57 protein-coding genes, 2 tRNA genes, 1 pseudogene, 1 riboswitch and 1 other annotated feature (1 of these 62 running past the window's edge) are annotated in these 57,671 nt (G+C 40.0%); of the genes and pseudogenes, 22 read left to right on the top strand and 38 right to left on the bottom strand.

Annotated elements, in window-relative coordinates; all coding sequences use genetic code 11:
* The 3 genes from BSO02S_RS04875 to BSO02S_RS04865 all read right to left on the bottom strand — a co-directional run.
* Positions 1-373 carry the 5' portion of a DUF2935 domain-containing protein gene (locus BSO02S_RS04875; RefSeq protein ID WP_066063356.1) on the bottom strand. 56 nt of this gene lie to the left of the window's left edge, so only the first 373 of its 429 coding nucleotides appear in the window; its start codon is at positions 371-373; its stop codon lies beyond the left edge, outside the window.
* Positions 374-473: 100 nt separating this feature from the next.
* Positions 474-797 carry a hypothetical protein gene (locus BSO02S_RS04870; RefSeq protein ID WP_066063353.1) on the bottom strand — a complete coding sequence of 108 codons (324 nt, stop codon included), beginning with the start codon at positions 795-797 and terminating at the stop codon, positions 474-476.
* A gap of 65 nt (positions 798-862) precedes the next feature.
* Positions 863-1,384, bottom strand: coding sequence for an LURP-one-related family protein (locus BSO02S_RS04865; RefSeq protein WP_066063350.1), 522 nt, complete (start codon positions 1,382-1,384; stop codon positions 863-865).
* 332 nt (positions 1,385-1,716) lie between these two features.
* Here BSO02S_RS04865 and BSO02S_RS04855 point away from each other — a divergent pair, with 332 nt between their 5' ends.
* Complete coding sequence (locus BSO02S_RS04855; protein WP_066063345.1) at positions 1,717-2,463, top strand: AAA family ATPase; 747 nt, start codon at positions 1,717-1,719, stop codon at positions 2,461-2,463.
* 220 nt (positions 2,464-2,683) lie between these two features.
* Here BSO02S_RS04855 and speD read toward each other — a convergent pair whose 3' ends face one another.
* Positions 2,684-3,490 (bottom strand): adenosylmethionine decarboxylase, encoded by an 807-nt coding sequence (gene speD / locus BSO02S_RS04850; protein ID WP_066063344.1) that lies wholly within the window; start codon positions 3,488-3,490, stop codon positions 2,684-2,686.
* 441 nt (positions 3,491-3,931) lie between these two features.
* Between speD and BSO02S_RS04840 the strand changes: the two genes are divergently transcribed.
* The 4 genes from BSO02S_RS04840 to BSO02S_RS04825 all read left to right on the top strand — a co-directional run bounded on the left by BSO02S_RS04840 (position 3,932) and on the right by BSO02S_RS04825 (position 7,721).
* On the top strand, positions 3,932-5,194 hold the full coding sequence (locus BSO02S_RS04840; protein ID WP_066063339.1) for a TolB family protein: 1,263 nt from the start codon (positions 3,932-3,934) through the stop codon (positions 5,192-5,194).
* A gap of 94 nt (positions 5,195-5,288) precedes the next feature.
* Positions 5,289-5,723 (top strand): Dps family protein, encoded by a 435-nt coding sequence (locus BSO02S_RS04835; RefSeq protein ID WP_066063337.1) that lies wholly within the window; start codon positions 5,289-5,291, stop codon positions 5,721-5,723.
* 166 nt (positions 5,724-5,889) lie between these two features.
* A complete protein-coding gene (locus BSO02S_RS04830; RefSeq protein ID WP_066063334.1) occupies positions 5,890-6,921 on the top strand; it encodes a hypothetical protein in 1,032 nt (343 codons plus the stop codon).
* Positions 6,922-6,923: 2 nt separating this feature from the next.
* The gene (locus BSO02S_RS04825; protein WP_066063331.1) at positions 6,924-7,721 is read left to right on the top strand and encodes an alpha/beta fold hydrolase; all 798 of its coding nucleotides are present in this window, start codon (positions 6,924-6,926) and stop codon (positions 7,719-7,721) included.
* Between the two features lie 56 nt (positions 7,722-7,777).
* On the opposite strand, the gene BSO02S_RS04820 is transcribed toward BSO02S_RS04825, so the two are convergent.
* Both BSO02S_RS04820 and BSO02S_RS04815 read right to left on the bottom strand, forming a co-directional pair.
* Positions 7,778-8,506, bottom strand: a complete 729-nt coding sequence (locus BSO02S_RS04820; protein WP_066063329.1) for a pseudouridine synthase — start codon at positions 8,504-8,506, stop codon at positions 7,778-7,780.
* A gap of 30 nt (positions 8,507-8,536) precedes the next feature.
* Positions 8,537-10,147 (bottom strand): putative polysaccharide biosynthesis protein, encoded by a 1,611-nt coding sequence (locus BSO02S_RS04815; RefSeq protein WP_066063326.1) that lies wholly within the window; start codon positions 10,145-10,147, stop codon positions 8,537-8,539.
* A 206-nt stretch (positions 10,148-10,353) separates the two neighbouring features.
* On the opposite strand from BSO02S_RS04815, the gene BSO02S_RS04810 reads away from it, so the two are divergent.
* Positions 10,354-11,625, top strand: coding sequence for a BaiN/RdsA family NAD(P)/FAD-dependent oxidoreductase (locus tag BSO02S_RS04810; RefSeq protein ID WP_066063323.1), 1,272 nt, complete (start codon positions 10,354-10,356; stop codon positions 11,623-11,625).
* A 7-nt stretch (positions 11,626-11,632) separates the two neighbouring features.
* Here the strand turns inward: BSO02S_RS04810 and BSO02S_RS04805 are convergent, their stop codons facing one another.
* On the bottom strand, positions 11,633-11,818 hold the full coding sequence (locus BSO02S_RS04805; protein ID WP_066063320.1) for a sporulation protein Cse60: 186 nt from the start codon (positions 11,816-11,818) through the stop codon (positions 11,633-11,635).
* Positions 11,819-11,967: 149 nt separating this feature from the next.
* On the opposite strand from BSO02S_RS04805, the gene BSO02S_RS04800 reads away from it, so the two are divergent.
* On the top strand, positions 11,968-12,162 hold the full coding sequence (locus BSO02S_RS04800; RefSeq protein ID WP_066063317.1) for a hypothetical protein: 195 nt from the start codon (positions 11,968-11,970) through the stop codon (positions 12,160-12,162).
* Between the two features lie 763 nt (positions 12,163-12,925).
* On the opposite strand, the gene BSO02S_RS04795 is transcribed toward BSO02S_RS04800, so the two are convergent.
* The 5 genes from BSO02S_RS04795 to BSO02S_RS04775 form a co-directional block, all read right to left on the bottom strand.
* Entirely contained in the window at positions 12,926-13,240 is a 315-nt protein-coding gene (locus BSO02S_RS04795; protein ID WP_066063391.1) for a rhodanese-like domain-containing protein, read from the bottom strand.
* Between the two features lie 59 nt (positions 13,241-13,299).
* Positions 13,300-15,717 carry a leucine--tRNA ligase gene (gene leuS, locus BSO02S_RS04790; protein WP_066063314.1) on the bottom strand — a complete coding sequence of 806 codons (2,418 nt, stop codon included), beginning with the start codon at positions 15,715-15,717 and terminating at the stop codon, positions 13,300-13,302.
* A 42-nt stretch (positions 15,718-15,759) separates the two neighbouring features.
* Positions 15,760-15,985, bottom strand: a binding site (T-box leader).
* A gap of 159 nt (positions 15,986-16,144) precedes the next feature.
* Positions 16,145-17,338 (bottom strand): MDR family MFS transporter, encoded by a 1,194-nt coding sequence (locus tag BSO02S_RS04785; protein WP_066063310.1) that lies wholly within the window; start codon positions 17,336-17,338, stop codon positions 16,145-16,147.
* 368 nt (positions 17,339-17,706) lie between these two features.
* The gene (locus BSO02S_RS04780; RefSeq protein ID WP_066063307.1) at positions 17,707-17,880 is read right to left on the bottom strand and encodes a glycogen biosynthesis protein GlgD; all 174 of its coding nucleotides are present in this window, start codon (positions 17,878-17,880) and stop codon (positions 17,707-17,709) included.
* A 16-nt stretch (positions 17,881-17,896) separates the two neighbouring features.
* Positions 17,897-18,157 (bottom strand): YtzC family protein, encoded by a 261-nt coding sequence (locus BSO02S_RS04775; RefSeq protein WP_066063303.1) that lies wholly within the window; start codon positions 18,155-18,157, stop codon positions 17,897-17,899.
* Between the two features lie 187 nt (positions 18,158-18,344).
* Here BSO02S_RS04775 and mnmL point away from each other — a divergent pair, with 187 nt between their 5' ends.
* On the top strand, positions 18,345-19,295 hold the full coding sequence (gene mnmL / locus BSO02S_RS04770; protein ID WP_066063302.1) for a tRNA modification radical SAM protein MnmL/YtqA: 951 nt from the start codon (positions 18,345-18,347) through the stop codon (positions 19,293-19,295).
* 11 nt (positions 19,296-19,306) lie between these two features.
* Positions 19,307-19,879 carry a tRNA 5-(aminomethyl)-2-thiouridylate-methyltransferase MnmM gene (gene mnmM, locus BSO02S_RS04765; RefSeq protein WP_066063300.1) on the top strand — a complete coding sequence of 191 codons (573 nt, stop codon included), beginning with the start codon at positions 19,307-19,309 and terminating at the stop codon, positions 19,877-19,879.
* Between the two features lie 25 nt (positions 19,880-19,904).
* Here mnmM and tbcS read toward each other — a convergent pair whose 3' ends face one another.
* Together tbcS and BSO02S_RS04755 are read right to left on the bottom strand one after the other, a co-directional pair.
* Positions 19,905-20,987 carry a tetraprenyl-beta-curcumene synthase gene (gene tbcS / locus BSO02S_RS04760; RefSeq protein WP_066063296.1) on the bottom strand — a complete coding sequence of 361 codons (1,083 nt, stop codon included), beginning with the start codon at positions 20,985-20,987 and terminating at the stop codon, positions 19,905-19,907.
* Positions 20,988-21,099: 112 nt separating this feature from the next.
* On the bottom strand, positions 21,100-21,903 hold the full coding sequence (locus BSO02S_RS04755; RefSeq protein WP_066063293.1) for an alpha/beta hydrolase: 804 nt from the start codon (positions 21,901-21,903) through the stop codon (positions 21,100-21,102).
* A gap of 111 nt (positions 21,904-22,014) precedes the next feature.
* On the opposite strand from BSO02S_RS04755, the gene BSO02S_RS04750 reads away from it, so the two are divergent.
* A complete protein-coding gene (locus tag BSO02S_RS04750) occupies positions 22,015-22,527 on the top strand; it encodes a gamma carbonic anhydrase (RefSeq protein WP_066063290.1) in 513 nt (170 codons plus the stop codon).
* Between the two features lie 175 nt (positions 22,528-22,702).
* Here BSO02S_RS04750 and asnB read toward each other — a convergent pair whose 3' ends face one another.
* The 4 genes from asnB to BSO02S_RS04735 all read right to left on the bottom strand — a co-directional run bounded on the left by asnB (position 22,703) and on the right by BSO02S_RS04735 (position 26,884).
* Positions 22,703-24,607 (bottom strand): asparagine synthase (glutamine-hydrolyzing), encoded by a 1,905-nt coding sequence (gene asnB, locus BSO02S_RS04745; RefSeq protein WP_066063287.1) that lies wholly within the window; start codon positions 24,605-24,607, stop codon positions 22,703-22,705.
* Positions 24,608-25,079: 472 nt separating this feature from the next.
* A complete protein-coding gene (locus BSO02S_RS04740) occupies positions 25,080-25,310 on the bottom strand; it encodes a hypothetical protein (protein ID WP_066063284.1) in 231 nt (76 codons plus the stop codon).
* A gap of 312 nt (positions 25,311-25,622) precedes the next feature.
* On the bottom strand, positions 25,623-25,952 hold the full coding sequence (locus BSO02S_RS26880) for a hypothetical protein (protein ID WP_142303699.1): 330 nt from the start codon (positions 25,950-25,952) through the stop codon (positions 25,623-25,625).
* A 143-nt stretch (positions 25,953-26,095) separates the two neighbouring features.
* A complete protein-coding gene (locus tag BSO02S_RS04735) occupies positions 26,096-26,884 on the bottom strand; it encodes a hypothetical protein (RefSeq protein ID WP_066063281.1) in 789 nt (262 codons plus the stop codon).
* Between the two features lie 226 nt (positions 26,885-27,110).
* Between BSO02S_RS04735 and BSO02S_RS26140 the strand changes: the two are divergent.
* Positions 27,111-27,956 (top strand): annotated as a pseudogene (locus BSO02S_RS26140) (transposase).
* Positions 27,957-27,960: 4 nt separating this feature from the next.
* Positions 27,961-28,113, top strand: a complete 153-nt coding sequence (locus tag BSO02S_RS26875) for a hypothetical protein (RefSeq protein ID WP_169802717.1) — start codon at positions 27,961-27,963, stop codon at positions 28,111-28,113.
* Between the two features lie 82 nt (positions 28,114-28,195).
* Here the strand turns inward: BSO02S_RS26875 and metK are convergent, their stop codons facing one another.
* Entirely contained in the window at positions 28,196-29,395 is a 1,200-nt protein-coding gene (gene metK, locus BSO02S_RS04720) for a methionine adenosyltransferase (RefSeq protein WP_066063275.1), read from the bottom strand.
* Between the two features lie 203 nt (positions 29,396-29,598).
* A riboswitch (SAM riboswitch) is annotated at positions 29,599-29,737 on the bottom strand.
* Between the two features lie 273 nt (positions 29,738-30,010).
* Between metK and pckA the strand changes: the two genes are divergently transcribed.
* Positions 30,011-31,597, top strand: a complete 1,587-nt coding sequence (pckA, locus tag BSO02S_RS04715; protein WP_066063272.1) for a phosphoenolpyruvate carboxykinase (ATP) — start codon at positions 30,011-30,013, stop codon at positions 31,595-31,597.
* Positions 31,598-31,850: 253 nt separating this feature from the next.
* On the opposite strand, the gene BSO02S_RS04710 is transcribed toward pckA, so the two are convergent.
* Entirely contained in the window at positions 31,851-32,093 is a 243-nt protein-coding gene (locus BSO02S_RS04710; RefSeq protein WP_066063267.1) for a DUF2584 domain-containing protein, read from the bottom strand.
* Between the two features lie 35 nt (positions 32,094-32,128).
* Entirely contained in the window at positions 32,129-32,923 is a 795-nt protein-coding gene (locus BSO02S_RS04705; protein ID WP_066063264.1) for an alpha/beta hydrolase family protein, read from the bottom strand.
* A 124-nt stretch (positions 32,924-33,047) separates the two neighbouring features.
* On the opposite strand from BSO02S_RS04705, the gene BSO02S_RS04700 reads away from it, so the two are divergent.
* Genes BSO02S_RS04700 through BSO02S_RS04690 form a run of 3 tightly spaced genes read left to right on the top strand, consistent with a single transcriptional unit; the run spans position 33,048 to position 35,649 of the window.
* Positions 33,048-34,064, top strand: coding sequence for an ABC transporter substrate-binding protein (locus BSO02S_RS04700; protein ID WP_066063261.1), 1,017 nt, complete (start codon positions 33,048-33,050; stop codon positions 34,062-34,064).
* Between the two features lie 21 nt (positions 34,065-34,085).
* The gene (locus tag BSO02S_RS04695) at positions 34,086-34,862 is read left to right on the top strand and encodes an ABC transporter ATP-binding protein (RefSeq protein ID WP_066063258.1); all 777 of its coding nucleotides are present in this window, start codon (positions 34,086-34,088) and stop codon (positions 34,860-34,862) included.
* Positions 34,843-35,649, top strand: a complete 807-nt coding sequence (locus tag BSO02S_RS04690; RefSeq protein ID WP_066063255.1) for an ABC transporter permease — start codon at positions 34,843-34,845, stop codon at positions 35,647-35,649. The genes BSO02S_RS04695 and BSO02S_RS04690 overlap by 20 nt, the downstream gene beginning before the upstream one ends.
* A 19-nt stretch (positions 35,650-35,668) precedes the next feature.
* On the opposite strand, the gene ytkD is transcribed toward BSO02S_RS04690, so the two are convergent.
* Both ytkD and BSO02S_RS04680 read right to left on the bottom strand, forming a co-directional pair.
* On the bottom strand, positions 35,669-36,154 hold the full coding sequence (ytkD, locus tag BSO02S_RS04685) for an RNA deprotection pyrophosphohydrolase (RefSeq protein ID WP_066063252.1): 486 nt from the start codon (positions 36,152-36,154) through the stop codon (positions 35,669-35,671).
* Between the two features lie 86 nt (positions 36,155-36,240).
* Positions 36,241-36,564 carry a hydrolase gene (locus BSO02S_RS04680; protein WP_066063249.1) on the bottom strand — a complete coding sequence of 108 codons (324 nt, stop codon included), beginning with the start codon at positions 36,562-36,564 and terminating at the stop codon, positions 36,241-36,243.
* 203 nt (positions 36,565-36,767) lie between these two features.
* Here BSO02S_RS04680 and BSO02S_RS04675 point away from each other — a divergent pair, with 203 nt between their 5' ends.
* Positions 36,768-37,025, top strand: a complete 258-nt coding sequence (locus tag BSO02S_RS04675; RefSeq protein WP_066063246.1) for a DUF6154 family protein — start codon at positions 36,768-36,770, stop codon at positions 37,023-37,025.
* Between the two features lie 119 nt (positions 37,026-37,144).
* The gene (ytzI, locus tag BSO02S_RS26135; RefSeq protein WP_084374897.1) at positions 37,145-37,315 is read left to right on the top strand and encodes a YtzI protein; all 171 of its coding nucleotides are present in this window, start codon (positions 37,145-37,147) and stop codon (positions 37,313-37,315) included.
* A 41-nt stretch (positions 37,316-37,356) separates the two neighbouring features.
* On the opposite strand, the gene BSO02S_RS04670 is transcribed toward ytzI, so the two are convergent.
* On the bottom strand, positions 37,357-37,830 hold the full coding sequence (locus BSO02S_RS04670; RefSeq protein WP_066063243.1) for an S-ribosylhomocysteine lyase: 474 nt from the start codon (positions 37,828-37,830) through the stop codon (positions 37,357-37,359).
* Between the two features lie 139 nt (positions 37,831-37,969).
* Here BSO02S_RS04670 and yidD point away from each other — a divergent pair, with 139 nt between their 5' ends.
* On the top strand, positions 37,970-38,197 hold the full coding sequence (yidD, locus tag BSO02S_RS04665; RefSeq protein ID WP_066063240.1) for a membrane protein insertion efficiency factor YidD: 228 nt from the start codon (positions 37,970-37,972) through the stop codon (positions 38,195-38,197).
* Here the strand turns inward: yidD and BSO02S_RS04660 are convergent.
* Positions 38,194-38,760, bottom strand: coding sequence for a beta-class carbonic anhydrase (locus tag BSO02S_RS04660; RefSeq protein WP_066063237.1), 567 nt, complete (start codon positions 38,758-38,760; stop codon positions 38,194-38,196). The genes yidD and BSO02S_RS04660 overlap by 4 nt on opposite strands.
* A 205-nt stretch (positions 38,761-38,965) precedes the next feature.
* Between BSO02S_RS04660 and BSO02S_RS04655 the strand changes: the two genes are divergently transcribed.
* Together BSO02S_RS04655 and BSO02S_RS26130 are read left to right on the top strand one after the other, a co-directional pair.
* Positions 38,966-39,904 (top strand): metal ABC transporter substrate-binding protein, encoded by a 939-nt coding sequence (locus BSO02S_RS04655; RefSeq protein ID WP_066063233.1) that lies wholly within the window; start codon positions 38,966-38,968, stop codon positions 39,902-39,904.
* A 122-nt stretch (positions 39,905-40,026) separates the two neighbouring features.
* Entirely contained in the window at positions 40,027-40,185 is a 159-nt protein-coding gene (locus BSO02S_RS26130) for a DUF1540 domain-containing protein (protein ID WP_084374896.1), read from the top strand.
* A gap of 49 nt (positions 40,186-40,234) precedes the next feature.
* On the opposite strand, the gene menC is transcribed toward BSO02S_RS26130, so the two are convergent.
* The 6 genes from menC to BSO02S_RS04625 all read right to left on the bottom strand — a co-directional run bounded on the left by menC (position 40,235) and on the right by BSO02S_RS04625 (position 47,694).
* Positions 40,235-41,344, bottom strand: coding sequence for an o-succinylbenzoate synthase (menC, locus tag BSO02S_RS04650; protein WP_066063230.1), 1,110 nt, complete (start codon positions 41,342-41,344; stop codon positions 40,235-40,237).
* Positions 41,341-42,828 carry an o-succinylbenzoate--CoA ligase gene (locus BSO02S_RS04645; RefSeq protein WP_066063227.1) on the bottom strand — a complete coding sequence of 496 codons (1,488 nt, stop codon included), beginning with the start codon at positions 42,826-42,828 and terminating at the stop codon, positions 41,341-41,343. Before BSO02S_RS04645 ends, menC begins: the two co-directional genes overlap by 4 nt.
* A 68-nt stretch (positions 42,829-42,896) precedes the next feature.
* Entirely contained in the window at positions 42,897-43,715 is an 819-nt protein-coding gene (gene menB, locus BSO02S_RS04640; protein ID WP_066063224.1) for a 1,4-dihydroxy-2-naphthoyl-CoA synthase, read from the bottom strand.
* A gap of 13 nt (positions 43,716-43,728) precedes the next feature.
* Entirely contained in the window at positions 43,729-44,544 is an 816-nt protein-coding gene (gene menH, locus BSO02S_RS04635) for a 2-succinyl-6-hydroxy-2,4-cyclohexadiene-1-carboxylate synthase (RefSeq protein WP_066063222.1), read from the bottom strand.
* On the bottom strand, positions 44,544-46,292 hold the full coding sequence (menD, locus tag BSO02S_RS04630; protein ID WP_066063219.1) for a 2-succinyl-5-enolpyruvyl-6-hydroxy-3-cyclohexene-1-carboxylic-acid synthase: 1,749 nt from the start codon (positions 46,290-46,292) through the stop codon (positions 44,544-44,546). Before menD ends, menH begins: the two co-directional genes overlap by 1 nt.
* 1 nt (position 46,293) lies before the next feature.
* Positions 46,294-47,694 carry an isochorismate synthase gene (locus BSO02S_RS04625; protein WP_066063216.1) on the bottom strand — a complete coding sequence of 467 codons (1,401 nt, stop codon included), beginning with the start codon at positions 47,692-47,694 and terminating at the stop codon, positions 46,294-46,296.
* A 354-nt stretch (positions 47,695-48,048) separates the two neighbouring features.
* On the opposite strand from BSO02S_RS04625, the gene BSO02S_RS04620 reads away from it, so the two are divergent.
* A complete protein-coding gene (locus tag BSO02S_RS04620; RefSeq protein WP_066063213.1) occupies positions 48,049-48,987 on the top strand; it encodes a 1,4-dihydroxy-2-naphthoate polyprenyltransferase in 939 nt (312 codons plus the stop codon).
* A 93-nt stretch (positions 48,988-49,080) separates the two neighbouring features.
* Here BSO02S_RS04620 and BSO02S_RS04615 read toward each other — a convergent pair whose 3' ends face one another.
* From BSO02S_RS04615 to BSO02S_RS04585, 7 genes are all read right to left on the bottom strand, one after another.
* The gene (locus BSO02S_RS04615; protein ID WP_066063211.1) at positions 49,081-51,474 is read right to left on the bottom strand and encodes a glycogen/starch/alpha-glucan phosphorylase; all 2,394 of its coding nucleotides are present in this window, start codon (positions 51,472-51,474) and stop codon (positions 49,081-49,083) included.
* Positions 51,464-52,915 carry a glycogen synthase GlgA gene (gene glgA / locus BSO02S_RS04610; RefSeq protein ID WP_066063208.1) on the bottom strand — a complete coding sequence of 484 codons (1,452 nt, stop codon included), beginning with the start codon at positions 52,913-52,915 and terminating at the stop codon, positions 51,464-51,466. The genes BSO02S_RS04615 and glgA overlap by 11 nt, the downstream gene beginning before the upstream one ends.
* Entirely contained in the window at positions 52,912-53,943 is a 1,032-nt protein-coding gene (locus BSO02S_RS04605) for a GlgC family sugar phosphate nucleotidyltransferase (RefSeq protein ID WP_066063205.1), read from the bottom strand. Before BSO02S_RS04605 ends, glgA begins: the two co-directional genes overlap by 4 nt.
* Positions 53,944-53,963: 20 nt before the next feature.
* Positions 53,964-55,109, bottom strand: coding sequence for a glucose-1-phosphate adenylyltransferase (locus BSO02S_RS04600; RefSeq protein ID WP_066063202.1), 1,146 nt, complete (start codon positions 55,107-55,109; stop codon positions 53,964-53,966).
* Positions 55,057-57,000, bottom strand: coding sequence for a 1,4-alpha-glucan branching protein GlgB (gene glgB / locus BSO02S_RS04595; RefSeq protein ID WP_066063199.1), 1,944 nt, complete (start codon positions 56,998-57,000; stop codon positions 55,057-55,059). Before glgB ends, BSO02S_RS04600 begins: the two co-directional genes overlap by 53 nt.
* A 499-nt stretch (positions 57,001-57,499) precedes the next feature.
* Positions 57,500-57,571, bottom strand: a tRNA-Glu gene (locus BSO02S_RS04590).
* Positions 57,572-57,580: 9 nt separating this feature from the next.
* Positions 57,581-57,671 (bottom strand) — tRNA-Ser (locus BSO02S_RS04585).

Here is a 57,671-nt window from a genome sequence, read left to right as displayed (position 1 = left end):
GAATAATATGATTTAAAACCACTTTAGCGGTTTGATTACCGCTTACAGCTTGACTATGTGTTTTTATCTGCTCACATAATTGAATAAAAGACTCGCTTTCTTGCAGGCAATAAGTAACAAGCTGTAGCACCTGTTGATACAATTGGTCCGACACTTGCGAACCTGACCGGATGGCAGATTCAATAAAGCGGACAACCTGTTGGTGTGTTTCTCCAAGGGCTTGTTCCCACTTTTTCAAAGCCTCAACAAATTCCTGTTCCAGCCCCGAGACCAGTTCTCTAATAACAACTGTATGCTCTTCTTCCTGATGTTTCCAAAACTCCGCCTCATCCAAAATTCGAAGTGGCATTTGCGGACCGTAATAAAATTGCATGAGCTTCCTCTCCCATTTTCATATTAATTCAATGTATGGGGCAGGCTATGAAAGTATTCAATATTTCGTTTTCAAAGATAAATTGATAGTCCACAGAAGGTTATTTGAAAAAGTAATCTTTATAATAAATAACAGTGACAATTAAACTTACAACCGTGTATAAAGCTGAACCATAAAAGAAAAAAGAAGAATGGAACTTATTCTCATCCTGTTTTACTTTTAAACCTGTTTGCCCTTGAATTTGCCGGTTTGTGTGTTTACTTATTAATCCTCCCGATGAGCTAAAGAAATAGATCAATACAGATGCTATTAATCCCATCATGAAAAAAAGGTCAATAAATTTCATTTGAAATTTAGACGATATTAAGTATGTAATAATTGCGATAATTAATGGTCCGATTAAGAAACTTAAAATTTTTTTCAAAAGAAACTTCCCCCCTTTTTGCTTCTAGTCTCAGGCAAGAAAAATAAATTCCCCGGCCAATAACCTTAACTTCCTGCTCCTCCGCTAGCGGCAGCATTGTTATTTCTTCGTTTCCGAATAGCATTAACTCCCATAACGACGGCGATAAGTTCCTCAGTCGCCAGTTTCCCATTAGAAGTACTTAATTGATAGGCGGGAGACGAAAAGAAGCCGCTCACCTTTTCGAATTTACCAATTTGATTTGATTGCTCATCAAAAATTTCATACAGATGGGAGAATGGCTCTGATTCTATTAGATAAACTCCACGGTTATAAGCATCATATTCATATTTCTTTGAAAAAAGGGTGAACTTCTGTTTAAGGATACCGACTTCTTGATCGCTTGAGTCAGAAATACGCCACTTGTTGCTAAACACCCCAAACTTGCCAGTTATCACTTGATTTCCATCCTTATCTAACACATCAACACTTGAAGAAAAGGCACTCTTTAAATCAAGCTCGCCCACCTTTTCTTTTGAACTATTAAAGATTTCCGTTCTGCCTGCTGAAAAGAAATTATCTTTAAAATAAAGAGACTGCTCATTCATGAATATCCCTCCATAAATTTCCGTTTCTATTAAATACGTTTGCCTTTTGAAAAAGTTCCAAAGTTTTCTTCATTTTAAAAAAATCGATTGGAAAAAATGTTAAAATTAGAACAAAAGGCGCAAGCGCCCGTTTAGCGGCGTATGGACAGGAGCGCTTTGACTGAGATAAAGGAAACACGGAAAGCGGAGCGCATCCGTGCTTGACTTATCGTGGGGAAAAGAGCGAAGTCCGCTGGGCGCTGGAGCTGGATTCAGATAACTATTCAAGTTATCCACACTAATTTATATATAATTTCCTGACAATATTAAAAACAAAACAAAGAGGTTGTTTTATGTTAAACACTCAATATTTAAGAAGTACCAAATTAAATAGAGATGAAGTCCCCTCATTTAAAAAATATCCATTTAATCTCCCGAGTCTGAAGACTTTAGATGAACTATTTTTTCATCCCAATGTTACATTTCTCATCGGTGAAAATGGGATGGGCAAATCTACCTTACTCGAAGCGATTGCGGTTTCCTTAGGCTTTAACCCCGAGGGCGGATCCTATAATTTTAATTTCTCAACCTATGATTCACATTCACCGCTTGGAGACTATCTGAAAGTAATTAAAGGTGTTATAAAGCCGGATGATGGATTTTTTCTGCGTGCGGAAAGTTTTTATAATGTCGCTTCAAACATCGAGGAATTGGACAGGGGAGCCGGTGGTCGGCGAGTCATTGATTCATTTGGCGGTGTTTCCCTACACGAGCAGTCACATGGCGAGGCCTTCTTCGCCACGTTCCTTCATCGTTTTGGTGGAAATGGTCTATACATTTTAGATGAACCAGAAGCCGCCCTTTCGCCATTGCGGCAAATGTCGATGTTAACGAGGATCCATGACTTGGTGAATGAAAATTCACAATTTATTATTGCTACCCATTCGCCTATCATAATGGCTTATCCAGATGCAAAAATCTTTGAATTTACGGAAGCGGGAATAAGGGAAAGTACACTTGAAGAAACAAACCATTATAAGATCATGAAGCAATTTTTTGATGATAAAAATAGAATGCTGCATCATTTGTTAAATGATTAAGAAAAGCGGAAGCGCCCTGGGCAGCGGCGTATGGCCTGGAGCACTCCAACTGAGATAAAGGAAACACGGTGAGCTTCGCTGCCCGATGTTGACTTATCGTAGGGCGGAGAGCGAAGGACACTAGCCGCTAGGGAGCTGGAGATAGACAATTCTCAAGGTTGAAAATTATATACATTCTTACCTTTTAGCACAAAAAGAGCGCAAGACCCGCGCTCTTTTATTAAACAATATTTTTCCCATAAAAGATTTCATCCATCTCTATCTTTAATCTCTCTGTGATTTCAATATGTTCATCCGGAGTCAACTTGTCTTTTGTGTAACCAAATAAGTAGTTATTTAAGTCGAATTCTCGCAGCTTGCATTTTGTGTGGAAAATATGTTCCTGATAAACATTGACGTCAATCATATCGAATAACTCGCCGACATCTTCGGGAATGTAATTCTGAATCGAGTTGATTTCGTGATCGATAAAAAGTTTGTGTCCCGATTTATCTCTTGTAAAACCACGAACACGATAATCGATTGTCATCACGTCGGTTTCAAATGTATGAATTAAATAATGGAGTGCCTTAAGCGGCGAAATTTCTCCGCAGGTGGAGACATCAATATCCGCTCTAAATGTGCTGATTCCTTCATCAGGGTGGAATTCCGGGTAGGTATGAACAGTGATATGGCTCTTATCCAGCTGCATCACCACTGATTCGGGAAGCGGTCCCGGAGATTCCTCGAATGATTCAGAGGGAGCATTTGCCACAGGCCCTTCCGATACCAACAACGTAACACTTGCCCCGGCAGGTTCAAAATCCTGGCTGGCTACATTTAAGACATGGGCACCAATAATATCTGAGACATGCCGTAAAATTTTCTGCAATCTTTCCCCACTGTATTCTTCATCAATATAGTTTAAATAAGCTTCCCGCTCTTCCCTCGTCCGTGTGAAACAAATATCATACATATTAAAGCTTAACGACTTTGTTAAGTTATTAAAGCCGTGTAATTCAATCGCCTGCTCGTGTGTAAGTTTCATGTCTATTCCCCCTTCATAACACCTATATCCTAAAATCTATTTAGGTATTATAGTACCCATTGTTATACCTGGTTACTTATTTTTTCAAAAAGAAAAAGCTGTTTTGCAAGATCATCTGATAAAACTTGAAAAATTTTATAAATTGAGGGAAGAAACAGACAAACTGATGGAATACATTGATGGCAATGTGTTTGTGTCACCTTCACTTTCCACAAAACATCAACGCGTTTTGGGACAATATCAGCAAATGGACGCATTGAAGGAAAAAGGCATCATCAAATCAGAGGTTTTGGAAGGATTTCAAATATCGTTGGAGGATCTTTTTTAATATCTTGATTTAAGGCAAAGTATCGAACTTAAAGATACTTTGTTTTTTTATTTCCCACATATTTCTAGCCTTCTTGTGGAAAATAATTAAAGGTCTTCTATTGAGGTGAAAGGATGAAAAAGCAGTTTTGTTTTTTATTGATTTTTCTATTATTGCTGCCAAGCGGGTTGGTAAAGGCAGAACCACAGAATGATAAGCTAAAGATTGCGTATGTTAAGGACGGCTTTCTCTGGACAAAAATCAATGGGAAAGTGGAAAAAATAACGCAAAAGGCGGCTACCTATAACAATCCTCCCCAATGGTCACACGATGGAAAATGGATTGTCTATCAGGTTGAACCTAAAGAGAAACTCAGTCCGGACATGGAGTATCAAACAGAAATATGGGTGTATAATCTAGAAACGAAAAAACACAACCGGATTACCCTTGATGGGACGAGCCCCAAATGGTCACCTGTCGAGAATATCCTTGCTTTTAAAAGCGGATGGGTCCTTAATGTCTCAAACCTTGATCACTTTAATAATATTGCGTTGGGTGTCGGCGATTATAGCTGGTACCCGGATGGACGTTCATTTATTACAGCATCAAGCGCTGCCATGAGACCAGATGGTTGGACCAATCCAGTTCTTTTTCAAATTGGACTTGAAAAAAATTTAGAGAAAACCACCAGTCTAACCAAAAATGTAAAAAAGCTATATACCATTCCAAATGAACTGAAAAAAGGGAATCTTACCGTGCCAGCAATTAATGTATCAAATTATCAATTTTCTCCAGACGGAAAGTGGGTTTCTTTGGTCGTCAGTCCACCGGGTTCAGGGCCAATGGACAGCAATATGGTCTGCGTAATTTCTGCTGATGGCCAGCATTTTGAGACAATAGATGAGATAAATGGGGAATCTTCAGTAAAATGGGCGTTTCGGCAAAATAGGTTAGGATATATTGCGGGCGGCGGAAGAATTGTCTTAGGGTTTAAAAATAAAGATATGAAAGTAACCGAGCTTCCTGCTTTTACATCGATGAACTTAACTCCCCCAAAATTCGCGGAACTTGGATTCGCTTGGAAGGATGATCATTCTCTGTTTGTTTCAAGAGTCAAAGAAAGCGAATGGTCGAATGACGCCAAGCAGCGGCCGGACCCTTCTTTATTTTTGATAAAAATTGGTGAACAAAAGCAAACACAAATTACTCACCCGCCAAAGGATTATGGTGACTACCAGCCGATTTATCTTGCTTCAGCCAATAAATTAACATGGCTGAGGAAAAAAGATTTGGTAGCCACTCAAAGAGATTTATGGATTTCAGATCAAAATGGGGAAAATGCAACAGTTTGGATAGAAAATGTTGGTTATTATGATTTTTATGATAAAAAACAATAGAATTACAATTGTTTATAATTATTATAATTTAATATTTACTTTTAATTAATATATGATATAATTAATTTAGATAAGAAATTAGGAGGAATGCTCAATGAAACTCGAACAAGTACTCAACCAACAAATCGCTAACTGGAATGTTTTATACACTAAATTACATCGTTTTCATTGGTATGTGAAAGGCCCTCACTTCTTTACTTTACATGCAAAATTTGAAGAGCTATATGAGGAAGCAGCAGCAAACATGGATGAATTAGCAGAACAGCTTTTAGCCAACGGAGGAAAACCAATTTCCACCTTAAAAGAGTATCTTCAATTTGCAACGATTGAAGAAACAACTGAAGCTTTAACTGCAGAGGAAATGGTTCAGGCAATCGTAAATGACTATTCTTTAATCATTGATGAATTAAAATCTGGGGTCCAAGTAGCTGAACAAAACAATGATGATGTTACTAGTGACATGTTCGTAGACTTAATTGGCAAACTTAATAAGCATAACTGGATGTTAAAATCATTTCTTCAAGCTTAATTGAGAAACTGATTCCATAAAAAGGACAAGGCTGATGCTTTGTTCTTTTTTATTGTAATTAATTAACTGAATATTCATCATAAATTCTTGACAACTTTAATATCAAGAATATATATTACTCTTAAGGGTAATTATTTTTCTCTAAAGAGTAAAGGAAGGCGAATACATGGAATATATAAGATTAAATGTTGAGTTTCTGCGTCAACGGGTTCCAAATTTAACAGTTGCTGCTGCTGCTGCTGGACTAAGACCGGCAACGGTATCAAATCTTTGCACAGGGAAGATTCCACTGGCGCGGGCTGAAGTTAGGACTCTCATAGCACTTGCTGACCTTGCCGAGTGTTCTGTGGATGAACTCATCGTTCGTGGGAATGCCGCGGAAATGGTGGAAACAGGAATTAAAGCAATTGATTTATTTGCTCCCTTAACTCGTGGAGGGACAATCGGATTTGTGGCCAGGCCTGGAATGGGCCAGCTTGTCCTATTAGCTGAAATTTTTCACAGAATGAATAGAAATGGCTATCAAACTTTCTTTTTAAAACCAAAGGAAGAAACTGTTGGATTAAGCGATGTCATTAATGAAACTAAATTTGTCTGCCATTCCCGGCTTGATGCCTTTGAAAAAATTCAGCAAATGTCTAAGCTGCCTATTTTTCTAGCTGCTGACCGGCAAACTGTTATAACGGGTGAAATTTATTCCCTGCTTGAGAATCTAAGAGAAAAGGGCATCTCCCCCACTACATTATTAGTAGACTTAATAGGTGAGGCCGTGGATGAACAGGAGCCCTATGGACCCTTGGATACGCTTTGGCAATTTGATGCAGATCTCGTTTCGCGAAAAATATATCCTGCTATCAATCCGCTCTACTCTACCTCGATCCTAATTGAAGGAGCACATCTTGCAAAGGCTCATCTGCAAACACAGCAGCAGGCAAAAAAGTTACTGCGCCGCTATCGAGAGCTAAGATTTCTTGGAATTGACAGAATACCTGCTTCTGATCAGGAAACTTATCATCGTGGATTACGTCTGGAAGCATATTTTTCACAGCCATTTATGATTACGGCATCCTTAATAAAAAAACAAGGCGTCTCCGTGCCGCTTCAAACGACAATTAAGGATGTACAGCGAATTTTAATCGGTGCATTGGATGATGAAGAGGTTGAGTCACTTTCCTACATCGGCAAAATAGGAGGATGAAAATGAAAACTGGGTTTGCTGAAATTAATGGAACAAGTCTTTATTACGAAACCAAAGGTGAGGGTCAACCATTATTAATGGTGCATGGATATCCGCTTGATTCGAGCATGTGGGATGCTCAATTTGAAGAATTCGCAAAGCACTTTCAGGTAATTCGTTTTGATTCTGCTGGTTCCGGTCAATCGAGAGCGCATGATAACGATTTTTCGCTTGTAGACGATATTAAGGGTTTATTAGAGTATTTGGGTGTTCAAAAGGTGCATCTAATCGGTCTTTCTGTTGGCGGCAATCTTAGCATGGATTTCACCTTAGCCAATCCGGAAATGGTGGATAAATTAATTCTTGTCTCAACAGGATTGCTGGGCTGGAGCGAATTCTCTCTAGAAAGACAAGAGTATCAAGCAAAATTAAAGGAATGTCCGCAAAGTGACGGTCTTACAGAGGTGGTAAACCTGATGTGTAAAGCGTGGGCTGCTGGTCCTTTTAGGTCAGTGGATGAATTGAGCCAGGACTTCATTGAAAAATATTCAATCATGCTTAGGACCAATTTGACGAAGGAAAATGGTAAAGGAAAAATGATTTTGCCGGAAACAAAGACGATTGATGTAGCCGAGAACATCAAAGTTCCAACACTCATTGTATCCCCTGATGTCGATTTCCCGGAATTCAGTGCAATTTCCCAATTCCTTCATGAAAAAATTAGAGCATCAAAGATGGCCGTGATTCCTGGAACCGCCCACATGATTAACATGGAAAAGCCTAGTGAATTTAACCGTCTTGTATTGAGCTTTTTAAAATAAGTTATTTCGAAATTCAAATAAATATGTTATGCACAGAATTTGAAAAAGCAGCCAGATTATTGGCTGCTTTTCACTTGATATTCTCTTAATAAGTCAACTTCTTCATCACTTAATTCCCGGTATTCGCCAAGTTCTAGGGTTTCGTCCAAAGGTAACGGACCCATGCTTATCCGCTGCAGGTAAACGACCTTTTTTCCGACTGCCTCGAACATTCTTTTCACTTGATGGAATTTCCCTTCGGTGATGGTCAGCTCAATATCAGAACGAATTCCGGACTTCAATATTTTCAATTCGCCGGGCTTTGTTTCGTAACCGTCATCCAATGTTACGCCATTGGCAAAGGCAGTAACATCTTCTTCCGTCACTTCCCCATCAATGATGGAAAAATATGTCTTCGGCACATGCTTTTTCGGGGAAAGCAACCGATGGGCCAAGGTACCGTCATTAGTAATCAGCAGTAACCCTTCCGTATCCTTGTCCAATCTTCCGACAGGAAACGGCTCATACACTTGATCGCCAAGCTCTAATAAATCAATGACAGTTTCGCAGGAGCTATCCTCTGTCGCTGACAGTACTCCTTGCGGCTTGTTCATCATCAGATAGATGAATTCTTTGTATTCAATAACCTCGCCGTTTAATGTAACGGTTTGTGAAGACGTATCAACATGTTGTTTAGCGTCCTTCACAACTGCGTCATCAACTTTGACAGCACCGCTTTTTAAAAGCTGTTTCACTTCTTTACGGCTGCCGAAACCAAGATTGGCAAGCATTTTATCAATTCTCAAACTGTCCCATCCCCCTTAATAAAAAGATTTTTACAATCGTAATCGTAACTTTTGCTTGATTCGATCTACCCTATCACCGAATAAGCGGTTTACTAGTCCTGATTTCAGGCCTAAGTAGAAATAGATGACCGCACCTACTCCAGCACTTACGAGGATAATCAAGACTGATTGACCCTTGGATGCCGGGGAAAGGAATAATGATAGTAATTTATAGACAATTGCTGTCCCGGCCCACATCATTCCTGCGAATATCACAATCAATAGACTCCTGCGCCAAACAAGCCGGAACCGATAACCGGAAAATGTCTTAATAACAATTAGATTTATCAGAATAGCGGCCGTATAACCAAGTGCTGTTGCGAGAACGGCCCCTCTAGTTTCAAACAGTTTTATTAATGGAATATTCAAAGAAAATTTTATTAATAAACCAACAAGCAAGCTTAGGATTGTAAAGCGCTGTTCATTAATTCCTTGCAAAATGGCCGCTGTAACCGCGTAAAGGGAGAATAAAATCGCAACGGGCGCATAAGCACCTAATACCTGAGTTCCCAGCACGTCATGTTCATAAAACGCTGTGTAGACTGGCTCCGCCAATAAAGATAGACCAAGGGCGGCCGGTAATGTTAAATACAACATGACTTGAAATGTTTGGTTTAATTGATGGTTCATACTATTACGGTCATTCTCAACAAATGCCTTGGTAACACTGGGCACGAGTGTTAAGGAAAAAGCGGTTGCAAGTGAAACAGGAATAATAACGATTTTATGTGACTCAAAATTCAAGATACCAAAAGCAGCTTCCGCCAACTGTCTAGCATTGCCAATTTCGGTCATTGCCCGGTTGAAGGTAATTTGATCAATAAATTGAAATAATGGATTGGCAATCCCGACAAAGACGAACGGGGCTGCGTAAATGAAGATTTCCTTGTAAATTTCTTTTAAAGAGATATTGATTGACCCTTTATCATGTTCTAAAAGCTGATCCAAGTAAGGTTTTCTTTTATACCAATACCAAAATAAAACAACCAGCCCCCCGATTGCCCCGACAAATGCGGCAAAGGTGGCAACACTAACAGCTGAAACAATCGTACCATTCAAATATGTCAGGACAACATAGGCCCCCGCAAGTGTGAATACGATTCGGACGATTTGTTCCACGACCTGTGAAACAGCAGATGGACCCATCGATTGATGTCCCTGGAAATAACCCCGAATTAAACTCATAAATGGAACAACAATTAAAGCAAAACTAACGGCGCGGATGACAGTAATTACATTGGCTAGCTCTTTTTTACCAGGATGACTTAATTGAGCCAGAAGTGGTGCTGCCAAATACATGGCTAAGAATGCAGTAAAGCCAGTCAGGAGCATAACCACTAAACCCGATTTAAACAGCTTTCGGCCAACGGCATATTCTTCAAGCGCATTATATTTTGCAATAAATTTTGAAACGGCAAGCGGCACACCGGCCGTTGCAATACTGATAAAGATTGTATAGGGGACGTACCCGTAGGAATAAAGCTGTGTCCCATGTTTGCCGACGATTTGATAAAACGGAATAACATAAATTAAGCCGATAACCTTTGATAGGATCGTTCCTAAGGTTAGTATAAATGTTCCTCTTAAAAGCTTAGATTGCATATAATCCCTTCCTATTGAAGAAAAATCGTGCACTTCAGCACAAGTAAATTCGACTTTTTTTGCACACTATTAGTAGTTTACAACTTCTTTTCTCCCGATGCCACTAACAACTATGTTATTTTTATGAAAAATCCAGGCGATTTCGTTTTAATTTTACGAGAAATGTTTATAATGGAGTGACGAATGAATATAAAGTTGGTGCAAATATGGATTACGATGTAATTGTTATCGGCGGCGGCCCATCTGGGTTAATGGCTGCGATTGCTGCTGGTGAGAAGGGTGCGAAGGTACTGTTAATTGATAAGGGCGACAAGCTTGGCAGAAAGCTTGCGATTTCCGGAGGCGGACGCTGCAACGTTACCAACCGTCTGCCGATTGAAGAAATTATTAAGCACCTGCCGGGAAACGGCAAGTTTTTATATAGTGCTTTTTCTATTTTTAGCAACGAAGATATTATTAAGTTCTTTGAAAAATTGGGGATTGAATTGAAGGAAGAAGATCATGGGCGGATGTTTCCCGTTTCTAATAAAGCTCAATCGGTCGTAGATGCTTTATTAATTCAATTAGAAAAGCTGCATGTAAGAATTTTTAAAAACAGTCCGGTTGCCAAAGTCATTTACGAAAATGGCCACGTTTCTGCGGTTCTGCTGAAAGATGGTCAACAACTATCGACAAACTCCGTTGTGATTGCCGTTGGCGGAAAATCGGTTCCACATACGGGTTCGACTGGAGATGGCTATGCCTGGGCGGAGCAAGCCGGACATACGATTACTGAGCTATTTCCGACCGAAGTCCCTGTGACGTCTAGTGAACCTTTTATTAAAAATAAATCATTACAAGGTTTATCCTTAAGGGACATTGAGTTAAGTGTTTTAAATCCAAAAGGAAAGCCGATTATCTCGCATCGTATGGATATGATTTTTACCCATTTTGGTCTTAGCGGTCCTGCCGTCCTCCGTTGTAGTCAGTTTGTTGTGAAAGCGATGAAGAAATGGAAGCTAACAGAAGTCACGATGAGTCTCGACTCCCTGCCTGACAAAAAAGAAGAGGAAGTTTTTCAAGAAATTATTAAGCATATAAAAAACGAGCCTAAGAAGAGTATCAAAAATACCTTAAAAGGTCTCGTCCCTGAGCGTTACCTTCTTTTTCTATTAGAATTTAACGGGATTGACCTCTCTGAACAGGGTGGAACGATTTCCAATGAAAAGATTCGCAGTTTTTCCAAGAGCTGCAAGCAATTCCCGATTAAAGTAAATGGGACACTACCACTTGAAAAGGCATTTGTGACCGGCGGCGGCGTGTCTGTTAAAGAAATTGAACCGCAGACGATGGGCTCAAAATTAATGAACGGTCTGTATTTCTGTGGTGAAATTCTCGATGTGCATGGCTACACTGGAGGGTATAATATTACCTCTGCCCTTGTGACTGGCAGGCTTGCCGGAACCAATGCCGCCTTATCTGCAAAAATGAAGGCCTGACGATTTGTCAGGCCTTATAAATTATCATCGCCGAAAAGCAATAAATCTGTTCATCCTCTTCCTCTTCAGGCATTGCTGCCACATTATATTTAATATCGAGCAGGCTTCTTTCATCAATCCCTTTTAAAAAGCGATTCATTTCCTTTTCTAAATCCTTCTCATGCTCTCGATCAAACAGTTTAACCTGTATCACTGGATTCTCCCTCTCTTTTTTACTAATCAGTATTAACCACTTTTCTGAATTTTAAAAATAATACTAGTGAAAAATTAAGATTATTTTAAGGTTGAACTTGTAAACTCCTTTTTAGAAAGATAGTTCTTATTTTGAAAGGAGCAAGGAAATTGGACAAAAAACAACGAATTTCTTGGGGTGTTAGCTTTGGCAGCTTGGCTTTAGTAGCTGGAATGGTCTCCTATCTTGGACTTTCCAATAGCGGTAATGCAAATAATCAAATGTCCTTTAATCAAGGGCAATCGCCTGATAATAATTCAAATCAGCCGTCAGAAGATAGCTTTAACTCACAGCGGGGTTATTGATTGGTACTGATTATCAAGGGGTTGTGGTTGCAGTTATGAATATTGTTCCATTACTTATTATGGGGATTATGCTGCGCAGCAGCTTTCGGCATCACATTAGAGGAGAGGATATAGTGAGTATTAGGTACTTGCATATTCCCCCCATAAATAACCAAGAACTTTTTTGAAAAATACCCTAAAATTAGGTCATAAATGAAAAAGATAATGACCTGAGCAAGGAAAGGACCCTGGCTTTTTAGCCTTTTAGTGAGGTGTTTCACCAAAGTTTGCGGGTGAAAAGGCAAGTGGTCGATAAAATGGGGAAAACGGTTGATAAATTCTAGAAACGGTTGATAAAATGTTCAATTCGGTTGATATATTCTAGGAATCGGTCGATAAATTGTAGAAAGCGGTTGATAAATCCCGAGGCAATCAAAAAGGGGAACTGAAAAGTGGTCCATGGGCAATGAATCCGGTCTAATAGAATACCAGTTCTTCATAATAGGAGGAAAGTGCGACGTAAGTATTCGGGATTTTCCGTAACCTCCAATTAATTTCCATGAATTGTCGTAAGTCACTGAAAATGTGTTGTAAGTCACTGAAAATGTGTTGTAAGTCTCTGGAAATATGTCGTAAGTCACCGAAAATATGTCGTATATGCCCTAAAAGTAAGACGCAATTGGCAGAAAATATGTCCTAATTGCCCATCAATATGTTGCAAATCACAAAAATAATGTCATAAATACAATTTTAAAAAAAGAAAACCGATTCCAAGTGGAATCGGTTATTCTACGTGTTCTGTCTCGCCTGTCCAAGCAAGCATGCCGCCAATCATATTGCGGACCTTATAGCCTTGTTCTTGAAGGTAATAGCCTACGTTTTCACTGCGTCGGCTCGAGCGGCAGATCAAAATATATTCCTTTTCCTTATCAAAGTAATCTAGATTGGCAGGAATATCGCCCATCCGAATATGCTTCGCCCCCGGTATCATCCCGTAAGCTACCTCTTCATCTTCCCTTACATCAACCAGCTCAAGTTTCTCCCCTGCCTTAAGCTTCTTCTCTAATTCTTCCGGTGTAATGATTTCTAATTCTTCCATCCCAATCATCCCTTTCAGAAAAACATCCCCCTTTATTGAACCGGGGGATGCCTATTGTTCTAGTTTGCTACGATATTGACAAGTTTACCCGGAACGGTAATGACCTTGCGAATCGTTTTTCCTTCGATTTGTTCCTTCACATGGTCATCGTCCATCGCGATTCCTTCTAATACTTCTTTGCTTGCATCCGTTGGTACCATGAGCTTAGTCTTTACCTTGCCATTTACTTGGATAACAATTTCAACTTCTGCTTCGACTAGCTTCGATTCATCATATGCAGGCCAAGTTTCATATGCAATTGTACCACCATGGCCTAACTTTTCCCAAAGCTCTTCTGCCACATGCGGGCAAACAGGTGCAAGTAATTTGACGAAGCCTTCGATATAATCCTTTGGAAGAACGGCTGCTTTGTAGGCTTCATTAATGAATACCATCATTTGCGAAATAGCGGTGTTAAATCTTAATCCTTCGTAATCCTCGGTTACCTTTTTCACGGTTTGATGATAAACCCGTTCCAAATCAGACCCTTCTTCGATGGACTGGATTTTTGGAGTTAATGATCCGTCTTCTTCCACTAGTAAACGCCAGATTCTGTCTAGGAAGCGGCGTGAACCATCCAAGCCGTTTTCGGACCAGGCAATCGAGGCATCAAGTGGTCCCATGAACATTTCATATAAGCGTAGTGTATCGGCTCCATGACTGTCAATGATATCATCAGGATTGACAACATTTCCTTTTGATTTACTCATTTTTTCATTGCCTTCGCCTAAAATCATCCCTTGGTTAAACAACTTTTGGAATGGCTCTTTTGTTGAAACAACTCCGATATCATACAAGAACTTATGCCAGAAACGTGCATAAAGCAAGTGTAGTACGGCATGCTCGGCGCCGCCAATGTAGATATCTACCGGAAGCCAATGTTTTAATTTTTCCTGGGAAGCAAGAGCCTGATCATTTTTCGGATCAATATAACGTAAATAGTACCAGCAACTGCCCGCCCATTGCGGCATTGTATTCGTTTCGCGGCGGCCCTTTTTACCAGTTTCCGGATCAACCACGTTTACCCAGTCTACAATATTAGCAAGTGGCGATTCTCCTGTTCCAGATGGTTTGATATCTTTTGTTTTTGGTAACATCAATGGAAGCTGATCATCAGGAACAGCTGTCATCGTGCCATCTTCCCAATGGATAATCGGAATGGGTTCACCCCAATAACGCTGACGGCTGAATAACCAATCACGTAAGCGGAAGGTTACTTTCTTCGTTCCGATCCCTTTCTCTTCAAGCCAGGCAATCATTTTTTGAATGCCTTCCGTCTTATTCAAGCCATTTAAGAAATCAGAGTTGATATGCTTTCCGTCCCCTGTATAGGCTTCCTTCTCGACATCCCCGCCTGCGACAACTGGTATAATCGTTAAATTGAATTCTTTGGCAAACTCGTAATCGCGCTCATCATGTGCGGGAACAGCCATAATCGCACCAGTTCCGTAGCTTACTAATACATAATCAGCAATCCAGATTGGCATTTTTTCGCCATTGGTGGGATTGATGGCATAAGCACCGGTAAATACGCCTGTTTTCTCTTTCGCAAGATCTGTCCGCTCAAGGTCACTCTTCGTCTTAACCTTATCTAAATAAGCATCGACTGCAGCGCGCTGTTCAGACGTTGTAATTTTATCAACAAAAGAATGTTCAGGGGCAAGTACTGCATACGTTGCACCGAACAGTGTATCCGGACGGGTCGTGAATACGTTGAACGTTTCATCGTGGCCATCGATTTGGAAGGTTACTTCCGCACCTTCAGAGCGCCCAATCCAGTTACGCTGCATTTCCTTCAAGCTTTCTGGCCAATCTAATTCCTCAAGATCTTCAAGTAAACGGTCACCGTAAGCGGTGATTTTTAACATCCATTGCTTCATCGGACGGCGCTCAACCGGATGTCCGCCACGTTCGCTTTTACCGTCGATAACTTCTTCATTAGCCAATACTGTTCCAAGTGCAGGGCACCAGTTCACCGCTACTTCATCAATATAGGCAAGGCCTTTTTCAAAAAGCTTTAAGAAAATCCATTGTGTCCATTTATAATATTCGGGATCTGTTGTATTGACTTCACGGTCCCAATCATAGGAGAATCCAAGCGCTTTAATTTGTCGGCGGAAGGTATCAATATTTTTCTTCGTAAACTCAGCTGGGTCGTTCCCTGTATCCAATGCGTATTGTTCCGCTGGCAGCCCGAAAGCGTCCCAGCCCATTGGATGAAGAACATTATAACCCTGCATCCGCTTTAAGCGGGAAAGAATATCGGTTGCTGTATAGCCTTCAGGGTGTCCAACATGGAGTCCTGCCCCCGACGGATATGGAAACATATCTAAAGCGTAGAATTTTCGTTTATCATATTCTTCACTTGTTTTGAATGTTTTTTCTTCTTCCCATTTCTTTTGCCACTTTGTTTCGATTTGTTGATGGTTAAAGTTCATCGTTTGTTCCTCCTAAAAAAAGTAAAAAATCCCCTCATCCCAAAAAGGGACGAGAGGATTGTATGTATCTTCCCGCGGTACCACCCACATTAGTGCTGTTTGCTTGCACTCGCTTCATTCATCCTTAACGCGGAAAACGGCAAACATTACTGTTCCTTCATGCTTGCAACTCATAGGCGAGTTCATGATCTACCCGGTTGACTTCCACCAGCCGTCAACTCTCTTTGTGCGGGTAAGAACCATTACTACTCCTAATCACTGTTTTTTAATATAAAAGTAATTAAAGTATTACGGTTATTGTATTAAATTTTTCGACGGTATGCAAGTAAACTTGCGCCTAAATTCAGGATGGACAGATTATCTCCCATTTAAACACAAAAAAAGACAATGGAGATATCCCCCACTGTCCTCCCCACGTGGACAAATGTTACATTTGTCCACGGACGGTGCCTGACACCACTTTCGTTTTTATACCTCGATCGTAGACCAAGGTGGTCACAATTGCGATGAGGAATAGTCCAATCAATACGATAAATAGTGCTGACATGCTGTATAGGTCAACAAGCATGCCTCCTAGTAATGGTCCAAGCATCCTCCCGCCTGTTGCGGTGCTGTTAACGATTCCCTGGTAGAAGCCTTCGCGGCCCTTTGGTGCTAAATTAAAGGCCACTGTAGGAACTGCAGGCCAGATGAACATTTCACCAATTGTTAAGATAATCATAGCCACTAGGAAGCCTGTAAATGCACTGACATAGCCAGCAACAATAAATGAAACTATAAAAATTCCGACACCAATTAACATTTGAATTTTTAATGTGGCCGTAAGATGCTTCAGCACACCATTTAAAACCGGTTGACCAACAACAATTAACGCACCGTTGATTGACCATAATAAACTATATTGCGTTAACGAAATGTGGATTTCCTGTGTATAGGTGGCAATTGTTGTTTGCCACTGGACATAGGCCACCCAGCACAGCATATAGCCTGTGCATAGAATCAATAATGCCTGTAGATTTTTTGTGTTTTTAACCATGGGACCTTCTATATCAATCGCAGCTTGTTTTCCCGAACTAGCCGAGATTCCCTTATATCCAAACACAGCTATTAGTAAAAAGATGATATACATGATTGTATTAGCAAGGAAGATTAGCTGAAAGGAGTACGCTGCAACAAGCCCACCAAGGGCTGCCCCCACTGCTACTCCAAGGTTTTGGGCAACATAAATAGCGTTAAAGGCTTTTCGACCGCCTTCTATCCAAACCGAACCTGCCATCGCAAACATCGCTGGAAAAACGATCCCTGAACCAAATCCCATGATAATTTGGAAGACAATGTATTCCGGCCAGCCATGCCAGAACGTTAATCCGACAAGAGCTGCCAGCGTAATACCAATTCCTAAAATGATAGATTTATAGCCGCCTATTTTATCAAAAAGACTGCCGCCGTAAAGATTGCCGATTACACTTGCCCCCGAATTAAGCATCAGGACAACTCCGGCAACCGATAATGATTTTCCTAAATGATCGTGAATATAGATTGTGTTTAAAGGCCATAAAAAAGAAGAGCCTGTTACATTCACTGCCATCCCGATGATTAAAAGCCATAAGGCACGTGGCATGAAAAACGCTCCTTCGCATTAAACTATTTCAATTACCAAAGATTTATTTTATTCCTTTTTCAGGTTGGGTGCAATCCTTTTTGATTTCCTGGACCGATGGGAAATGATTCCGCAGTATGCTAGTCTAATCGGCAGGTTATTTGGCTTCTGGAAAGTGGCCCTGGAAGAGTTGGCCAAAACGCATAATACGGGCTCTTTCCGAAAATTTCTTAATCCTTCTAAGCGGGACGAATAAGAATATAATAGAAGAGTCTATTTTTTAGTACTACTTGATAACAGAGGCGAATGACGCTTTTGGGAGCTATTTTTCATGTAATGGAAAACAAAAAAATCCCTCAACAATTGTTGAGAGATTCGTACTTTTTGGTTTATTGTCCATTTTCTTGATGGAATTTCGATTTGACAGGCTGGCCGCCTGTTTTTTCATAGACCTTTTTTGCTTGTTTCACAAGATCAAAATCCTGCCCAATTTCGAGATCTTGATTATTAATACCATTACGGGTTTTTTGTTCAGGGTTTTGCTGCTTGGATCGTTTTTTCAAAAGGTTTCTCCTCCTCTTATTGCCCTAGAATCATCGCGTTCTGCAACTGCTGAATCTGCAGCCTCATTCGATGGAGTTGTTCCCGTTGCTGCGAATTTGCACTATGTGCCATCTTGGCAATATCCTGGTAGGTTCCTTCAATTTGTTGCAGCGCTTGTGTGAAATTATCGTTATTATATTGCTCTTGAAGGTTGCTTTGTTTGTATTGTTCCTCGGCATATCGAATTGAATCCTCAACCTGCTGCATTAAATTATCCATTGAATCGCGAGTAGCCATTCTTCGATCCCCCTTCATGTTGTTGCCGCATATCTACATTGAAGCAAACAGCTTCATAACTTATTGTGTTCTCCATTCTTTTTCCTATAACATAAAAACTCCTGCCAAATTTTTTTACAGTTGGATATGCTTTTCCCTTCATGATAAAATTTAGGTTATGTATTAAAAACCAAAGGAGATTTTCTGAATGCTTCACACGAAACCTTTCTTATACGCCACAGATGATAAACGATATCATACATGGAATTACCACCTTCGCGGCCAATTTGGCCATAAGGTATTTAAGGTAGCCCTTGATGGCGGCTTTGATTGCCCAAACCGTGATGGTACGGTCGCACATGGCGGCTGCACCTTTTGCAGCGCGTCTGGATCAGGGGATTTTGCCGGCAATCGTGTTGAGACCCTGGAAACACAATTCAACGAAATAAAGGAAAAAATGCACACTAAATGGAAAGATGGCAAATACATGGCCTACTTTCAGGCGTTCACAAATACCCATGCACCTGTTGACGTACTACGTGAAAAATATGAAACCGTACTTAAGCAGGAAGGTGTCGTCGGTTTGTCAATTGCAACCCGTCCTGATTGTCTTCCTGATGATGTCGTTGAATATTTGGCTGAATTAAACGAAAGAACGTATTTATGGGTAGAGTTAGGGCTGCAAACGGTTCACGAACAGACTGCATCACTGATCAATCGGGCCCATGATTTTCAATCCTATCAAGAAGGTGTCAAAAAACTAAGAAAACACGGGATTCGCATTTGCACGCATATTATTAATGGGCTGCCGCTCGAATCCACTGAAATGATGATGGAAACTGCCCGTGAAGTGACTAAATTGGATGTCCAAGGAATTAAGATTCATTTGCTCCATTTGCTAAAAGGCACGCCAATGGTCAAACAGTATGAAAAAGGCATGCTGGAATTTCTTTCGCAAGAAGACTATGTAAAGTTAGTATGCGATCAATTAGAAATTTTACCACCGGAAATGATTGTTCATCGCATTACCGGTGATGGACCGATTGACCTAATGGTCGGCCCAATGTGGAGTGTGAATAAGTGGGAAGTATTAAACTCCATTGATGCGGAACTGAAAAGAAGAGACAGCAGGCAGGGGAAATTTTACAAAGGTAACTAGGTGAAGGAAACATGAAAATGAAGCGGATTCTACCTTTTGCAAATGATTTACTCGAAAAAGCGGTTAAACCCGGAGATATCGCTGTTGATGCAACCATTGGAAATGGGTATGATACTGTGTTTTTAGCAGGACTCGTTGGGGAAAACGGGAGGGTTTACGGCTTCGATGTGCAAGAAGAAGCAATTGCTTCAAGCAAGAAGCGGTTAACCCAGCAGGGCTTGTCGGAGCGGGTGACCATTTTTCACGGAGGGCACGAAAACCTGTCTACATTGATTCCTGCCGATGATCACGGCAAGATAACAGGGGCGATTTTCAACTTAGGCTACCTGCCTGGCAGCGATAAAACCATTGTCACCCGTCCTGAAACAACAATTGCTGCAACAAAGCAGTTATTGGAGATGATGGCACCTGAAGGCATTATCATCCTTGTCATTTACCATGGACACAAAGGCGGTGTTGAGGAACGGGATTCGTTGCTGGGCTATTGTCAGCAAATTGATCAACATACTGCCCATGTACTCCAATATCAATTTATTAATCAGCAAAATCATCCCGCCTTTATCATTGCGATTGAAAAGATCTAAAAAACCAGGGCCAATACCTGGTTTTTTATTTTGCCAGCATTCTTGTGACAAACGCTGGCACAGATTTTTGAAATGACCGATAGGCAAGGCCGTTAAAATAAAAGAAATAGCTGACCCAGCCTCCGGATTTAATGATTCCTTTTGCAAGCTTACGAACATCCTTTTGTTTACGTACCTTCGCATCCGATAAATAAATCCCTAATAAGCCGCGATTAATAAGTTGATGGAACTTTTTATGCGGAAGGTATTCCGTATGCCGGTCGGCCTCGACAACAAAATGCTTTAAGCGCTTAAAAAGTGTTTCTTGACTATCATAGTAGGCACAAAAATTTAAGTCCCCTCCGGCAATATCTTCTTCCTGGTCAATAAAATAATCCAAAAGAATATGTAGACCCTGAATATATGGAAAATAACCTTTACGAATATTGTCAGCATCACTCACCTGAAAATCTTCACGCATCGCATACGAAATTAAACAAAAAATCCCCAATGTCGAACCGGAACAGGCCGAGAACTCAAACCATTCCATCTCAGGAAGATGCTGTTGGTTGCTTTGATACCACGTTTCTAGACGGGGGACCCGCTCCTCCTGAACGACATGCTTATGAATTTGCAATGCACAATAATATTCACAGAGTTCAAGAAGATAACCCTTGATGACATCATAATGCTTTAATTCCCTAAGAACAGAACGGCAGGTTTCCGATAAATCATTTAAGTACCCGCCATCATCTTGATCTTCACGAAGCCGGTAATAGTTTTTCTTCTTAGCATCTATGCTAAGCGCATCTGACATCGATTCATGCAGTGCCGAAAAATCGTCAGGATCCAAAGATGTACTTCGGTCGCAAAGATTATCTAAATAATCGCTGATCGTTTGATAGGCAACGATAAACTTTACCGCTTGTTTATACTCCTCTTTGGCAGTGAGGGCAAGGATAGATCCTCCCTCACAGTGGAACGTCTTATGCTCAATGCTTGCTAAAGCCTGACCTCTTAGCTCTGAATTTGGGATCTGTTCTGCACGGCTTTTCCAATAGGCCAATTCTTGATGGGCAGCTGGAAGTATTTTGCGATAAACCCGGGACATAAGAGTGATTGGCATCATGGAAACAACAACCTTTCTATTTAATAAAAATTTACATATTGTACTTTGAAATTTGTCCAACTTAAGTGACCAGCGACTTGTGGACTTCGAAAAACGGTCGCTTACGCTTTTCTTATACGATATATCCGATTGATTTTAATTGACTATTAACGAAATCCTTGGCGTATTCAAATACCTCTTCCCGCTCCGGTTCATTAAAGATTTCGTGGTAGCACTTCGGCCACACTTTAAATCTTTTTTCTGATAATGGAACGTGATTGAACCACTCCTTGACGGTGTCTTTATTAACAATCTTGTCATCTCCGCCTTGCATGACAAGCATCGGGATATCCTGTGTTTTTCCGATAACCTGGAAGGCTTCTTTCATAGCACTTGCCAGTTCCCGGTACCATCTGACTGAAATTTTTGTGACGTAAAGAGTATCATTCGAATCAGCCTCACGAACTTCATCGTTTCTTGTCGCCATTTGGACAGTCAAGCCGGAGTCCATTCGTAACGATGGAAAAACCACATTTAAAACACGGGAGAGAACATCCAAAATTTTCGAAGGGGATTGAACCAATCCTAAACAAGGGGAAGAAAGAATCACTCCTGCGATATTCAATCTTTCTTCCTGTAAGAGGCGGATTGAAATTAGCCCACCCATACTGTGTCCAAGTAAAAAAACTGGTAAGTCATAACGATAAGCCGCTTGGATCCAATCCTTCACCTCAATGATATATTCATCGAAGGAATCTATATGGCCGCGGTTGGCTCTAGTTGTCATCCCTTGCCCCGGGAGATCAGCCATAATAACATGAAATCCTGAGGAACGCCACATTTCAATCAGCCAGCCATAGCGGCGATGATGCTCCATAGCCCCATGAACCATGACGATGACAGCCTTAGCTTCCCCTTCTGCTTCCCACTTCCACATATTTCTTCCCCCTAGATAGCAATTGTTGAAATTTTTATTCATTTTACTATAAACTTATTGAATGGCAGTTTATTTTTTAAAAAAGTAAACTCATAAAAAGGAGCGAATAAGATGATTTATCCATTTAAAGATAAGTATCCCCTGATTGCTGAGACAGCATTTATTGCCGATTATGTAACGATAACTGGTGATGTGGAAATCGGTGAAGAGTCAAGTGTCTGGTTTAATACGGTGATTAGAGGGGATGTAGCCCCAACCATTATCGGTAATAAAGTAAATATCCAAGACAACTCTATTTTACACCAAAGCCCCAATAACCCGCTAATTTTAGAAGATGAAGTGACCATTGGACATCAAGTGACCCTTCATAGCTGTATCATTAGAAAAAAGGCCTTAATTGGGATGGGGTCCATTATCCTTGATCAAGCCGAAATCGGCGAAGGCGCTTTTATCGGAGCCGGAAGCCTTGTTCCACAAGGAAAGAAAATTCCCCCTAATACTTTAGCATTTGGCAGACCGGCCAAAGTTATTAGAGAATTAACACCAGAAGATATAAAAGATATGGAAAGAATCTCTACAGAATATGCGGAGAAGGCCCAATATTATAAGTCATTGCAATCTTAATTTAATAAAATCATCTAGAAATAAATTTATTGGCTCATTTTATTTGTTTTATGGCTGATTTTTGAGATGATTGGCTCATTTTTAGCGAGTATTGGCTCATTTTCCGTCATTTATGGCCTTTTTAATAAAAGATGGTAAAAAAAGCACCCATCACAATGAATGGGTGCTTCCAAAATTAGTGTTTCATTGTTTGTAATTCTTTTTTAAGAGCAAAATCTCGTTGAAAGGAATAGACATCCTCAACATAAACCTGATGCCAAACCATGAACATCAGCACTGTCCAAATTTTTCGGCTGTTATCAGCCTTGCCTTGGCAATGGTCCTCAAGCAATCGCAATACGTACGTTTTATTGATTAAATGATCCGTATTGCTTTCACGGATTATTTTTTTCGCCCACTCGTTCATTTCATTCTTTAACCAGTGGCGAATCGGCACAGGGAAGCCCAGTTTCTTGCGATCAAGCACATGTGCCGGTACAACGCCTTCCGCTGCTTTACGCAAAATATATTTCGTCGTGCCATGAACCGTTTTCAAGCTGGTTGGAATTTTCGATGCCACCTCAAAGACGGCTTTATCAAGGAAGGGAACGCGAAGCTCCAACGAATGGGCCATCGTTACTCTATCTGCCTTTAATAAGATATCACCGCGCATCCATGTATGAATATCAATATACTGCATCCGGTCAACTGGATCATAACCCTTAGATTCCTCATAGAGCGGCTTCGTAATATCCAAATAGTTTAAGCCTTCATGGTAAACATTTAATAAATCACGTTTTTCTACTTCCGTAAACATTTTTGCATTCCCGATATAGCGCTCTTCCATCGGTGTGACGCCGCGTTCGATAAAGCTTTTACCTCTCATCCCTTCAGGCATGATGTTAGCAATCCATTTTAAGAGTATTTTTCCTACTCTTGGGATTTTATTAAACACCTCTAAGGACTGGGGTTCGTGGTAAATATTATAACCGCCAAACAACTCATCAGCACCTTCACCAGAAAGAACAACCGTTACGTGCTTTCTTGCCTCACGTGCCACAAAATAAAGCGGCACACAGGCTGGATCTGCCAGCGGGTCATCCATATGCCACATGATTTTCGGAATTTCGTTCATATATTCCTGTGGTGTAATCACATAACTAATATTTTCGACGCCAAGCTTATCAGCTGTTTCCTTCGCCACATCAATTTCACTGAAGCCATTGTGTTCAAAGCCAACAGAGAAGGTTTTAATACCCGGGTGATATTCTTTGGCAATCGATGCAATGATGGAAGAGTCAATCCCTCCAGAAAGGAACGAACCAACGGGAACATCACTGCGCATATGCATTTTAACCGAGTCAAAGAGGACATCTTTAATTTCTTTGATAAAATCAGGTTCTGATTTATGGACCGGCGTAAATTGCGCCTTCCAATATTTTTTAATTTCCATGTTAGCGCCAATTTTTTTCGTAAAATAATGACCTGGCTCTAATTTTTTTATTCCCTCTGACATCGTGTATGGTTCAGGAACAAATTGATACGTTAAATAATGCTGCAAGGAATCATAGTTAATCACATCGTTTTCGAGAGCAAGCAAAATACTTTTTTTCTCAGATGCGAAGAAAGTTCGATCCCCATCTTCAAAATAAAAGAATGGTTTGATTCCAAACGGATCACGCGCGCCATAAAGCGTTTGTTCTTGTTTATCCCAAATAACGAATGAAAACATGCCGCGTAATTTATCAACTGCTTTTTCCTTTAAGTGACTGTAAAGAGCGATAATAACCTCAGTATCAGAACTCGTTGCAAACTCCAAGCCTTCTTTAAGAAGCTCTTCGCGCAGCTCTACATAGTTATAAACCTCGCCGTTAAAAATAATCCAGTAACGCTCGTTCTCATACGTTAGGGGCTGATGGCCGCTCTCAATATCAATGATACTCAAGCGCCGGAAACCAAATTGAATATGGTCATCATAATAAAATCCATCATCATCCGGGCCGCGATGGGTGATGATATCGTTCATATTTTTAAATTGCTGTTTTTGTTCATCACTATAGTTTTGTGCTTTGTCGTGTACACAACCTATAAAACCGCACATTATGTACCTCACCTACTCCATTCTAAATATCCTTTATAAGGACGGTTTGCAAAAAAACATACTCACTTATACTACCACTTTTTATTAAAAAAAGGCACTGAGAACATAAGGAAATTTAGTGTTTATTCATTATTTACTTCTATTGACCTACTTAAACATTTTATTCCAATTAATCCTTATTAACGGGGAGTACATCTTTCAAAGTGGTAATTGGACATTAATTTCCATATTCCTGAAGTACATAAATTAAACACATCGGGGTCTGGGTTCTAGTGGAATGGGCTGAAGTAATATACGCAAGAATTCAACCACATTTCAGGGGGGAAAAGTAGCATTCGGCAGACCATTTAACACACCTTCTGAAGGTTCATTTGGGTTTCAAAATAAATCTGCAATCCAGGCAATTGAATCTGATTCCCTCGCGATTGAGCTTAGGGTCTGCCCTAAGCTCTACTATTTTCAAATATTTAGTTCAACTAATTTGACTTCTCCAAAGTTTTATTATTGCATCTATTACAGTACCAACAAAAAGTAGAATTACTCCACCAATAATAAATGCATATTGTCTAACAGTATGTTCAATTATAATATTTTCACATTCTCCAGTACGGCAACCTGAAACCCACGATTGAGTCCACCCATATATTATAAAGATAATTCCAAATAAAAACGCAAGACCGCATAGCCAATTTAAATACTTCAATATAAAAGTTACACCTCCTGAAAAAACAGTTTGTCTGTAATACCAAGCTGTTGAGCGAGTGTTAATTCTCCCTTTCCTTTTGAGTTTATTCCTAAACAAAAGTTATAGTAGGTTCGTAAGATGGTGACAGCCATCTATGCATATTTGCGGCTAAAGTTTGCATAGATGAATTTTTTTCTTTAAAGGGTCCCGTCATTAAAATGGGAGTTACAACGGTAAGCTCACTTTCATAACAGGACCCTAAAAAAAAACTAAAAAAGATTGGCTTTCCAACAATTTTTCATACCCTTTACGAGCAACAAAAACCCGTTATTATTTTACCTTATAGTAAAGAGTGTTATTGAAGGTAAAGTCTTTTGTAAGAGCTGGAGTAGGCACCCCACCATTAATTGAAGTACTTCTCACAAAATATTCCCAACGAACCTTATAACCATTTTCACCTACATTAATGTTTGATGAATCTGTTTGTATTACGCTGCGTGTTTCATAGTAATCATCGGCTGTTACTAAATGGTACAAATACTTATCCCAATCCACGTTAAATTGTTGAGACCTTTTACTTCCTGTATAGTCAAACGAATAATAATTATTATCTTTTTCAGTAAACCTTTTTGTTTCAGGTGGGCTATAGTTAATCGTCATAGGAGTATTTGGTATAGTGTATGACCATGAGAAAAATATGTTGCTTTTCTTCTTATCTGTTTTATTTCCTACAAAAGTAGTAGTAACTGATTTTAAAAATTGTCCTTTATCTGTTGCGGAATAAAATTTTGCACCTAAAATTTCTAAGCTCGATTTGGAATAAGTTTTCTTCTTTCCTTTTCTACCACACTAGTAGAATTATTAATTACCTTTAATTTAGTTGTCCATTGTTCATTGGATGCTGATCTCAGAACAGATTCTGGCCAGTTAAAGAAAATTCCAACATCCATTGTTTCAGTATATTTTGTATCCCAAACGTTAAATGATCTTGTAATTCTCTCGGTATAATTTGTGTTATATACCATGGGTCTTATTATTGCTGCTTTCATTGGTTCACTTTCAAGTACTTCTGTGAACCAGTATGGATGATATGACAAACATAAAGTATCTTCATCATCTTCCGCAGCAACTACTCTATATTTATAAGAAAATTCAATAATATCTTCATTTTCTTTTAAATATATCTTTACATCATTGCTATAAACATAGATACTAACAACCTCATAGAGGCCAAGGGTTTCATTGACGTTTATCAATTCATCATCGCTTATATCAGCTGTTATATCAAAAGGTTGGTCACCAATTTCACCAGTAATATTAAAATTGGTTTCATCTAATGAAAAGTCGTTTGCATTACTCGCTAAACTTTCTGAACTCTCAGAAGATAATGTATCTCCTTCATACTTATTTCCCTGGTGTAAGATTGCTTCTGAAAATAATAGACTTTCATGAAATCTATCTTGCCAATCACCCTTGAATCCCTGCTGTAAGATTGCTTGAGATTTGTTCATTGTTTGTCCTTTAGCATTCGAAATGTTAAAACCAGTAGAGATTAATAGAATTGTTAAAATAGTAAAAAATAATTTCTTCAAAATAACTTCCCCTATTTCTATTTCTGTATTTTATTACCAAACATAGAATATCATTATAATTGGGCATTCTGCAATAATTATTTTTAATTTATTTTATTTTTGCAATATACTGAAAATGGGGTAAATTATAATAATATTGAGATAAATTTTGGATGAGCTACACTTAACTAGACAGATATTTTAGGGCCAAGTAGACTACAGATAATATAGCTGAGGAGAATCTACGATGACTAAAAGAGAGAGAAGAACCTTTTCCGAGGAATTTAAAAATCAAATGGTACAACTATATCCGAATGGCAAACCAAGAAAGGATATATTTCGTGAGTACGATCTGACTCCGTCCTCTTTAGATAAATGGATTGGGCAAAACAAAACTACTGGTTCATTTAAGGAGAAAGGCAACCAAACCCCAGAAGAACTTGAATTGAACAAACTGGGTAAGGAAAATAAGCAACTGTTGATGGAGAACGATATTTTAAAGCAAGCTGCGCTGATACTAGGACGAAAGTATATGTGATCCGGAATAACTGAGACAAATACTCGATATCAGCAATGTGCAAAGTCCTTCAACTACCTAAAGCCACCTAGCCGTCAAAACTATGGAACTTGTAAAATAAAATTTGAATTAAAAAAGCAAGGGAAAATTATCTCAAGACGACGAATCGGCTGGATTATGAACGAACAGGGCCTTGTCACTACCTATACCGTAGCTCAGTTTAAGCCACAAACGAAAACGTGTAATGAATCAGCCCAGGCTAATGAACTGGACCGTGAGTTTAAACAGGACGAGCAGTTAAAGGCAATTGTAAGCGATTTGACATATGTAAGAGTCGATAAAAGATATTAAACGTTCCCTTAGTATGAAAGGTTACCCATATGATAATGCGGTGGCTGAAGCCTAGTTTAAAATCATTAAAACAGAATTTGTAAAAGAGCGTTCTTTTCATTCCTCGGAGAATCTGACACGTGAGTTACAAGATTATCATTGGTTTAATCATCTTCGATTCACGGAACGCTAGACTATTTAAGCCATATTGAATATAGACTTACACACCTTAAAAAGATTGTCTAGTTCGGTGTTGACAATCCAGAAGGGATTGGCAAACAGTCATGCTTCCAGCCCGCGGAGGGCAATCGTTGAATTTACCTTAGCGAAGGAAGGCTACTACCAGAATGTTCCCTACCAATTCAATCATGCAACAGAAGGAGCAGTCGGTGCATCACATTAAGATTATTGGAAAAGTCTTGAAAAGTTAATTTCACTTTATAATAAAAAAGGAGAGTCACATTTACATGCAACTCACCTTTTTATTATCGATTTGCTTGTTCGCGTAATGAATCTGCTTTATCGGTACGCTCCCAAGGAAGGTCCACATCGGTACGGCCGAAGTGACCGTATGCAGCCGTCTGCTTGTAGATTGGACGGCGAAGGTCGAGCATGTTAATGATTCCTGCTGGGCGAAGGTCAAAGTTTTCGCTAACAAGATTAACTAATACTTCTCCACTCACTGTTCCTGTGCCAAATGTGTCAACCGAAATGGAAACAGGTCTAGCCACACCAATAGCATAGGCAAGCTGCACTTCTACTTTATCAGCAAGGCCCGCAGCAACGATGTTTTTAGCGACATAACGAGCTGCATAAGCTGCAGAACGGTCAACCTTTGTTGGATCCTTACCAGAGAAGGCACCGCCGCCATGACGCGCATAGCCGCCGTACGTATCAACAATAATTTTACGACCGGTTAAGCCGGCATCCCCTTGTGGTCCGCCAATAACGAAACGGCCAGTCGGATTAATGAAATATTTTGTGTTTTCATCGATTAGTTCTTTTGGTACAACCGGGTTAATGACATATTCTTTCAGGTTACGTTGAATTTGCTCTAACGTTACCTCTGGATTATGCTGAGTAGAAATAACAATCGTATCAATGCGCACGGGCTTGTCATTTTCATCATACTCCACGGTTACTTGCGTTTTTCCGTCTGGACGAAGGTACTCAAGTACCTTATCTTTACGTACTTCTGTTAATTTACGGGCAAGCTTATGTGCTAAGGATATCGGAAGTGGCATAAGCTCTTTCGTTTCATTGCAGGCATAACCAAACATTAAACCTTGGTCCCCGGCCCCAATGGCTTCGATTTCTTCATCAGACATATGGCCTTCACGTGCTTCAAGTGCCTGATCAACACCCATCGCGATGTCGGGAGACTGTTCGCCAATCGAAGTTAATACAGCACAAGTTTCGGAGTCAAAGCCGTATTTCGCACGATCGTAACCAATCCCTTTAATCGTTTCACGAACAATTTTTGGTATGTCCACGTATGTAGACGTAGTGATTTCGCCAGCAACGAGAACTAATCCGGTAGTTACTGAAGTTTCAGCCGCAACTCGAGCATTAGCATCCTTTGCCAAAATGGCGTCTAATATGGAATCAGAAATTTGGTCACACATCTTATCAGGATGACCTTCAGTGACTGATTCAGAAGTGAACAAACGCACGTTTCTTGACATCTGAATTCCTCCTATAATATGAGATAATCGAGGTTTCATGAAGGTTACAGGAATACTTCGTGAAACTCGTGAATTGATACGGTACTCATTCCCCTTAGTATGAAATAAACAAAGGATTTTTATGATAGACTCTTTTCATAAAAGGACTTATACAAAACAAAAAACCTTACCACTATCGAGGAAAGGTTGTTCCGGGCCTTTCGCTCTTATCGTTCAAGGCGCGAGCCTTGCGTCAGATTAGCACCTTTGCACTTGAAAAAGGACCTATTTTAGGTCATCCTTTTCATATTGCAGGTTGCTGGGTTTCATAGGGCCTGTCCCTCCACCAGCTCAGGATAAGAGAGTATCCGTTCAAAGTAGAATAATACTCCACAATATCGAACAATGTCAATGAATTTTTAAAGATTTTTTCAGAAAAAGCCTTACGAAAAATCTTACGATGATTTTGTTCATTTTTCCATTACTAAATAATTTCCATAACTCAAATGAAATAAAGTGAATAATGAAAAAAGGACAACCTAATTTCATTGAATAGTATAGACTAATGGAATCAATGTGTTATACTATTTATTATCATTTACATTAAAAAACCAAAATAAAGGTAGGGTTCTTTATATGAATTCTGTTCAAATTCCAAATGAATTACAGCAATTGTTAAAAGAAAGCCATGTCCACGTGCAATTATCCGTTCCACAATTAGTTGAAAAAATATTAAGCAGGAACGAAGGAACATTAACCTCAACTGGAGCGGTTCGCGTTTCTACTGGTAAATATACAGGTCGCTCGCCACAGGATAAATTCATTGTCATGGAAGAGTCCACAAAGGATAAAATAGCCTGGGGTCCGACCAATCAAGCAATTTCTGAAGAGGCGTTCACTAACCTATATCATAAAGTCCTTGAGTACTTAAAACAACTAAATGAAATCTACGTATTTAAAGGCTTTGCCGGAGCGGATAAGAAGTCCCAATTGCCCATTCAAGTTGTCAACGAATTGGCCTGGCATAATTTATTCGCCCATCAGTTGTTCATTCGCCCTGCTGAGGACGAATTGCTGGGACATGATGCTGGATTTACGGTGATTTCCGCACCTAATTTCAAGGCAGACCCTGAAATCGACGGCACAAATTCAGAAACCTTTATAATCGTCTCCTTTGAACGTAGAATCATCTTAATTGGTGGGACAGAATATGCAGGTGAAATGAAAAAGTCTATTTTCTCGGTGATGAATTATTTGCTGCCTGAAAACAATATTTTCTCCATGCACTGCTCAGCGAATGTTGGCCAGGAAGGGGATGTTGCTTTATTTTTTGGTTTATCCGGAACCGGTAAAACAACTCTGTCTGCTGATCCAAATCGCCGTCTTATTGGTGATGATGAGCATGGCTGGTCATCCAATGGTGTCTTTAATATTGAGGGCGGCTGCTACGCCAAATGCATCAATCTAACGCGTGAAAAAGAGCCACAGATTTTTGATGCGATTCGCTTTGGCACCGTGCTTGAAAATGTAACGATGAATCAGGAATCTAGGATACCAGATTATGATGATGGGACATTGACAGAAAATACCCGAGCAGCTTATCCAATCGATGCGATTGATAATATCATCCTGCCAAGTATTGCCGGTCATCCAAATACGATTGTTTTTCTAACGGCCGATGCCTTCGGTGTATTACCACCAATTTCAAAGCTAACAAAAGAACAGGCGATGTATCACTTTTTAAGCGGGTATACCTCTAAACTTGCTGGAACGGAACGTGGTGTGACATCACCGGAAGCTACCTTCTCAACATGTTTTGGTGCTCCCTTCCTGCCACTTCCTGCCACACGTTATGCTGAAATGCTTGGTGAAAAAATACTTGAACATAACGCAAATGTATTTTTGGTAAATACAGGCTGGACCGGCGGCGAATACGGTGTCGGCAATCGAATGAAGCTTTCCTACACAAGAGCCATGGTTCAGGCCGCCCTTGAAGGCGAACTAAATCATGTAGAATCGGTTAAGGATGAAATCTTCGGCTTAAATATTCCGCTTCATATTGCCGGTGTCCCTGATGATGTCCTTCAGCCAAATAAAACATGGGCAGACCCGCAGGCCTACGAGGAAAAAGCTAAGGAACTTGCCGGGAAGTTCCGTGAGAACTTTAAGAAATTTAGTAATGTAGCTGTGGAAATTGAGGAAAAAGGCGGCCCTCTTGCTTAAATAATCTTGTTAACCAAAAGAGCGATTCCTTTGCGGGATCGCTCTTTTAGATTATTGATCTGTTGGTTTCCGATAACGACCAGATTGGAATATCCCATCACACCTAAACTATATCGACCGGTCGGACTAATTTTTCCTATCTTTGGGCTTTATGAGCCCTCCTTATCGACCGCCAAGCATCTTTTTTCCTGTCTTTGGGCTTTATCAACACTCATTCATCCAAAAGAAAAAGCTGGTATTCAACATCCCCTGCTTAATTCGTTGAATTTAATGATACCAATTGATAGGTTAATGTCGTTGTGTTATTTTGCCACTCCACTTTTTTTATCAATGCCGTTCCACTTGAATCACTATCCATCGTTTTTCTAACATCAATGGGAATCTCGATCGGATAAAGTCTGTATCCTTCTTTTTCTAACAAGAAGACGTTTTCCTCTACCCTCTTCTCTCTTCCTTTTGTTACAATCATCGTGTTTAATTCAAGGGGCATGCCCATAATAAATCCGCTCCTCTGCTTGTATTAACTATATATTACCATCTTTTGCTTTGCTTTTTCATCCAATTTGAGAGATCTTGAACGACTTTTCTATTTACGGCAGGTGGAAAATAATGCGTAAACTCATCAAAATACCAACAATCGACCGGTTTTTCTAATGCCCTTAGCCTTCGTTCCAGCCTGTAGGCGTGCTCCACGGAAACATTATGATCGTTAACACCATGAATAATAAGCACAGGAGCCTCCAGCTTTTCTAACTGAAAAAGGGGTGTTCTATCTTGATAACGTTCAGGATACTTTGCAGGTGTGCCACCAATGACCCTTTTCATCATTTTGCGTAAATCCTTCCGTTCCATATATGTAAGCGACATATCACTGACTCCGCCCCAGGTCACAACAGATACTGCTTCCGGATAGTGGAGCCCCGTCAGCAGCGCCATTACGCCGCCCCGCGAAAAACCAAAGATATGAATATCCCGTACCCTCTGAAGCGATTTTAGCAATAAAAAGGCAGAAAAAGCATCCTCCCGGTCATCCCCGCCAAAATCCTCATTACCCTCCCCGCCTTGGTTTCCACGATAAAAAGGGGCAAAAACAATAAAGCCCTCAGCCGCAAACTGGGCAATCCTTGCCGGCCTGACCTTGCCGACATTTTTAATACCGCCGCGCAGGTAAAGAAACCCATCAAAAGTTCCTTCCCCAATCGGTTCCGCCAGCATTCCCTTCACTCTTAATCCATTGGAGAAATAAGTAATTACCTTCAACTCCACCAATGGATTTGGCGAAGGAAAGCGAGTCATTTCGAGGATTTCTCCACTGTTCTGATTCATCTACAATCTTCCCTTCTACATTTCTCAAAATTTATCGAATAGGCATTCACACATTTCCCTCCTCTTCATAGGATATCTTAGGCAATTAGCCTATTTTTTTACGGTAAAAAGGGAGGTCCCGTTCATGAAAAAATGGTTAAAATTCAGTTTCTCCTTTCTTCTCATTGCTCTACTTATGTTTTCTGTAGCCGCTTGTACCAACGATTCCAATGATAAAACAAAGAAGCTGCAAAAGGTTACAATCGGTGAGGTTACCCGGTCCATTTTCTATGCCCCTCAATACGTTGCCTTAGCAAAAGGATATTTCAAGGCTGAGGGTTTAGACGTTACCTTAACGACGACGGCTGGCGGTGACAAAACGATGACAGCCTTGCTCTCAGGTGGGATTGATGTTGCTTTGGTAGGCTCCGAAACATCCATTTATGTTTACGCCCAAGGGTCTAATGACCCCGTTATCAATTTTGCCCAAGTAACACAAACCGATGGTACATTCCTTGTTGCCAGGGATAAAATTGATAATTTCTCTTGGGATCAATTAAAAGGAAAGACCTTCTTAGGCCAGCGGAAAGGCGGCATGCCGCAAATGGTTGGTGAATTCGTGTTAAAGAAGCATGGCATCGACTCTCATAAAGATTTAACTCTCATTCAAAACATCGATTTTGCTAATATTGCCAATGCCTTCGCCTCCGGAACAGGTGAATTTGTTCAATTATTTGAACCAACAGCCAGTATTTTTGAAAAAGAAGGGAAAGGTCATATTGTTGCTTCATTCGGTAAAGAATCTGGCCATGTTCCCTATACAACCTTTATGACCAAAGAAAGCTATATGAAAGAAAACAAAGCAACGGTTGAAAAATTCACAAGGGCTATTTACAAAGCACAGCAGTGGGTTCAATCCCACAGCGCTGAGGAAATTGCCAAAGCAGTTGCACCGTATTTCCCGGATACAGACCCGGAAATTATGAAAACTGTGGTTGAGCGCTATAAGTCTCAGGGCTCTTTTGCAACAGACCCGATTCTTGATGAAGAAGAGTGGACCAATCTTCAGAACATCATGAAAGAGGCAGGCGAACTTCCAAAAAAAGTAGACCATAAAACGCTCGTAAACACTGAGATTGCTGAAAAGGTCATCAAAAAATAACGAGAAAGGAAGGCCGTTCATATGAGCTTCCTGCAAGTTCTAGATATACATCACACTTATTTCACCAAAACCTCTGCCACCACGGCCCTCTCCGATATAACATTCAAGGTTGAGGAAGGGGAATTAATCTCCCTCCTCGGCCCAAGTGGCTGTGGAAAAACGACCTTGTTATCGATTATTTCTAGTTTGCTCAGACCGACACATGGAACCGTCTTGTTAGAGAATAAACCAATATCTACCTCCAAAAGGCAAATTGGCTATATGCTTCAGCAAGATTATTTGTTTCCTTGGAAAACGATAGAAGAAAATATCCTGATTGGACTGAAATTATCAAAGCAATTAAATGAGAAAACAAAGTCGATTGCTTTAAAACTTTTAAACCAAATCGGATTAAACGGGGTAGAAAAACAGCTGCCAAAGCAATTATCAGGCGGGATGAGGCAGCGGGTAGCCCTCGTCCGAACGCTCGCAACGGAACCAAAACTACTCATGCTTGATGAGCCCTTTTCCGCTCTCGATTATCAAACAAAGCTTAAGCTTGAGGATTTAGTTTCGCTTACCTTAAAGGATTTTGGCAAGACAGCTATTCTTGTTACCCACGATATTGGTGAAGCCATCGCGATGAGTGATCGCATCTTTTTGTTTTCACCAAGTCCTGGCCGGCTCTTTAAAACGTTTCACATTCCAGAAGAACTAAGAAAATTGTCCCCCTTTGAGACAAGGAATCATGAAACATATTCAAAAATCTTTCAAACAATCTGGAAGGAGCTGGAGTCTCTTGAGCCAGAAAAAGAATAGGACGGAGCTCCTTCATCAAACCTATGTTCACTCCTTAAAAATTGAGCGAAGATGGATACGTTCTTATCAAGCCATCATTTTTATTGTCTTTTTCTCGAGCTGGGAACTAGCTAGTCAAAAACAATGGATTGACCCATTACTATTCAGTTCGCCTTCGAAAATATGGCTATTACTTTTAGATAAGCTTCAAGATGGGTCATTAGCCGCAAACATAGGAGTAACCTTAACAGAAACCGTTTTCGGCTTTATTCTTGGTACGTTACTTGGAACGGTATTAGCCGCAATTCTTTGGTGGTCTCCAATGGTATCAAAAATTCTTGACCCCTATCTTGTTATCTTAAATTCGATGCCCAAAGTTGCACTAGGTCCAATTTTAATTGTCGCCTTGGGTCCCGGCTATCCATCAATTATTGCTATGGGTGCGATTATTTCAGTCATCATTACGACCATCGTTGTTTATACCTCATTTAAAGAGGTCGACCCGAATTATTTAAAAGTGCTCCGAACCTTCGGGGCAACGCGCCTACAATGCTTTAAAGAAGCGATCCTGCCTGCAAGTTTTCCGACAATTATTTCTACCTTAAAGGTGAATGTCGGCCTGTCATGGGTCGGTGTCATCGTTGGAGAATTCCTGGTCTCCTCGAAAGGGCTTGGTTACATGATTATTTACGGCTTTCAAGTATTTAACTTCACACTCGTTTTCCTATCACTTTTGGTGATTGCTGTCTTTGCCACCATCATGTACCAGCTCGTTGCACTCTTGGAAAAGAAAATAGTTAAAGAATAGTGGATTGCTTTGATTTCCGCTATTCTTCTGTGTTTAGTTGTTGGTTATGTTTAATATGGTTAATACATTCCTCAACTACTTGGTCCTTCATGATAAAGCTGTAATCAGCCCTCTGCCGGAGCTGCAAAATATCCCCTTTGACGGTAACAGGTCCATTGGTTTCCAAATAGGTGTCGGCAGTCTCTACCCTCTTTACTTTTCCCCAAAAAACAGCCTTTACAAATGGCTGCGTATTATCAAAGACTTTGTAGGCAGCAATATATTTAAGGTCACTAAGGATGGCACCCGTTTCCTCATAAACTTCTCTCCTAGCCGCTTCTTCCAGTGTTTCTGCTGATTCCACTTTGCCTCCAGGGAACTCCAGACCTCTTTGTTTATGATTGGTCAATAACCACTCATCTCCAGATTGGCATATAACCAGGACATGTTTTGCTGCTTCATGAAAGGCCCTTTCGGAAAAAGATAGTTCAACCCTATTCCCGTTACGATCGATAAACTGTATCATATACATACCCGCCTCAATTTTTTTATGCTTTTATTATAAGCGAAAAAAAAGAAAATCCCAGTGTAAGGATTTTCTTAACGTTGTTTTTATTCTTGTATTGGCAATATATTCATACTTTCAATATGAGTTTTAGCTTCTTCATCACCAAGATTATGAAGCATTCCATACACCTGTTGAATGGTGCTATCGTACGCATCATTTGGCTTGTCATGATGATATTCGAGATACGGAATATGCGCTCTAACAAAGGTTTTCATCTCATTTGAATAGTTTTGATTAAATAATTCGCGGAGCTGGGCGACTTCCCCATCATCGGCTAGTATTTTATAGTTCCATGATGAACCTGTCGCACTTTGCGAAATTTCGCCTGTTCCAACATCTACATAATAAGTCTTCTTTTGATTAACCATTATGTCATCCCCTTTTAATCTTTAGTAATCCACAAATAATAAAAATTTATTCTTTTTCATATTTCGACTCATTTTTCAGAAATGAATACGCTATAATATACATACGATCAAAGAAACAGACTTTTCAGTCAATTTACAAAAAGCTTTGATAGGATTATTTTATCTTTATAAGGGAATTGAATAATTAAAAGGAGGTGTAACCAATGAAATTAGTCGATGAATTGTATGAGATGTACCGAAATAAGCTTACAGGTGATGAAGAAGATATTGACATGCTGGCCTTTGCCTTTTTAGAAGAAATGTCACATGAGGACCTGCTAGCTTTAATTCAAGAGATGGATAAACAGGAGCTATACAATTTAATGGGGATTTATTTAATCGAAAGCTTAAAAGGAAAGTTTGCCAAAGAGGAATACGGTCAACATCGCACAAGTACTTATCATCCTAGAAATATTCATTGATTTTACATAATAACATTCAAAAGGAAGCCTGCTTCCTTTTTTCTTTTTGCCAAAATCGAAGCATTAAATAAAATTAAATTGCAAATCATGATACAATATAGCGGTAAAGGAGGAGAAAAATGTACACGGTATTAGTAGTTAGTATTATTATTGTCTTCGTTGTTTTGCTGCTAGCGGTCATTACCACCTCAAAAGCCTACACTATTAAGCATACAATCGACCCAATAGAAAATAATCCTTATAATGACCAGGAAAACAACCAGCAAGAGCAAGAGCAAAAGAAGGCGTAAAAAAATTCCTATTCATACTTTGAATAGGAATTTTTTTATTATTAAGCAAATACCTGTTTTAAGTCTTCTTTACTTTGCTCAAGCCAAAAACGCATTAGACGTTTGGCACCTTCTAAATCATGCAGCTTTGCTTGGCCGCATTGTCGTTCATTTGCCGCGGGAATTTCGACAATTTCAACAGCTTCTTTCATTGTATCCTCAAGAAGATCAATGATTTCCTCCACTGTTGGTTCACCGCTGACAACAAGATAGTAGCCTGTCTGACAGCCCATTGGAGAAATATCAATAATATCGAAGTGATCATACTTCTCGGAATGCTTGCGGAGATTAAAAGCAAGCAAGTGCTCTAATGTATGAATCACATCTGGTTTCATTGCCTGTTTATTAGGCTGGCAAAAACGAATATCATATTTATTAACAATACCGTCACTTCCTACCTTATGGACACCGCAGTGCCTCACATAAGGGGCTTTAACAGCGTTATGATCTAAATCAAAACTTTCAACTGAAGGCATTAATATCACTCCTATTATTTCTTAATCGGATTATACCATAAATTCCGAGTCCCTTCATCCGCTTACACGGAATTAACAATTTAGACGTATTTTTCTATCTATGATATCTTATATATAATTGTGAAAAGGAGATACGTCCATGTTGAAAAAAATCTTTCTAGCTATGATCCGTTTTTATCAAGTCGCCATCTCACCATTAAAACCACCAACCTGCCGCTTTTATCCTACCTGTTCACACTATGGCTTTGAAGCCATTCAACGTTTTGGTGCCTTTAAAGGCGGCTGGCTTACGATAAAACGGATTTCAAAATGCCATCCTTTTCATCCTGGAGGCTTAGATCCTGTACCTGAAAAAGAGAAATATTAATTCTGATAGCCATCCACAACCAGGTCAAGTTTTCCTGTCTTAGGGTCGATGACCAATCCATGAACAGGAACACCCTTTGGCATTAATGGATGATTTTTAATGATGTCGACACTGTGTTCCACACTTTCATTCACATTATCAAAGCCATGAAGCCACTGTTTAATATCTATCCCGGAATATGTAAGTGTTTCAATCGTTTCTTGAGTTATTCCCCGTTCTTTCATACTCTCAATCACTGGCTCCGCTTTTAAGCCGCTCATGCCGCAATCATAATGGGCAATAACCAATACCTCCTGTGCCTGTAATTGATAAACCGCAATCAGAATACTTCTCATCACACTGCCAAAAGGGTGTGAAACGAGGCCGCCGGCATCTTTAATGAGCTTTGCATCACCATTTCCCAGGTTAAGGGCTTTTGGCAATAATTCCAATAATCGTGTATCCATGCAAGTTAGAATGACCATTCGTTTATTAGGGAATTTAGTCGTCTCATACTTTTCATATTCGTGATTTTCTACAAATTTTACATTGTGGTCTAAAATCTCGTTCAATAAGTTGTTCATGTTTATCCACCCTTTCCTTTTAAGCATACATAAAAGACAATCCATTAAACAAATTTTTTACTTGCATTTAGCTGATTTTTTTTGTAAGATACTAATGGAAATCGGAACCGTTCCGTATTATGAACTTATATCTTTTCGGAATTCAAAAAAATTTTCGATAACAAATCGTAATTAATACGATTTATTATAAATTAAAGGAGTCCCTATGAAAAAAATTGTTTTATTCCTTTCTATTTTGTTACCTTTAAGCCTTATTTTATCCGCTTGTTCAAATAGTAATGAGCAATCACACAAAAAAAAGGATCAGCTAACAATCTATACAACCGTATTCCCCCTACAATATTTTGCTGAACAGATTGGCGGAAAATATGTAGACGTAAAAACGATATATCCACCTGGTGCAGATGAACATACATTTGAACCATCCCAAAAAGATATGATGAACTTGGCCGATTCAGACTTATTTTTCTACATCGGTTTAGGACTTGAGGGATTTGTAGAGAAAACAAAAGGAACACTGAAAAACGAAAATGTAACGCTGGTACCCGCTGCCGAGGGGCTTAAGCTCCCAAAAGTCAGCAATCCTCATGATGAAGAAGATGGAGATCATCAGCATAGCGATGTTAACCCGCATGTATGGCTTGATCCGATATATTCAAAGGAAATGGCCGCCGTTATTCGGGATGGATTAGCAAAGAAGATGCCGAAAAACAAAGAACTTTTCAATAAGAATTATCAAAAGCTTGCAGGAGAATTAGATGAACTAAATACGAAATATGAGCAAACCATTACGACTGCGAAGCATAAAAAATTTATCGTTACTCACGCCGCCTTTGGTTATTGGGAACAACGGTATGGAATCGAACAAATCAGCATCTCAGGACTTTCGACGACGAATGAACCGACACAAAAAGAGCTTGAAAAAATCATTTCAATCGCCGACCAAGATGGCTTACACTATATTCTGTTCGAACAAAATGTCCAATCAAAACTAGGCGAAATTGTCCAAAAGGAGATTGGTGCGAGGGCCTTGCCAATTCATAATCTGGCTATTCTATCCAAAGATAATATTAACAATAAAGAAACCTATTTTTCATTAATGAATAAAAATCTCGATACCTTAAAAACAGCCTTAAATAATTAGTCTTGAAATATTTTGGTTTATTGCCAGAACACTACCTTCCCTCCCTGTCACATACAGGCATACCTGCGGCCAAATCATCAAATGCTATAACTGTATTACCGAAACTTTAAGGAGTGATACTTATGGCACAAGATGTCCTGTGTGAAGTAAATAACTGTTCGTATTGGGCTAAAGGCAACAAATGCAGCGCGGATAAAATCTACGTTGTCAGCCACACAGGTGATACGGCTGATACAAGTAAAGAGACCGATTGTCAAACTTTTGAAGCAAGTGATCTATAGATAAATATAAATGGACCAGTAATTCTACTTTACCTGGTCCATTTTTTTATTAAAAGAAAAATGACTTTTTGGAAAGAAGTGTCTCCTGAAGTCTTTTTTCATTTATTTCAAACCCAATCCCTGGGTACTTTGGTACGGTAATTACCCCATTTTCAACCGTCACTTCAGGTGAAATAATGTCTTCATCCCAAAATCGGCTGGATGCGGAGATATCTCCTGGAATCGAAAAACCTGGCAATGATGCGAGAGCAATATTATGGGCGCGGGAAATCCCGAATTCAATCATTCCCCCGCACCAGACCGGAATACCTCTTTCAAAGCAATAATCATGTATTTTTATTGCCTCATGCAGTCCGCCCACCCGGCCCATCTTAATATTTATTACCTGACAGCTTCCTATCTCGATTGCCTTCCGGGCATCATCAAAACTGACGATACTCTCATCCAGGCAAATAGGGGTGCGAATTTCTTTTTGGAGCACAGCATGTTCGATGATATCGTCATGTGCGAGCGGCTGCTCAATCATCAGCAAATTTAATTCATCTAATGCTTTTAATCGGTCTATATCTTTTAATGAATAGGCGGAATTAGCATCAGCCATAATCGGCAGGTCAGGGTAAATCTTGCGAATTTCTGAGAGAAAAGAGTAATCCTGTTTTGGATTAATTTTGACTTTGATTCGTTGATATCCATCCACAAGATAGTTTTCAATTTGCTGCAGCGCTTTCGCTGTTGAATCGGTTGCTACCACCACTCCTGAGGCAATTACAGCCCTTGTGCCGCCAATTATTTTTGACAAGGGCTCTAAATGGCTCTTCGCAAATAAATCCCACAGTGCCGTTTCTATGGCCGCCTTTGCCATATTGTTTCTTTTGATTGATTTAAAAAGGACTGATAACTCCCCAGGGTGTTCAATTGGATGTTTCTGCAGCAATGGGATTAGAAAGTTCTTTAACATATGTAAACAAGTTTCGACCGTTTCTTCCGTGTACCACGGCGTTGAAAAAGCTACCCCCTCGCCAAACCCTGTGAGACCATCCGTGTTGGTAACCTTAACAATAATCCCTTCACGGTCTTTAACAGCACCTAGATGGGTTAGAAACGGGGACTTTAACGGCATTTGAATGACATAGAGCTCAACGGTTGAAATCTTTATCATAATCCTATTACCCCGTCACGAAGTTTTCTACGTAGAAGTTTCTTAGCAGCATTCCTCGGAAGCTTTTCTGTAAAATAAAATTCCTTCGGTACTTTGTATTTTGCGAGCCGTTCCAAGCAAAATTGCTTAAGCTCTTCCACCGAAACAGTAGTACCCTCTCTTTTTACAATAAAAGCAATCGGCACTTGACCCCATTTCACATCATCAAGGCCTGTTACACCTGCATCAGCAACCATGGGATGCGCCAATAGGACCGATTCGACTTCGGCAGGGTAAATGTTTTCTCCACCTGAAATGATCAAGTCAGAGCGACGGTCGAGGACGTATAAAAATCCTTCCCCATCAAGGTAGCCAATATCCCCGGTGTAAAGCCAGCCATTTTGAATCTTTTCAGACGTTGCTTCGGGACGAAATAAATAACCTGCGGTAACATTTGGTCCTTTGACCACAATTTCCCCTGCTTGTCCCGCATCAGCAATACTTCGATTATCTTGTTCAATTCTAATTTCTGATGGAAATAATGGCTTTCCCGCTGAACCAAGTTTGTTCAGACTGTATTCAGGGGAAAGAGTAACAATCTGCGAAGATGTTTCCGTCATTCCATAGGTTTGAAAGACAGGAATGCTTTTCTCCACACACGTTTGTAATAAGGGTAATGGTGCGGGACCTCCACCTAGAAGCATACAGCGGAAATAGTCTGGAAGTCGTCTATCCTCAAGAGTTTCAACTATACCGGTAAGCATAGTTCCAACCACTGACATGATGGTAACGTTTTTTTCTGCAATATCCTCAATCGTCCGTTCCGCATCAAAATGTTCGTGAACCACGATAGGCATCCCATAGATGACACTGCGCATTAAAATAGAGAAACCACTAATGTGGAACAATGGAACGGAACAAAGCCAGCAATCTCCATCAGAAAAACCTAAATTTAATGCTGAACCTACCGAACTCCACCAGTGGTTGCCAAATGTTTGCATGACACCTTTTGGGTTGCCAGTTGTGCCCGACGTATACATGATGGTGCAAATATCAGAAAGACTGATTTCTTCCGCTATTTCCGGGAATTCCGGTTCCAGATTAAAGAGGCTGTCCTTGGTAATTGTTTTCAGAGCTGAAATCTGTTGTTTGATGGCTTGTTCGATTTCAGAAAAAGAGTCTTCAAGAATCAGCAAGTCCGTTGTGGAATCTTTCAATTGCCAAACTAATTCTGCTGGAGTCAAACGATTATTCAAAATAACAGCTTTAACTCCTAAAAGCTGGAGTGCAAACAAAATCACTACCGTATCGATGTGATTTTTTAATAATACACCTACAAATTGATCTTTTTTGACACCAAGGACTTGAAACTGCCCTGCTGCTTTTAGAGAGTAATCATAAAGCTGTTTAAATGTTAGCGTCTGCTCCCGAAAATAAACGGCAGTCCGTTCAGGAGTTAGAAAAGCACGCTTCTTTAAAAAATTGGGCATTGTTTCGTTTAGCATCTTGTCACCTTCTTTTTATATAAAAACAGCCTGATGGAAGCCACCAAGCTGTTTTTTAGACTTGAAAATCAAGGGAAACGCGGGAATTGGCCGAAATCAGGCTTGCGTTTTTCCTTAAAGGAATCACGGCCTTCTTTTGCTTCTTCTGTTGTATAGTAAAGTAGTGTCGCATCACCAGCTAATTGCTGAAGACCGGCTAAGCCGTCCGTATCAGCATTCATTGCCGCCTTCAAGAAACGAAGCGCAGTCGGGCTCTTCTCAAGAATTTCTTCACACCATTGGAGGGTTTCCTCTTCTACTTTTTCAAGAGGAACAACCGTGTTAACTAAGCCCATATCAAGCGCTTCTTGGGCACCGTATTGGCGGCATAAGAACCAAATTTCACGTGCCTTTTTATGGCCAACAATTCTTGCAAGATAGCCAGAGCCATAACCTGCATCAAAACTGCCAACCTTTGGACCTGTTTGTCCAAACACAGCATTATCCGCGGCAATCGTCAAATCACAAACTATATGAAGAACGTGGCCGCCGCCAATCGCATAACCCTTAACCATTGCAATAACTGGCTTTGGAATTACACGAATTAAACGCTGCAGATCAAGAACATTCAAACGAGGGATTTGGTCCTCACCCACATAGCCGCCATGACCGCGAACACTTTGGTCGCCGCCAGAACAAAATGCCTTATCTCCGGCACCAGTTAACACAATAACACCAACATTTGAATCATCACGTGCATATGAGAAAGCGTCAATCAATTCCATAACTGTTCTCGGTGTAAATGCATTATGTACTTGCGGGCGATTAATTGTGATTTTCGCAATTCCGTTATATGTTTCATATAAAATTTCTTCGTATTTACGTCCTGCAATCCATTCTACTGTCAAAATGAAAGCCTCCTTATTTATCTATTAAAAAGTCACTTACTATTGTACCAAACTTTTCTGGTTCTTCCACATGAATTGCATGACCACTATTTTCAATGACAATCCAAGTGGCATTTTTTAGTTCTCTCAACATGTTTTCTGCAATATCACAGAACTTCTTATCTTCGCCACCCGTTAATAATAACACTTCACAGGTTAGCTGTTCCAAAGGGGCTCCCCACCAGGAAGGCTGTGAACCAGTCCCCATTCCAAGTAAACTATAATAGAGACCTGCCGCCGAATTGCTTAACCGTTGATCCCTGATTTTCTTCTTCAACGTGGCAGGCAGACGTTTCATTGTAGAAAAGAGGGGAATCCCCTCCCAATAATCAACGAACGAACTTATCCCTTTTTCATTAATAAATTGAGCAAGTTCCGCGTCCTTCATACGGCGGAGTTCCCTTTCTTTTTCTGTTGAAAGCCCTGGTGATGCACTTTCTAAGATTAAACTTCGCACTCTTTCCGGAAAAAGAAGGGTAAAGGTTAGCGCAAGCCTGCCTCCCATTGAATAACCAAGCAGATGGACCTTATCCACACCCATGACATCAAGAATTCTTTTTAAGTCACTGGCCGCCGATTCTATTTGATAACGATTAATCTGATCAGAGGACTCTGTCTTCCCGTGTCCAATAATATCTGGAACAATCAGCTTGAAATGCTTACCCCAGTTGTCATAGAACGGTAACCAAGTGGAGGCATCTCCAGTAAAACCGTGTAAGAGGACCAGTGGGAATACCCCGTCACCGCACACTTCGACATGATAATGAATCCCGTCAATATTGACAACCATTACCGCAAACCTTTGACAAAATTTGATATTTCCTGGGAAACTGAACGCCAAAATTCGCGGTGCTCATCCCGATTTCCCTCTCTATTTGTCGCCACTTCGAAAACTGTGATCCCTGGATTATCAATGGTCTCATTCATTTCTAAGGCCAAGTGATCCCAATTTTTTATTTTTGTAAATTTCCCATTAAACATCCGAACGGCATGCTCAAATTCAATGTTTAATGGTGTACCGAACAGGAGTTCAAAATTTTTGGGATGCTCGGATTGTGGTAGAAAGGAAAAGATTCCGCCGCCATTATTATTCACAAGAATAATATGAATATCTATATCGTAAAGCTTAGCCGCAATCAAACCATTTAAATCATGGAAGAAGGTTAAGTCCCCAAGGACCAGGTAGACGGATTTAGAATATAGAGCAGCACCCAAAGCAGTCGAAACAGTCCCATCAATGCCATTGGCCCCTCTGTTAGCCATTACCTTAATTTCTTTATCATTGTTTAGGAAAAAGCTATCCAAGTCACGAATCGGCATGCTATTTCCGACAAAAAGGGTGGCTCCTACGGGGAGCATATCGGCTAATTGATAAAACAGCCTGCCTTCACTTAATTCCGTGACATCTCGAACAGGGGTCATATTTTCCTTTGAAAGCTTGTTAACCTTTTTCCAATCCTCTAAAAATCCAGATGAAGGTTTGCTGTCTATAAAGGTCAACAGCTTCTCACAAAATATCGTTTCATTGCAAAAAATCATGTCAGTTGATAGTGCGGCTGGATCGCGCCAGCCTCCGCCCCCATCGACCACAAATTGATCAGCATCAGCATTTTCTTTTAAGAATATTGTTAACGCTTTCGATATCGGCATCGCCCCAAATCGTAAAATAACATCTGGTTTAAGGTAAGATTTGGCGTCTTCATTCCTTAAAAAGGTATCGTAGGATTCAATGATATTTTCCTGACTATGTTTGCCACTTCTTAATTGTGATAATGGATCCGCTAAGATAGGAAAGTCTAATGCCTTTGAAAGAAGCGTCACGGCATCAGCAAATTGCTCATCGGCAATGTTTCCGCACACAATAATGCCTTTTTCTTTCCCACTTATCCTTCCGGCGATCTCTTTCAATTGTATATTATCAATGGTTAAATCCCCGTTATGGATCTTTACATATCCTTTCGGCCGTTCCTGTAGCTGGAAGAGCTCATCATCCAACTTTGGGATGAGCGGTTCACGGAATGGGAAATTCAAATGGACGGGACCTTTTGGGGCTTCAGTAGCAATCGCTGCTGCCCGGGCACATACGGTTCGGGCATAACGAATAATTTCCTGACTATTCTCAGGCAAAGCCATTTCCGCAAACCACTTGACCTGCCGGCCGTATAAATGAATTTGATCAATCGCTTGTGGTGCTCCCACTTCCCGCAGTTCATGGGGCCTGTCTGCCGTCAGGACGATTAATGGGACACGTGCATAGCGTGCTTCGACAATGGCAGGAAAGTAATTCGCCGCTGCCGTTCCTGAAGTACAAAGAATGGCAACAGGCCTGTTAGAGGCCTTAGCAATTCCTAAGGCAAAAAAAGCCGCAGAACGTTCATCCACGTGAATATGGACTTTTAATGTTGGGTGTTCTGCCATTACCATCGCCATCGGGGTAGATCTTGAACCAGGGCTAACCACAACATCGGTTACACCTGAAGATAGAAGTTCTGCAACAAAGGCAGCAATATACGCTGTTAAGGATTCCTGATGATTCATGTTATTCTCCCCCAAGGGCTCGAAGCATAGGTCTAAACTTCAAGCTTGTCTCCAAATATTCACTCTCTGAATCCGAATCGGCAACGATTCCGCATCCAGCAAACAACGATACCTCATCACCCTGGAGAAGCCCAGAGCGAATTGAGACGGCAAATTCACCATTCTGCCGATAATCGACCCAGCCTAATGGCGCAGCATAAAAACCGCGATCAAGTTCTTCCACCTGTCTTATTTTTTCTACAGCCGCATTTTTAGGCAGTCCGCCCAGCGCCGGAGTCGGATGAAGCCTTTCAACCAAGAGCAGCAAGGACGAATCTTTATGGCATTTTCCGATGACTGGTGTATACAGATGCTGAATATCCCTAATCGTCATTAACTGCGGTTTGTCAGGCAAAATAATTTCCTCACATGATTCTTCCAAGGCTTCCTTAATCATTTCCACAACAAACCCGTGTTCAATCAGATTTTTTTGATCATTCAATAATGTTTGACCTAACATCCGATCTTCCTCGGCGGTTTTCCCTCGTGAAATAGAGCCAGCAAGACAAGTAGAAAATACCTCATTACCTTGTTTTTTAACAAGTCTCTCTGGCGATGCCCCAATAAAGCAATCCCCATTCGATTCAAAGGCGAAAATGAAGCTTTCCTGCTGCTGTTTATACAAATTTTCTAGTACATCCTCAGCTTCCACCTGACCGTTAAACTCAAGCCGAAGTTCACGGGCAAGGACAACCTTCTTTAAGGGGCTATCTGTTAATTCTTTCACAACCTCATCGACACTCTTTTTCCACTTTTCAGGTGCAATTTCTCTTGTTTGCAAAAGTGTGGAAGGAGTCACCCGCTTGAAGTCTTTGAGCGAGTTTACTATTTGGTTTCTCTCTTCAATCACCTTCCCTAATAAGGAATAATCATCATTAGGAGTATAAGTGGTATTCGTTGTTAAATAAGTCTTCCCCTTAATGATGCTTAATAAATATTTGGGTAAATGGAATAAAGAATCCGCATATTTAGACCAAAGATCCGTTTTTTCCTTTAAAGGATCAAAGGTAAATCCACCGAATAGGACAGGCCCAATACCAACTTCTGTATATGTATTAAAAATTAGGCTGTCTTTTAAAAAGTCCCCCCACTCATTTTCAACATGAAAAAAGCGGTCAGTAGCCTGATCCGACTGAATTTGTTTAGAAATCCCTAGTCCAATAAGGACGATCTCGTCTGATGGATCCCTCCAGAAAAATCGTTCCCCCCGATAACAATCTTTTCCTGCGTTAAAAAATGATAAAGGATTAATGGTGTCCATTTGATGAACCTCACTAATTAAAATGGGCCGGCCGAGTTCTTTTGCACGTTTTACAGCCAAAAGACCCCTTTCCTTTATTTCTGTTTCTTGAATGGTAACCAAACAAATCCCTCCAAAACAGCCGAAATGACTGTTATCCATTCATACTTAAACCTTTTTTAAGATACTACTCCCATTGTAAAGAAGTCAATAATACTTGTCACTACTAAACCTGTTACCATTCCTTATTATATATCAACTTTTCACCATTTTGGTGAAAACAGCTTTTTCAATTATTTTCATTTTTCCACTAACCATCCAATAATAATCAAGAAGGCATTATCTTCTAGTTTTGAAAGCAAAATTTAATTGACACTATTACTGGAATTTCATACACTTATGGTTGGGCAAGAACCTTAAGTGTATGAAATTAACCTTTACTATAGAGAGAAAAAATTTAAAAAGGGAGAGAAACGTATGCAGCCAGATCTACAGCAAAATTCGAAACCTGTCGTCGAATCAAACCGCGGCTTTCAAGTTTGGTGGAAAATGACCCGTCCCCATACATTAACAGCATCGTTTGTACCTGTATTGCTTGGTACCGCATTGGCTCTTAAAAATGGAAAGATTCATATTAGCCTTTTTATAGCCATGCTTATTGCCAGTATGTTAATTCAAGCAGCAACCAATATGTTTAACGAATACTTCGATTACAAACGCGGGCTTGATACGGAACATTCAGTCGGAATTGGCGGAACAATTGTCCGCGATGGTATCAAACCAAAAACGGTGATCAATCTTGCCTTCGGCTTTTACGGAATTGCCTTATTATTAGGTGTTTATATTTGTGCAAATAGCAGCTGGTGGTTAGCCGTAGTTGGTCTTATTTGTATGGCAGTCGGTTATTTTTATACCGGCGGTCCCTATCCGATTGCTTATACACCATTTGGTGAACTCTTTTCCGGATTTTTTATGGGGATGCTGATTATTTTAATCTCCGTCTTCATCCAAACGGGAACAGTGGATGGCACAAGCATTCTCGTGTCCGTTCCCAGCATGGTTTTGGTTGGTATGATTATGTTATCCAATAACATCCGCGATCTTGATGGTGATAAAGAGAATGGACGTAAAACGGTTGCTATTCTCCTTGGAAAAACAAAGGCCATTTATTTATTAGCTGGAATGTTTACCTTTTCTTACCTTTGGATTTTGGGGCTCATCTTCAGTGAAATTGCGCCATTCTGGACGGCCATCGTGATTCTAAGCGCTCCAAAGGCGATCAAGGCGACAAAAGGATTTATTAAAAATAATGTACCGATTCAAATGGCACCAGCAATGATAGCGACAGCACAAACCAATACGATTTTTGGATTTTTACTAGCCATTGGAATTTTCATCGGACACTTCTTTTCATAAGCAAAAAGCTTCTGCTATAATTTAGCAGAAGCTTTTTTAATTTAGATAAGAAAAATATTGAACTTTGAGAACTGCCTAGCTCCAGCGCCCGCTTTATAATGGTTTAATCCCCCAAATATCATCCGCGTATTCCTTAATGGTACGGTCGCTTGAAAAAAAGCCAGCATGGGCGATATTTATTAAGCTCATTTTCTGCCATCGCAATCGATCTGTGTAGGCCTCTCCAATGGAACGATGGATGTCTGTGTAGGAGGCAAAATCCTTCAAAACAAAATATTGGTCGTTTTCCTCTAACAGGGAATCAAAAATCGGCTCAAATTCGTTTTGAACATCTGGGAAAAATCCGTTGATAAGCTGATCGACCGCCTGGCGAATTCGATAATCATGATGATAATATTCATCGGATTGGTAACCGCCATGCTGATAATAGTTGAGCACTTCGTCTGAATTCAGTCCAAACGTAAATATATTGGCATCCCCGACCAAATCATGAATCTCAATATTTGCTCCATCTAACGTGCCAACAGTTAATGCACCATTGATCATAAATTTCATGTTCCCTGTTCCGGACGCCTCTTTACTCGCTGTAGAAATTTGTTCACTCACATCTGTTGCCGGAAAGATATTTTCCGCGAGAGAAACACGATAGTTCTCAAGAAAGATGACTTTGATTTTGTCCCCTACTTTTGGGTCATTATTTATTTTTTCAGCCACCGTATTAATTAATTTGATAATTTTTTTTGCATAATAATAACCTGGGGAGGCTTTTGCTCCAAAAATAAACACCCTTGGGACCATCGAAAAACATGAATCTTCCTTCACTCGGTTATACAAGTGCATTATATGTAAAACATTCAAGAGCTGCCGCTTATACGCGTGAAGACGCTTCACCTGCACATCAAAAATTGAACCCGTGTCAACTGCTACACCAGTCTTATCGAAAATAATCTTAGCAAGGCGTTGTTTGTTTTCTTTTTTTATTTTAAACAATTGCTCTAAAAACGGGGTATCGTTTTGATAGTTAAGTAACTTGGTCAGATCTGTGGCCGAATGTGTCCAAGCAGATCCAATAGAGTCAGTAATCAGGGCAGATAATTTTGGATTTGCTTTCAACAGCCAACGGCGGTAGGCAATCCCATTCGTTTTATTATTAAATTTCTCTGGAAACAGTTGATAAAAAGGCTTCATTTCCCGCTTCTTTAGAATATCCGTATGCAGCTTAGCTACGCCATTCACACTAAAGCTGCCGACAATAGCCAAATGAGCCATTTTCACATAGTCATCTGCAAGTATGGCTAGTCCCCTTATCCGCTCCCAATTACCCGGAGTCTGCTCCCAAAGCTCTTGGCAAAACCGTTCATTGATTTCTTCGACAATCATATAGATCCTCGGAAGTAACGGGCGGAAAATATGAATCTGCCATTTTTCCAGTGCCTCTGAAAGGGTTGTATGATTTGTATACGAAATGGTATTTTTCGTAATTTGCCATGCCTGCTCCCAATCAAATCCCTCGTCATCAATCAGAATTCTCATCAACTCCGGAATGGCCAGGACAGGATGTGTATCATTAATGTGAATACAAACATGTTCATGCAATTGTTTCAAGCTGGGATACTGTTTTCGATACGTTTTTAAAATGGATTGAATACTGGCTGAGACTAAAAAGTATTGCTGCTTTAGTCTTAGAATCTTGCCCTCATCATGGGTATCGTCGGGGTATAAAAACTCGGAAATCGATTCTGTTTCCCGTTTATATGTTAACAAATCCTGATGAATTGGGAATTGGGAAGGCTCGGCATTCCAGAGTCTTAACGTATTGACAGTTTTTGTCTGATATCCTAGGACTGGCATATCATGAGGTACTGCAGTAACGGTTTCGGCATTCAGATGACGAAAGACGAGACGGCCATTTTCCTGCTTTGCTTCCACCTTACCCCAAAAGGGAATTTTCACGGCACTATCTGTTTTGCGGATTTCCCAAACATTGCCGCTTCGCAGCCATTGCTCCGGCAGCTCAACCTGGTAGCCATCAACAATTTTTTGTTCAAATAAGCCATGCTTATAGCGGATGCCGTGACCATGACCCGGAAGGTTCAAAGATGCAAGCGAGTCTAAAAAACAGGCGGCTAATCTTCCTAAGCCGCCGTTTCCTAAACCCGCATCCGCCTCTAAATCCTCCAGTTCGCTTAAATCAATCCCCAGTTCCTGAAGACCTGATTGCACCATTTCTTCTACACCTAAGTTAATTAAATTTTGCCTTAATAATTTCCCCAATAAATATTCAATTGAGAGATAATAAACCTGCTTTTCCTTTGCCGCTAGATATTTTTCATTTGTGGTAATCCAATCATTACTGACAAATTCGCGAATCATATTGCCAAGGGTTTGATAATGATCCCTCGGCGTGCTTTCCGAAAAACTCCTCCCGCATGACATCTCAAGCCTTTTTAAAAAGGTTTCCTTAAATTCAGATGTACTAGAAAACATGGGTTTCACTCCTTACGATTAGCTCAGCATACAGCTGGTTATAGCTAAATGCGGACTGGGCCCAGCTATAATCCATTTCCATCGCCTGCATGACAATCGATCGCCATGTACTTGGCTTATGATAAAAACGTAGTGCTCTTCGGATGGTATAGAGCATGTCATGGGCATTAAAATGTTCGAAGGAAAAGCCGTTTCCTTCTCCCGTAAATTCATTCCATGTGTTTACCGTATCATTTAAGCCGCCCGTTTCGCGAACAATCGGGATTGCCCCATATTTCATGGCAATTAACTGTCCAAGCCCGCATGGTTCAAAATGCGACGGCATTAAGAACAAGTCCGCCGCTGCATAAAGATTATGGGCCAACTCTTCATTAAAACCGGTATGAACCTTTAACTTCTCCGGATAAATACGGGCAGCATGTCGTAAATGTTCCTCGTACTCGTAATCTCCGGTTCCGAGAATAATTATCTGCAGGTCCTCCTGCAAAATATCACGGAGGACACATTTAACTAAATCAAGTCCCTTTTGCTTTGTCAGCCTAGAAATCATCACAAGCAACGGCGTATCCGAGCTTTGCGGTAAGCCAAATTTTTTTTGAATCTCGCTTTTATTTATTGCCTTTTTTTGAAGATTATCGACTGTATAGGTTTGATAAATCAATGGGTCGGTTGTTGGATTATAAAAGTCTTCATCAATTCCATTTAAAATCCCGATTAGATCCTCGTTTCTTTCCCTTAGAAGACCATCAAGTTTTTCACCGTAAACAGAGGTTTGAATTTCTTCTTTATAGGTCGGGCTTACCGTCGTGATTTTGTCGGCTGCTACTAGGGCGCCCTTCATAAAATTAACATTCCCAAAAAACTCTAAGGAGCCGGAATGAAAGGAATGGTAATCCACTCCTAACAAATCTCCCAACACCTCTTTCGGAAAAACCCCTTGGAACTGGAGATTATGAATCGTAAATACTGTCCGCATTAGCCCATAACCTTTTCGCTTGTAATATTCTGTCCGTAGAAGAAATGGAATCATCGCGGTATGCCAGTCATGACAGTGCAATACATCTGGGAAGAAATCTAGCTGGGTCAGTGCTTCCAATACGGCCCTATTAAAATAAGCAAATCTTTCACCATCGTCAAAATATCCGTATAAATGTTCCCGTTTAAAATAGTATTCATTATCGACAAAATAAAAGGTAACTCCTTGATAATTAAGCTCCTCAATTCCGCAATATTGATTTCTCCAGCCAACCGGAACAGTAAATTCTTTTACTTTTTTCATTTCCCTTTTATAATCCTCTGCAATGGTTCCGTGCTTCGGAAGAATCACCCTGACATCAGTTCCTAGGCTCTTTAATTCTTTTGGAAGGGAACCTGCAACATCGGCAAGCCCCCCTGATTTTGCAAATGGACCACATTCTGAAACGGCAAATAATACTTTCACGAGTTCATCAACGCTCCTTGTTTCGTTCCTTTACGAATCACATACGGGGAAAGGGCTGTTCCAGTTAAATGTGTTCCAGCTTCAACCTTTACATCTTTATCTAAAATAACCGAATCTAAATAGCAATTATCATCAATATGGCACTTTTGCATGATGATACAGTTCTTAATGACTGCACCTTTTCCAATCTTTACACCGCGGGAAACAATACTGTTTTCCACCGTGCCTCCAATAATACAACCATTAGCAATCATGGCATTTTTGACACTCGACCCTTTTACGTATTTCGTAGGCGGTTCATCCTTCACTTTCGTAAGGATCGGCTGTTCTTTTAAAAATAGCCTTTTCCAAACATCAGACTTTAATAAATTCATACTGGTAGAAAAATAGTTTTCAATAGAATCAATCATCACGGCATATCCATCATACTCATAGTGGCAAACGTTATATAGACTATTCAAATCGTTAACAACATCCTTCATACATGTATACCCTGTTTCATTCCTTGTTTCGATGAGCTTTATAAGTAAGGAAGTTTTAATTAAATACATTTCCATGGAGCCTCCACCCGTTTGATGGAGTTCGGTGATATCACAGCCAGAGCTGCTATGCCAATTAAGTATCGGTCTGAAGTTCATATTAAAAACTGTATAACAATTAGAAATGATAGAATACTCTTGTGTACTACGATAAAAAAAGTCTAAATTTACAGCAAAATGCTCAAATGAACCAATTTTATTCTTATCATTATCCACAATCGGGGATGGGAAAAAGAAAAGTCCATCCTGCTTTCGATTTAAATCCCAGTTTTTCCCTGACCCTAAATGATCCATTAGTGAGCGATATTGCATTTTTGGAAAAATAGCCACGCTCCGAATTCCTGAATTCACCATGTTGGATAAGACAAAATCAATAATACGGTACCGTCCCCCAAAAGGCAGTGCTGCAAGTGAGCGATGCGTTAATAAATCTTCCAAATCATCATGGTATGTTGTGGCATCAATGACACCTAAAAGCTTTCTTTTCAATCAGAGTCCCCCCAATAGTATTAAAAAGCAGGATATAACCCGCTTAACATTTCTTCCGTTACTAGAATAATCTCATCATCAAACGAACGAATAACTGTCCCGTCCGGCACTCTCACATCAAATGGAACAATAGCCCTCTCAATCAAACAATTACTGCCAATGACGGCATCCGGCATAATGACCGACTCTTTAATAATCGATCCCTTTCCAATGGTAACCCCTTGAAATAGAACCGAATTATCGACTTCCCCCTCAATCGTACAGCCCTCGTTAATTAGCGACTCTTTAACAATCGCATGAGAAGAAATATATTGTGGCGGCTGATTCGGATTGACAGAATAAATCCTCCATCCATGATCAAATAAGTCTAAATCGCATTCTTCTCTTAATAAATCCATGTTCGCTTCCCATAGGCTTTGGACGGTTCCGACATCTTTCCAATATCCTTTAAATGGATAGGCAAATAATTTCTTATTTTCCTCTAATAGCGCTGGAATTACATCTTTACCAAAATCATGACTAGATTCAGGATTTCTGTCATCCATTTCTAAATATTCCTTAAGTATATTCCAGTTAAAAATATAGATGCCCATCGAAGCAAGATTGTTCTTCGGATTGGCCGGCTTTTCCTCGAATTCTACTATTCTCAAATCTTCATCGGTATTCATGATCCCAAAGCGGCTCGCTTCGACCCATGGCACCTCAATTAAGGAAATTGTCACATCTGCCCTTTTTTCAATATGATACTCGAGCATACTCTCGTAATTCATTTTGTAAATATGATCACCAGACAGGATTAACACATAATCCGGCTGGTATTGTTTGAGATAATTGAGATTTTGATAAATCGCACTGGCCGTTCCTGTATACCACTTTACTTCGGATGATTCCGCATATGGCGGTAAAACAGTTACCCCGCCATCCTTACGGTCAAGGTCCCAGGCACTTCCAATTCCAATATAAGAGTTTAACAGTAATGGCTGGTATTGTGTTAAAACACCGACAGTATCGATGCCGGAATTGGCGCAATTACTTAAGGCAAAATCGATAATTCTGTATTTCCCACCGAAAGGAACAGCTGGTTTCGCAAGATCTCTTGTCAGCGAGTTAAGCCTACTTCCTTTCCCTCCTGCTAACAGCATGGCTACGCACTTTTTCTTTCCCATTTCCTTTTCTCTCCTTTCGTTTTTTAACTTGCCTGATGATTTGAAACCCAAACGGGGGAATGGTTAATTCTATTGAAAATGGCTGGCCATGAAATGGTTCCTCTAAAGCAAAAATAACTTTTTTATTAATCAATCCGGTCCCGCCGTATTCTTTAAGATCACTAGTAAGAATTTCTCGATACTCACCTGGATTTGGAACACCAATCTTGTAGACCGGGTAGCTAACACCAGTAAAGTTTGAAATCACCACCAACGTCTCCCCTTCTTTTTTTCCTTTTCGCATAAAAGAGAAAATTGATTGCTCATTGTTGTTGGCATCAATCCATTCAAATCCATCCTGCAAATGATCCAATTCGTAAAGTGGTTTGGAGCGTTTATACACTTTCATTAATACTTTTACATACGCATTTAATTTTTGGTGCATCTCATAGTCCAGTAAGTTCCAATCAAGCTGTTCCTTATCCTTCCATTCTGAAAACTGACCAAATTCAAAGCCCATAAATAATAACTTTTTTCCAGGGTGGGCAAACATATAACCAAGCAAAAGCCTTAGCTGAGCAAACTTTTCCCAATAGTCCCCTGGCATCTTATCTAGTAGCGATTTTTTCCCATGAACAACTTCATCGTGGGAAAAGGGCAGCATAAAGTTTTCTAAAAAGGTGTATAAAAGAGAAAAGGTGACCTTTGAATGAACCTGCGACCTTGCGTAGGACGGGGTTTCCATATATTCAAGCATGTCATTCATCCAGCCCATATTCCATTTGTAATCGAAGCCTAGGCCCCCATAGCAAACCGGGGCTGTTACGTTTGGGAAATCGGTAGAATCCTCACCAATCATTAAAAAGTCTGGCTGATATTCGTGGATTTCCTTATTTAACTTTTTCAAAAACTCAATTCCAAAAGGATTTTCGCGTTTCCTTTCAAATGCATTCGGCCAATAAATGATGTTTGCCACGGCATCCATCCTAAATCCATCAATATGGAAATAGTCCATCCAAAATAGTGCATTGGAAATAAGAAAGCTTTGTACCTCGCCTTTTCCTAAATCAAAATTGGCTGTTCCCCATACGACATTTTCTCTATCATTCTCATGGCTATAGGAATAAAGATGATCTCCATCAAAGCGATAAAGTCCATGCGCATCCTTGCAATAATGACCGGGAACCCAATCAAGAATGACACCGATACCCTGCTGATGAAATTGATCTACAAAATATCTAAAATCATCGGGTGTGCCATACCTGGAAGTTACCGAAAAATAGCCGGTGCCTTGATATCCCCATGAGTCATCGAGCGGGTGCTCGACAAGCGGCAATAATTCAATTTGTGTAAAACCATGCTCCAGTACATAAGGGATAAGCTCAGCAGCCAATTCTTTATAGCTTAAATAATCACCATTTTGTTTCTTTTTCCACGAACCAAGGTGCACTTCATAAATAACCTCCGGCTCAGATAGGGGATTCTTTTTTCCCCTCCGATTCAACCATTGATCGTCCTTCCAGTCATAATTGTTTAATGAATAAACAACGGAGGCCGTATTCGGCCTTAATTCTGAATAAAAAGCGAACGGGTCAGCTTTGAGAAGCTTATCCCCAGATTGTGAGAAAATTTCATACTTATAAAATCTTCCTTCTAGATCTTGATTGACAACAATAATCCATACTCCCTCATCATTAACCTTTTGCAAATCATATCCTTCACCATTCCAGTTATTAAAATCCCCTGCAAGCCTTACCTGCTGGGCATTAGGGGCCCATACGCAAAATCGAGTATATACTTTGTCGGAATTCTTAAAGATATGAGCGCCAAAAAGTTGATGACTTTTAAACAAATTTCCTTCATGAAATAGATGCAGCTGATAATCTGTCGGAAATAATGTATTCACTGCCATGGCTCTCCTCATCCCCAATGAAAATATGTATTTCAAAGACCAATTATAAATCCTATTCGTGAATATTCCTCGAAATACTTTTTTCTCTTTTCTGACAACAACCGATGTTAGATGCTAATTAAGGCTATAAACCAACAGGTTTCGTCATCAATCAACAAAATATCTAACAGTAGTCGACAAAAATATATAAAGTTCTTTATATTATTTTTTTAAAAAGAGCTTTAAAAAATTATTTAATTTTAATTAGAGAGAAGTCTAAAATTCGGAGGAGACGTTGATATGTAAGCGTTGTCATTATTTTAACAAGGGGATAAATACGATTTATTTATATTTCAATATAGTACTTTTTGATAATTTCACCAGCTTTAAGTGGAGTATTTCTACTTTGGCATTCGCTGCTTGCCAAAGCGGCATATTTTAACGAGGAAAAGGAATGCGGGCCGATTTATAAATTTATATACAAAAAAACTGATAACAATTTGTTATCAGTTTTTTTGTATGACCCCTACGGGACTCGAACCCGTGTTACCTCCGTGAAAGGGAGGTGTCTTAACCACTTGACCAAGGGGCCGTTAATTTATGGCGGAGAAGGAGGGATTTGAACCCTCGCGCCGGTCACCCGACCTACACCCTTAGCAGGGGCGCCTCTTCAGCCTCTTGAGTACTTCCCC

Source organism: Neobacillus soli NBRC 102451 (assembly GCF_001591665.1).
Lineage (GTDB): Bacteria > Bacillota > Bacilli > Bacillales > Cytobacillaceae > Neobacillus > Neobacillus soli.
The sequence above is the reverse complement of the archived record's forward strand: the minus strand, read 5'-3'. Positions and strand labels throughout refer to the sequence as shown.

Excerpts from the sequence above, each read along its gene's own strand:
- menH (WP_066063222.1), bottom strand. The coding sequence starts at position 44,544 with ATGGTTGTCAATATTGACGGGATTCATTATCATGTCGAAGTGTGCGGT.
- mnmL (WP_066063302.1), top strand. The coding sequence starts at position 18,345 with ATGCTTCACACGAAACCTTTCTTATACGCCACAGATGATAAACGATAT.
- BSO02S_RS04660 (WP_066063237.1), bottom strand. The coding sequence starts at position 38,760 with ATGAACAACTTATTGAACGAGATTTTAGACCACAATGTAAAATTTGTA.
- BSO02S_RS04710 (WP_066063267.1), bottom strand. The coding sequence starts at position 32,093 with ATGGGCATGCCCCTTGAATTAAACACGATGATTGTAACAAAAGGAAGA.
- BSO02S_RS04755 (WP_066063293.1), bottom strand. The coding sequence starts at position 21,903 with ATGTGGAAGTGGGAAGCAGAAGGGGAAGCTAAGGCTGTCATCGTCATG.
- BSO02S_RS04750 (WP_066063290.1), top strand. The coding sequence starts at position 22,015 with ATGATTTATCCATTTAAAGATAAGTATCCCCTGATTGCTGAGACAGCA.
- BSO02S_RS04795 (WP_066063391.1), bottom strand. The coding sequence starts at position 13,240 with ATGGAAGAATTAGAAATCATTACACCGGAAGAATTAGAGAAGAAGCTT.
- BSO02S_RS04775 (WP_066063303.1), bottom strand. The coding sequence starts at position 18,157 with ATGGCTACTCGCGATTCAATGGATAATTTAATGCAGCAGGTTGAGGAT.
- BSO02S_RS04815 (WP_066063326.1), bottom strand. The coding sequence starts at position 10,147 with ATGCAATCTAAGCTTTTAAGAGGAACATTTATACTAACCTTAGGAACG.
- BSO02S_RS26880 (WP_142303699.1), bottom strand. The coding sequence starts at position 25,952 with ATGACGATTAACTATAGCCCACCTGAAACAAAAAGGTTTACTGAAAAA.
- asnB (WP_066063287.1), bottom strand. The coding sequence starts at position 24,607 with ATGTGCGGTTTTATAGGTTGTGTACACGACAAAGCACAAAACTATAGT.
- BSO02S_RS04705 (WP_066063264.1), bottom strand. The coding sequence starts at position 32,923 with ATGAATCAGAACAGTGGAGAAATCCTCGAAATGACTCGCTTTCCTTCG.
- ytzI (WP_084374897.1), top strand. The coding sequence starts at position 37,145 with ATGTACACGGTATTAGTAGTTAGTATTATTATTGTCTTCGTTGTTTTG.
- BSO02S_RS04600 (WP_066063202.1), bottom strand. The coding sequence starts at position 55,109 with ATGGGAAAGAAAAAGTGCGTAGCCATGCTGTTAGCAGGAGGGAAAGGA.
- BSO02S_RS04615 (WP_066063211.1), bottom strand. The coding sequence starts at position 51,474 with ATGTTTTCTAGTACATCTGAATTTAAGGAAACCTTTTTAAAAAGGCTT.
- BSO02S_RS04785 (WP_066063310.1), bottom strand. The coding sequence starts at position 17,338 with ATGCCACGTGCCTTATGGCTTTTAATCATCGGGATGGCAGTGAATGTA.
- BSO02S_RS04680 (WP_066063249.1), bottom strand. The coding sequence starts at position 36,564 with ATGGTTAATCAAAAGAAGACTTATTATGTAGATGTTGGAACAGGCGAA.
- BSO02S_RS04865 (WP_066063350.1), bottom strand. The coding sequence starts at position 1,384 with ATGAATGAGCAGTCTCTTTATTTTAAAGATAATTTCTTTTCAGCAGGC.
- pckA (WP_066063272.1), top strand. The coding sequence starts at position 30,011 with ATGAATTCTGTTCAAATTCCAAATGAATTACAGCAATTGTTAAAAGAA.
- BSO02S_RS04825 (WP_066063331.1), top strand. The coding sequence starts at position 6,924 with ATGAAAACTGGGTTTGCTGAAATTAATGGAACAAGTCTTTATTACGAA.
- glgB (WP_066063199.1), bottom strand. The coding sequence starts at position 57,000 with ATGGCAGTGAATACATTATTTCCGACAGATTATCAGCTGCATCTATTT.
- mnmM (WP_066063300.1), top strand. The coding sequence starts at position 19,307 with ATGAAAATGAAGCGGATTCTACCTTTTGCAAATGATTTACTCGAAAAA.
- tbcS (WP_066063296.1), bottom strand. The coding sequence starts at position 20,987 with ATGATGCCAATCACTCTTATGTCCCGGGTTTATCGCAAAATACTTCCA.
- leuS (WP_066063314.1), bottom strand. The coding sequence starts at position 15,717 with ATGAACTTTAACCATCAACAAATCGAAACAAAGTGGCAAAAGAAATGG.
- BSO02S_RS04695 (WP_066063258.1), top strand. The coding sequence starts at position 34,086 with ATGAGCTTCCTGCAAGTTCTAGATATACATCACACTTATTTCACCAAA.
- BSO02S_RS04830 (WP_066063334.1), top strand. The coding sequence starts at position 5,890 with ATGGAATATATAAGATTAAATGTTGAGTTTCTGCGTCAACGGGTTCCA.
- BSO02S_RS04655 (WP_066063233.1), top strand. The coding sequence starts at position 38,966 with ATGAAAAAAATTGTTTTATTCCTTTCTATTTTGTTACCTTTAAGCCTT.
- metK (WP_066063275.1), bottom strand. The coding sequence starts at position 29,395 with ATGTCAAGAAACGTGCGTTTGTTCACTTCTGAATCAGTCACTGAAGGT.
- BSO02S_RS04855 (WP_066063345.1), top strand. The coding sequence starts at position 1,717 with ATGTTAAACACTCAATATTTAAGAAGTACCAAATTAAATAGAGATGAA.
- BSO02S_RS04675 (WP_066063246.1), top strand. The coding sequence starts at position 36,768 with ATGAAATTAGTCGATGAATTGTATGAGATGTACCGAAATAAGCTTACA.
- BSO02S_RS04810 (WP_066063323.1), top strand. The coding sequence starts at position 10,354 with ATGGATTACGATGTAATTGTTATCGGCGGCGGCCCATCTGGGTTAATG.
- BSO02S_RS04620 (WP_066063213.1), top strand. The coding sequence starts at position 48,049 with ATGCAGCCAGATCTACAGCAAAATTCGAAACCTGTCGTCGAATCAAAC.
- BSO02S_RS04840 (WP_066063339.1), top strand. The coding sequence starts at position 3,932 with ATGAAAAAGCAGTTTTGTTTTTTATTGATTTTTCTATTATTGCTGCCA.
- menC (WP_066063230.1), bottom strand. The coding sequence starts at position 41,344 with ATGATAAAGATTTCAACCGTTGAGCTCTATGTCATTCAAATGCCGTTA.
- BSO02S_RS04645 (WP_066063227.1), bottom strand. The coding sequence starts at position 42,828 with ATGCTAAACGAAACAATGCCCAATTTTTTAAAGAAGCGTGCTTTTCTA.
- BSO02S_RS04835 (WP_066063337.1), top strand. The coding sequence starts at position 5,289 with ATGAAACTCGAACAAGTACTCAACCAACAAATCGCTAACTGGAATGTT.
- speD (WP_066063344.1), bottom strand. The coding sequence starts at position 3,490 with ATGAAACTTACACACGAGCAGGCGATTGAATTACACGGCTTTAATAAC.
- BSO02S_RS04670 (WP_066063243.1), bottom strand. The coding sequence starts at position 37,830 with ATGCCTTCAGTTGAAAGTTTTGATTTAGATCATAACGCTGTTAAAGCC.
- yidD (WP_066063240.1), top strand. The coding sequence starts at position 37,970 with ATGTTGAAAAAAATCTTTCTAGCTATGATCCGTTTTTATCAAGTCGCC.
- menD (WP_066063219.1), bottom strand. The coding sequence starts at position 46,292 with ATGAATCATCAGGAATCCTTAACAGCGTATATTGCTGCCTTTGTTGCA.
- ytkD (WP_066063252.1), bottom strand. The coding sequence starts at position 36,154 with ATGATACAGTTTATCGATCGTAACGGGAATAGGGTTGAACTATCTTTT.
- BSO02S_RS04700 (WP_066063261.1), top strand. The coding sequence starts at position 33,048 with ATGAAAAAATGGTTAAAATTCAGTTTCTCCTTTCTTCTCATTGCTCTA.
- BSO02S_RS26130 (WP_084374896.1), top strand. The coding sequence starts at position 40,027 with ATGGCACAAGATGTCCTGTGTGAAGTAAATAACTGTTCGTATTGGGCT.